52 protein-coding genes and 1 pseudogene (2 of these 53 running past the window's edge) are annotated in these 57,671 nt (G+C 57.4%); 38 read left to right on the top strand and 15 right to left on the bottom strand.

Translation table 11 applies throughout. From position 1 onward, the window contains the following. The 5 genes from GVO84_RS13470 to rnd all read left to right on the top strand — a co-directional run. Positions 1-458 carry the final stretch of an ATP-dependent DNA helicase gene (locus tag GVO84_RS13470; protein WP_100166045.1) on the top strand. It extends 1,453 nt beyond the left edge of the window, so 458 of the gene's 1,911 nt are visible here — the last part of the coding sequence; its start codon lies beyond the left edge, outside the window; it ends in the stop codon at positions 456-458. 66 nt (positions 459-524) lie between these two features. Further along, the gene (gene tsaB, locus GVO84_RS13465; RefSeq protein WP_121424136.1) at positions 525-1,220 is read left to right on the top strand and encodes a tRNA (adenosine(37)-N6)-threonylcarbamoyltransferase complex dimerization subunit type 1 TsaB; all 696 of its coding nucleotides are present in this window, start codon (positions 525-527) and stop codon (positions 1,218-1,220) included. Positions 1,221-1,257: 37 nt separating this feature from the next. After that, positions 1,258-1,839 carry a Slp family lipoprotein gene (locus GVO84_RS13460; RefSeq protein WP_159514412.1) on the top strand — a complete coding sequence of 194 codons (582 nt, stop codon included), beginning with the start codon at positions 1,258-1,260 and terminating at the stop codon, positions 1,837-1,839. Positions 1,840-2,042: 203 nt separating this feature from the next. Further along, on the top strand, positions 2,043-3,728 hold the full coding sequence (gene fadD / locus GVO84_RS13455) for a long-chain-fatty-acid--CoA ligase FadD (protein ID WP_159514411.1): 1,686 nt from the start codon (positions 2,043-2,045) through the stop codon (positions 3,726-3,728). A gap of 71 nt (positions 3,729-3,799) precedes the next feature. Continuing rightward, positions 3,800-4,927 carry a ribonuclease D gene (gene rnd / locus GVO84_RS13450; RefSeq protein ID WP_159515647.1) on the top strand — a complete coding sequence of 376 codons (1,128 nt, stop codon included), beginning with the start codon at positions 3,800-3,802 and terminating at the stop codon, positions 4,925-4,927. A gap of 76 nt (positions 4,928-5,003) precedes the next feature. Here rnd and minE read toward each other — a convergent pair whose 3' ends face one another. Genes minE through minC form a run of 3 tightly spaced genes read right to left on the bottom strand, consistent with a single transcriptional unit; the run spans position 5,004 to position 6,820 of the window. Then, positions 5,004-5,273, bottom strand: a complete 270-nt coding sequence (minE, locus tag GVO84_RS13445; protein ID WP_008500504.1) for a cell division topological specificity factor MinE — start codon at positions 5,271-5,273, stop codon at positions 5,004-5,006. A gap of 3 nt (positions 5,274-5,276) precedes the next feature. Beyond that, positions 5,277-6,089 carry a septum site-determining protein MinD gene (gene minD, locus GVO84_RS13440; RefSeq protein WP_121424130.1) on the bottom strand — a complete coding sequence of 271 codons (813 nt, stop codon included), beginning with the start codon at positions 6,087-6,089 and terminating at the stop codon, positions 5,277-5,279. A 23-nt stretch (positions 6,090-6,112) separates the two neighbouring features. Further along, positions 6,113-6,820: a septum site-determining protein MinC gene (gene minC / locus GVO84_RS13435; RefSeq protein ID WP_159514410.1), complete on the bottom strand. Its 708-nt coding sequence runs from the start codon at positions 6,818-6,820 to the stop codon at positions 6,113-6,115. A 123-nt stretch (positions 6,821-6,943) separates the two neighbouring features. Here minC and GVO84_RS13430 point away from each other — a divergent pair, with 123 nt between their 5' ends. From GVO84_RS13430 to GVO84_RS13420, 3 genes are all read left to right on the top strand, one after another. Next, positions 6,944-7,219 (top strand): YcgL domain-containing protein, encoded by a 276-nt coding sequence (locus tag GVO84_RS13430; protein ID WP_121424128.1) that lies wholly within the window; start codon positions 6,944-6,946, stop codon positions 7,217-7,219. 47 nt (positions 7,220-7,266) lie between these two features. Continuing rightward, positions 7,267-7,926, top strand: a complete 660-nt coding sequence (locus GVO84_RS13425) for a fumarylacetoacetate hydrolase family protein (RefSeq protein ID WP_032658472.1) — start codon at positions 7,267-7,269, stop codon at positions 7,924-7,926. 93 nt (positions 7,927-8,019) lie between these two features. Then, entirely contained in the window at positions 8,020-8,460 is a 441-nt protein-coding gene (locus GVO84_RS13420; protein ID WP_024909872.1) for a YcgN family cysteine cluster protein, read from the top strand. A gap of 125 nt (positions 8,461-8,585) precedes the next feature. Here GVO84_RS13420 and dsbB read toward each other — a convergent pair whose 3' ends face one another. Both dsbB and nhaB read right to left on the bottom strand, forming a co-directional pair. Then, positions 8,586-9,116: a disulfide bond formation protein DsbB gene (dsbB, locus tag GVO84_RS13415; protein ID WP_024909807.1), complete on the bottom strand. Its 531-nt coding sequence runs from the start codon at positions 9,114-9,116 to the stop codon at positions 8,586-8,588. A 143-nt stretch (positions 9,117-9,259) separates the two neighbouring features. Beyond that, on the bottom strand, positions 9,260-10,798 hold the full coding sequence (nhaB, locus tag GVO84_RS13410; RefSeq protein ID WP_159514409.1) for a Na(+)/H(+) antiporter NhaB: 1,539 nt from the start codon (positions 10,796-10,798) through the stop codon (positions 9,260-9,262). A gap of 201 nt (positions 10,799-10,999) precedes the next feature. Here nhaB and fadR point away from each other — a divergent pair, with 201 nt between their 5' ends. Beyond that, the gene (gene fadR, locus GVO84_RS13405) at positions 11,000-11,719 is read left to right on the top strand and encodes a fatty acid metabolism transcriptional regulator FadR (RefSeq protein WP_023312180.1); all 720 of its coding nucleotides are present in this window, start codon (positions 11,000-11,002) and stop codon (positions 11,717-11,719) included. A gap of 115 nt (positions 11,720-11,834) precedes the next feature. Here fadR and GVO84_RS13400 read toward each other — a convergent pair whose 3' ends face one another. Beyond that, the gene (locus GVO84_RS13400; protein ID WP_023293929.1) at positions 11,835-13,367 is read right to left on the bottom strand and encodes a SpoVR family protein; all 1,533 of its coding nucleotides are present in this window, start codon (positions 13,365-13,367) and stop codon (positions 11,835-11,837) included. Positions 13,368-13,688: 321 nt separating this feature from the next. Here GVO84_RS13400 and GVO84_RS13395 point away from each other — a divergent pair, with 321 nt between their 5' ends. The 3 genes and pseudogenes from GVO84_RS13395 to GVO84_RS13385 form a co-directional block, all read left to right on the top strand. After that, entirely contained in the window at positions 13,689-14,987 is a 1,299-nt protein-coding gene (locus tag GVO84_RS13395; RefSeq protein WP_033145816.1) for a D-amino acid dehydrogenase, read from the top strand. Between the two features lie 9 nt (positions 14,988-14,996). Next, positions 14,997-16,067, top strand: a complete 1,071-nt coding sequence (gene dadX, locus GVO84_RS13390) for a catabolic alanine racemase DadX (RefSeq protein ID WP_121932082.1) — start codon at positions 14,997-14,999, stop codon at positions 16,065-16,067. A gap of 16 nt (positions 16,068-16,083) precedes the next feature. Next, positions 16,084-16,224 (top strand): annotated as a pseudogene (locus tag GVO84_RS13385) (hypothetical protein); the annotation flags it as partial. Here GVO84_RS13385 and GVO84_RS13380 read toward each other — a convergent pair. Continuing rightward, complete coding sequence (locus GVO84_RS13380; RefSeq protein ID WP_023336053.1) at positions 16,165-17,898, bottom strand: potassium/proton antiporter; 1,734 nt, start codon at positions 17,896-17,898, stop codon at positions 16,165-16,167. The pseudogene GVO84_RS13385 and the gene GVO84_RS13380 sit on opposite strands and share 60 nt — an antisense overlap. A 97-nt stretch (positions 17,899-17,995) precedes the next feature. Beyond that, a complete protein-coding gene (ldcA, locus tag GVO84_RS13375; protein ID WP_159514408.1) occupies positions 17,996-18,910 on the bottom strand; it encodes a muramoyltetrapeptide carboxypeptidase in 915 nt (304 codons plus the stop codon). A gap of 107 nt (positions 18,911-19,017) precedes the next feature. Between ldcA and emtA the strand changes: the two genes are divergently transcribed. Then, the gene (gene emtA, locus GVO84_RS13370; RefSeq protein ID WP_159514407.1) at positions 19,018-19,629 is read left to right on the top strand and encodes a membrane-bound lytic murein transglycosylase EmtA; all 612 of its coding nucleotides are present in this window, start codon (positions 19,018-19,020) and stop codon (positions 19,627-19,629) included. A 38-nt stretch (positions 19,630-19,667) separates the two neighbouring features. On the opposite strand, the gene ycgR is transcribed toward emtA, so the two are convergent. Then, positions 19,668-20,399 carry a flagellar brake protein YcgR gene (ycgR, locus tag GVO84_RS13365; protein ID WP_159514406.1) on the bottom strand — a complete coding sequence of 244 codons (732 nt, stop codon included), beginning with the start codon at positions 20,397-20,399 and terminating at the stop codon, positions 19,668-19,670. Between the two features lie 208 nt (positions 20,400-20,607). Between ycgR and GVO84_RS13360 the strand changes: the two genes are divergently transcribed. Both GVO84_RS13360 and GVO84_RS13355 read left to right on the top strand, forming a co-directional pair. Beyond that, on the top strand, positions 20,608-20,862 hold the full coding sequence (locus GVO84_RS13360; RefSeq protein ID WP_008502662.1) for a GlsB/YeaQ/YmgE family stress response membrane protein: 255 nt from the start codon (positions 20,608-20,610) through the stop codon (positions 20,860-20,862). A 112-nt stretch (positions 20,863-20,974) separates the two neighbouring features. After that, entirely contained in the window at positions 20,975-23,077 is a 2,103-nt protein-coding gene (locus GVO84_RS13355; protein ID WP_159514405.1) for a TonB-dependent siderophore receptor, read from the top strand. 64 nt (positions 23,078-23,141) lie between these two features. Here the strand turns inward: GVO84_RS13355 and GVO84_RS13350 are convergent, their stop codons facing one another. Both GVO84_RS13350 and GVO84_RS13345 read right to left on the bottom strand, forming a co-directional pair. Next, positions 23,142-24,827, bottom strand: a complete 1,686-nt coding sequence (locus GVO84_RS13350; RefSeq protein WP_159514404.1) for an alpha,alpha-trehalase — start codon at positions 24,825-24,827, stop codon at positions 23,142-23,144. A 102-nt stretch (positions 24,828-24,929) separates the two neighbouring features. Then, positions 24,930-25,886, bottom strand: a complete 957-nt coding sequence (locus tag GVO84_RS13345; protein WP_029740088.1) for an AraC family transcriptional regulator — start codon at positions 25,884-25,886, stop codon at positions 24,930-24,932. 115 nt (positions 25,887-26,001) lie between these two features. Here GVO84_RS13345 and GVO84_RS13340 point away from each other — a divergent pair, with 115 nt between their 5' ends. Continuing rightward, complete coding sequence (locus tag GVO84_RS13340; RefSeq protein ID WP_159514403.1) at positions 26,002-27,189, top strand: MFS transporter; 1,188 nt, start codon at positions 26,002-26,004, stop codon at positions 27,187-27,189. A gap of 41 nt (positions 27,190-27,230) precedes the next feature. Here the strand turns inward: GVO84_RS13340 and gap are convergent, their stop codons facing one another. Further along, complete coding sequence (gene gap, locus GVO84_RS13335; protein WP_159514402.1) at positions 27,231-28,241, bottom strand: type I glyceraldehyde-3-phosphate dehydrogenase; 1,011 nt, start codon at positions 28,239-28,241, stop codon at positions 27,231-27,233. 78 nt (positions 28,242-28,319) lie between these two features. After that, entirely contained in the window at positions 28,320-29,300 is a 981-nt protein-coding gene (locus tag GVO84_RS13330) for a GlxA family transcriptional regulator (RefSeq protein ID WP_121424113.1), read from the bottom strand. 149 nt (positions 29,301-29,449) lie between these two features. Here GVO84_RS13330 and GVO84_RS13325 point away from each other — a divergent pair, with 149 nt between their 5' ends. After that, a complete protein-coding gene (locus GVO84_RS13325) occupies positions 29,450-30,421 on the top strand; it encodes a fatty acid desaturase (protein WP_159514401.1) in 972 nt (323 codons plus the stop codon). Beyond that, the gene (locus GVO84_RS13320) at positions 30,414-31,172 is read left to right on the top strand and encodes a phosphate/phosphite/phosphonate ABC transporter substrate-binding protein (protein WP_159514400.1); all 759 of its coding nucleotides are present in this window, start codon (positions 30,414-30,416) and stop codon (positions 31,170-31,172) included. Before GVO84_RS13325 ends, GVO84_RS13320 begins: the two co-directional genes overlap by 8 nt. Here the strand turns inward: GVO84_RS13320 and GVO84_RS13315 are convergent. Next, positions 31,151-32,047, bottom strand: coding sequence for a LysR family transcriptional regulator (locus GVO84_RS13315; protein ID WP_159515646.1), 897 nt, complete (start codon positions 32,045-32,047; stop codon positions 31,151-31,153). The genes GVO84_RS13320 and GVO84_RS13315 overlap by 22 nt on opposite strands. 22 nt (positions 32,048-32,069) lie before the next feature. Next, a complete protein-coding gene (locus GVO84_RS13310) occupies positions 32,070-34,358 on the bottom strand; it encodes an FdhF/YdeP family oxidoreductase (RefSeq protein ID WP_159514399.1) in 2,289 nt (762 codons plus the stop codon). Positions 34,359-35,359: 1,001 nt separating this feature from the next. Between GVO84_RS13310 and GVO84_RS13305 the strand changes: the two genes are divergently transcribed. The 20 genes from GVO84_RS13305 to tssG form a co-directional block, all read left to right on the top strand. Continuing rightward, the gene (locus GVO84_RS13305) at positions 35,360-35,854 is read left to right on the top strand and encodes a hypothetical protein (RefSeq protein ID WP_063143853.1); all 495 of its coding nucleotides are present in this window, start codon (positions 35,360-35,362) and stop codon (positions 35,852-35,854) included. Between the two features lie 23 nt (positions 35,855-35,877). Further along, positions 35,878-36,381, top strand: coding sequence for a type VI secretion system lipoprotein TssJ (gene tssJ / locus GVO84_RS13300; protein ID WP_047652274.1), 504 nt, complete (start codon positions 35,878-35,880; stop codon positions 36,379-36,381). Positions 36,382-36,409: 28 nt separating this feature from the next. Then, positions 36,410-37,753, top strand: a complete 1,344-nt coding sequence (gene tssK, locus GVO84_RS13295) for a type VI secretion system baseplate subunit TssK (RefSeq protein ID WP_024909829.1) — start codon at positions 36,410-36,412, stop codon at positions 37,751-37,753. A gap of 17 nt (positions 37,754-37,770) precedes the next feature. Continuing rightward, on the top strand, positions 37,771-39,009 hold the full coding sequence (locus GVO84_RS13290; protein ID WP_159514398.1) for a DotU family type VI secretion system protein: 1,239 nt from the start codon (positions 37,771-37,773) through the stop codon (positions 39,007-39,009). Positions 39,010-39,011: 2 nt separating this feature from the next. Further along, the gene (gene tssM / locus GVO84_RS13285) at positions 39,012-42,632 is read left to right on the top strand and encodes a type VI secretion system membrane subunit TssM (RefSeq protein ID WP_159514397.1); all 3,621 of its coding nucleotides are present in this window, start codon (positions 39,012-39,014) and stop codon (positions 42,630-42,632) included. A gap of 16 nt (positions 42,633-42,648) precedes the next feature. Next, positions 42,649-43,365, top strand: a complete 717-nt coding sequence (tagF, locus tag GVO84_RS13280; RefSeq protein ID WP_024909832.1) for a type VI secretion system-associated protein TagF — start codon at positions 42,649-42,651, stop codon at positions 43,363-43,365. Between the two features lie 11 nt (positions 43,366-43,376). Further along, positions 43,377-44,393: a type VI secretion system protein TssA gene (gene tssA, locus GVO84_RS13275; protein WP_121424102.1), complete on the top strand. Its 1,017-nt coding sequence runs from the start codon at positions 43,377-43,379 to the stop codon at positions 44,391-44,393. Between the two features lie 75 nt (positions 44,394-44,468). Then, positions 44,469-44,993 carry a type VI secretion system contractile sheath small subunit gene (gene tssB, locus GVO84_RS13270; RefSeq protein WP_008502644.1) on the top strand — a complete coding sequence of 175 codons (525 nt, stop codon included), beginning with the start codon at positions 44,469-44,471 and terminating at the stop codon, positions 44,991-44,993. Between the two features lie 3 nt (positions 44,994-44,996). Beyond that, on the top strand, positions 44,997-46,496 hold the full coding sequence (gene tssC, locus GVO84_RS13265) for a type VI secretion system contractile sheath large subunit (RefSeq protein WP_023336028.1): 1,500 nt from the start codon (positions 44,997-44,999) through the stop codon (positions 46,494-46,496). Positions 46,497-46,863: 367 nt separating this feature from the next. Further along, positions 46,864-47,253, top strand: coding sequence for a T6SS amidase immunity protein Tai4 family protein (locus GVO84_RS13260; protein ID WP_159515645.1), 390 nt, complete (start codon positions 46,864-46,866; stop codon positions 47,251-47,253). 180 nt (positions 47,254-47,433) lie between these two features. After that, positions 47,434-47,916: an Hcp family type VI secretion system effector gene (locus GVO84_RS13255; RefSeq protein WP_063143858.1), complete on the top strand. Its 483-nt coding sequence runs from the start codon at positions 47,434-47,436 to the stop codon at positions 47,914-47,916. Between the two features lie 581 nt (positions 47,917-48,497). Then, positions 48,498-49,487, top strand: coding sequence for a hypothetical protein (locus tag GVO84_RS13250; RefSeq protein ID WP_159514396.1), 990 nt, complete (start codon positions 48,498-48,500; stop codon positions 49,485-49,487). After that, positions 49,481-49,897, top strand: coding sequence for a hypothetical protein (locus GVO84_RS13245; protein WP_159514395.1), 417 nt, complete (start codon positions 49,481-49,483; stop codon positions 49,895-49,897). Before GVO84_RS13250 ends, GVO84_RS13245 begins: the two co-directional genes overlap by 7 nt. A gap of 86 nt (positions 49,898-49,983) precedes the next feature. Continuing rightward, a complete protein-coding gene (gene tagH, locus GVO84_RS13240) occupies positions 49,984-51,747 on the top strand; it encodes a type VI secretion system-associated FHA domain protein TagH (RefSeq protein WP_159514394.1) in 1,764 nt (587 codons plus the stop codon). After that, on the top strand, positions 51,744-52,541 hold the full coding sequence (locus GVO84_RS13235; protein WP_014884226.1) for a PP2C family protein-serine/threonine phosphatase: 798 nt from the start codon (positions 51,744-51,746) through the stop codon (positions 52,539-52,541). Before tagH ends, GVO84_RS13235 begins: the two co-directional genes overlap by 4 nt. Positions 52,542-52,557: 16 nt before the next feature. Beyond that, positions 52,558-53,556, top strand: a complete 999-nt coding sequence (locus tag GVO84_RS13230) for a hypothetical protein (protein WP_159514393.1) — start codon at positions 52,558-52,560, stop codon at positions 53,554-53,556. A 9-nt stretch (positions 53,557-53,565) separates the two neighbouring features. Then, entirely contained in the window at positions 53,566-54,378 is an 813-nt protein-coding gene (locus GVO84_RS13225) for a type VI secretion system accessory protein TagJ (RefSeq protein ID WP_159514392.1), read from the top strand. After that, positions 54,371-54,934 (top strand): type VI secretion system baseplate subunit TssE, encoded by a 564-nt coding sequence (gene tssE, locus GVO84_RS13220; RefSeq protein WP_063143864.1) that lies wholly within the window; start codon positions 54,371-54,373, stop codon positions 54,932-54,934. The genes GVO84_RS13225 and tssE overlap by 8 nt, the downstream gene beginning before the upstream one ends. Positions 54,935-54,936: 2 nt before the next feature. Next, the gene (gene tssF, locus GVO84_RS13215; protein WP_159514391.1) at positions 54,937-56,808 is read left to right on the top strand and encodes a type VI secretion system baseplate subunit TssF; all 1,872 of its coding nucleotides are present in this window, start codon (positions 54,937-54,939) and stop codon (positions 56,806-56,808) included. After that, on the top strand, positions 56,805-57,671 hold the 5' portion of the coding sequence (gene tssG / locus GVO84_RS13210) for a type VI secretion system baseplate subunit TssG (RefSeq protein ID WP_121424085.1). The gene runs 177 nt beyond the window's last position; only the first 867 of its 1,044 coding nucleotides appear in the window; its start codon is at positions 56,805-56,807; its stop codon lies off the right edge, out of view. Before tssF ends, tssG begins: the two co-directional genes overlap by 4 nt.

The raw sequence follows: 57,671 nt of genomic DNA, 5'->3' as shown, positions 1-57,671 counted from the left end.
GCGCCACCATGACCTTACCGGTGCTGCTGCAGGGCGAAACCAGCAAAGGCCAGCTGTTACAGCAGTTTGTCAGCGCCGGGAATGCTCTGCTGGTGGCGACCAGCAGCTTCTGGGAAGGGGTCGACGTGCGGGGCGATACGCTCTCGCTGGTGATCATTGATAAGCTGCCGTTTACCTCTCCGGACGATCCGCTGCTGAAGGCGCGCATGGAAGACTGCCGCCTGCGCGGGGGCGATCCGTTTGACGAGGTGCAGCTGCCGGACGCGGTGATTACCCTCAAGCAGGGGGTAGGGCGATTAATCCGCGACGTTACCGATCGCGGGGTGCTGGTCATTTGCGATAACCGGCTGGTGATGCGTCCTTACGGGGCAACCTTCCTCGCCAGTCTGCCGCCCGCGCCGCGGACGCGGGACATAAAACGCGCGGTGCGTTTCCTGGCAAACCCAACGGCGGAGTAATTTACCCCGGAGTGTGCTAAGATGCGCGCCATTTTGTGACTGACCCTTGCGAGAGCGCGACGACTGATGCGAATTCTGGCTATTGATACCGCGACAGAGGCTTGCTCTGTCGCTCTGTTGAACGACGGTACTGTTTCTGCCCATTTCGAAGAGTGCCCACGGGAACACACCCAACGCATTCTGCCCCTGGTAAAAGCCATTTTAACCCAGGGCAACACCTCCTTAACCGACCTCGACGCGCTGGCCTTTGGCCGTGGCCCTGGCAGCTTTACGGGCGTTCGCATCGGGATTGGCATTGCGCAGGGGCTGGCGCTGGGCGCCGAACTGCCGATGATTGGCGTCTCTACCCTCGCCACCATGGCGCAGGGCGCATGGCGCATGACCGGGGCAACGCGCGTCCTGGCCGCAATAGATGCCCGCATGGGCGAAGTTTACTGGGCCGAATACACTCGCGACGAGCAGGGCGTGTGGCACGGTGAAGAGACGGAAGCCGTGCTCAAGCCGGAAGCGGTCACTGAACGACTGCAACAGCTCTCCGGCGAGTGGGCGACCGTCGGCACCGGCTGGCCTGCGTGGCCGGAGATGGCGAGCGGCACCGGCGTGACGCTGGTGGACGGCAACATGCTGCTGCCGGCTGCGGAAGATATGCTACCGATTGCCTGCCAGCTGCTCGCAGCAGGAAAAACTGTTGCCGTTGAACACGCGGAGCCGGTTTATTTGCGAAACACCGTTGCGTGGAAGAAACTTCCGGGCCGCGAGTGAATCTCAGTAACAGGAACTGAGAAAAAGGAGTCGCATCATGGCGGTTCAGACTAAAGTAGTACGCCTTATTATGGCAGGCGCGGTTGCCATAGCACTGAGCGGATGCGTTTCCGTTCCTGATGCGATTAAGGGCAGCAGCCCGACGCCACAGGAGGATCTGGTTCGGGTGATGAATGCGCCTGAGCTGTACGTTGGCCAGGAAGCGCGCTTTGGCGGTAAGGTCATCGACGTACAAAACCAGCAGGGGAAAACCCGTCTGGAGATCGCAACCGTTCCGCTGGACAGCGGCGCGCGGCCTGTACTGGGTGAGGCCTCCCGCGGGCGTATCTATGCGGACGTCAGTGGTTTCCTCGATCCGGTCGATTTTCGCGGACAGCTGGTGACCGTCGTCGGGCCGATTACCGGCTCCGTGCAGGGCAAAATCGGCAGCACGCCGTATAAATTTATGACCATGCAGGTCAACGGGTATAAACGCTGGCGGCTGGCACAGCAGGTGAGCATGCCGCCTCAGCCGATGGATCCGTGGATGTGGGGTCCACATCCCTATCGTTACGGCTACCCGGGCTGGGGTTGGTACAACCCGGGACCTGCACAGGTTCAGACGATCGTTACTGAGTAACTTACTGTTATTGTTGGAAAAGAGACAGCGGCTCAGCCGCTGTCTCTGTTTTTTTACGGATAAAACGAAAAAAAAGAGTGACGCGCTTCGCAACCTTAAATCTGAACAATTAATAAACTGGTACGCTGAGTTAATATAATGTTAACAAACTGTTTATTATCGGGGTTGTGATGACGACGAACACTCATTTCAGAGGTGATGCATTGAAGAAGGTTTGGCTTAACCGTTATCCCGCAGATGTTCCTGCTGAGATCAATCCTGACCGTTATCAATCCCTGGTGGAATTATTTGAGCACTCGGTAAGGCGCTACGCGGACCAACCCGCATTCGTGAATATGGGCGAGGTCATGACGTTCCGTAAGCTTGAGGAGCGTAGCCGGGCGTTTGCGGCGTATCTTCAGGAAGGGCTGGGGCTGCAAAAAGGGGACCGCGTCGCGCTGATGATGCCGAACCTGCTGCAATACCCGGTGGCGTTGTTCGGTATCCTGCGAGCCGGGATGATTGTCGTTAACGTTAACCCGCTGTATACCCCGCGCGAGCTGGAGCATCAGCTGAACGACAGCGGCGCAGCCGCGATTGTCATTGTTTCCAACTTCGCCCATACCCTGGAAAAAGTGGTCGACAAAACCCAGGTTAAACACGTCATCCTGACGCGTATGGGGGATCAGCTCTCCACCGCCAAAGGCACGCTGGTTAACTTTGTCGTCAAATACGTCAAACGTCTGGTGCCAAAATACCACCTGCCGGACGCCATCTCCTTCCGCCGCGCGCTGCATGCGGGCTATCGTATGCAATACGTTAAGCCGGAAGTGGTGTCAGACGATCTGGCCTTCCTGCAGTATACCGGTGGCACTACCGGCGTGGCGAAAGGTGCGATGTTGACGCACCGGAACATGCTGGCGAACCTTGAGCAGGTGAACGCCACCTACGGGCCGCTGCTGCATCCGGGCAAAGAGGTGGTGATCACCGCGCTTCCGCTGTATCACATCTTTGCGCTGACCATGAACTGCCTGCTGTTTATTGAACTGGGTGGTCAGAACATCCTTATCACCAACCCGCGCGATATCCCGGGCCTGGTGAAAGAGCTGGCGAAATACCCGTTCACCGCTATGACCGGGGTAAACACCCTGTTTAACGCGCTGCTTAATAACAAAGAGTTCCAGCAGCTGGATTTCTCCACGCTGCATCTCTCTGCGGGCGGCGGCATGCCGGTTCAGCAGGCGGTCGCCGAGCGCTGGGTGAAGCTCACCGGCCAGTATTTGCTGGAGGGCTACGGACTGACGGAATGTGCTCCGCTGGTCAGCGTTAACCCGCATGATATCGACTATCACAGTGGAAGCATTGGTTTGCCGGTTCCTTCCACAGAGGCCAAACTGGTCGATGATAACGATAACGAAGTCGCGCCGGGCGAGCCGGGTGAGCTGTGCGTCAAAGGTCCGCAGGTGATGCTGGGCTACTGGCAGCGCCCCGATGCGACCGACGAAATCATCAAAGACGGCTGGCTGCACACCGGTGATATCGCGGTGATGGATGACGAGGGCTTCCTGCGCATCGTCGATCGCAAGAAAGACATGATCCTGGTCTCCGGCTTCAACGTTTATCCGAATGAGATCGAAGACGTGGTTATGCAGCACAGCGGCGTGCTCGAAGTGGCGGCAGTCGGCGTCCCCTCCGGCAGCAGTGGCGAAGCGGTCAAGATATTTGTGGTCAAGAAAGACGCTTCACTCACGGAGGAGGAGCTGGTAACGTTCTGCCGTCGTCAGCTGACGGGCTACAAGGTGCCGAAGCTGGTTGAATTCCGCGATGAGCTGCCGAAATCCAACGTCGGAAAGATATTACGACGAGAATTACGTGACGAAGCCCGTGGCAAAGTAGACAATAAGGCCTGAGCTTCACGTTAATCGCCCAGACGCCGGTTAAGCCGGCGTTTTTTATGGGCGCAAACAAAAGAGAATCCGATTTGAATTACCAGATGATCACGACCAACGACGAGCTGGCTTCGCTGTGCGAAGTGACGCGCGACTTTCCTGCCATTGCCCTGGATACCGAGTTTGTCCGTACCCGGACCTATTATCCGCAGCTGGGTTTGATTCAGATGTACGACGGTAAACACGTGTCGCTGATCGACCCTCTCGGCATTACCGACTGGACGCCGATGCGTGACCTGCTGCTCGATACCGCCGTGACGAAATACCTGCACGCAGGCAGTGAAGATCTGGAAGTCTTTCTGAACACTTTTGGCATCATGCCCCAGCCGCTGATTGACACGCAGATCCTCGCGGCATTCAGCAATCGTCCGCTCTCATGGGGCTTTGCTGCCATGGTAGAGGAGTATACGGGCCTGACGCTGGATAAAAGTGAATCCCGTACCGACTGGCTGGCGCGTCCGCTAACCGAGCGCCAGCTGGAGTATGCGGCGGCAGACGTGTTTTATCTGCTGCCGATTGCCGGACAGTTGATGAAAGAGGCAGAAGCTTCTGGATGGCTGTCTGCGGCGCTCGACGAGTGTCGTATGACCCAGCAGCGCCGCCAGGAAGTGGTCGACCCGAAAGAGGCCTGGCGCGATATCAGCAACGCCTGGCAGCTGCGTACGCGTCAGCTGGCATGCCTGCAGCTGCTGGCAGACTGGCGCTTGCGTAAAGCACGCGAGCGCGATCTGGCCGTTAACTTTGTGGTTCGCGAAGAACATCTCTGGGCGGTCGCGCGCTATATGCCGGGCAGCCTGGGCGAGCTGGACAGCATTGGGCTTTCGGGCAGCGAGATCCGCTTCCACGGCAAAACCCTGCTGGCGCTGGTCGCAAAAGCGCAGGAGCTGCCGGAAGATGCGCTGCCGGAACCGCTGCTGAACCTGATGGATATGCCGGGCTATCGCAAAGCGTTTAAGGATATCAAAGCGCTGGTGCAGGACGTTGCAGCGGAAAGCAAGCTGGGCGCTGAACTGCTCGCTTCACGTCGTCAGATTAACCAGTTGCTGAACTGGCACTGGAAGCTGAAGCCGCAGAGTGGCGTGCCGGAAATGATGGCGGGATGGCGCGGGAAATTGATGGCCGATCGCCTGAATACGCTGCTGGAAGGTTATCCGCGATAAAAAAAATATGCCGGGCGATTTACCCGGCATATTCCCCCGGCGGCGCTGCGCTTACCGGGGCTACGAAACCACAAACCTACGGACGCGACTCTTCCGCTTCCGGGAGCGTCACGTTCAGCTCCAGAATCGAAATATCCCCGTCTTTTTGTTCCAGTTGCACCGTCACCATCTCCGGATCAATCTGCACGTACTTACAGATCACTTCCAGGATGTCCTTGCGCAGCTGCGGCAGGTAGTGAGGCTCGGCGTCGCTACGACGACGCTCCGCAACGATAATTTGCAGACGTTCTTTTGCGATGTTGGCGGTGTTCTTTTTCCGCGAGAGAAAAAAGTCCAGTAATGCCATAACTTATCCTCCGAACAGGCGTTTGAGGAAACCTTTCTTCTCTTCTTCAATGAAGCGGAAAGGACGTTCTTCTCCCAGCAGACGGTCAACGGTATCGGCGTAAGCTTTACCTGCATCTGCCAATGTATCAAGGATCACTGGCTCGCCCTGGTTAGACGCGCGTAACACGGACTGATCTTCCGGGATAACGCCCACCAGCTTAATGCGCAGGATCTCCAGCACGTCTTCCATGCTCAGCATGTCACCTTTGTTCACGCGGCCCGGATTGTAGCGGGTGAGCAGCAGGTGTTCTTTAATCGGGTCTTCGCCATTTTCCGCACGACGGGATTTAGAGGCGAGGATCCCCAGAATGCGGTCAGAGTCACGAACGGATGAAACTTCAGGGTTGGTGGTGATGATCGCTTCATCAGCGAAGTACAGCGCCATCAGGGCACCGGTTTCGATGCCGGCAGGCGAGTCGCAGACGATGAAGTCGAACTCCATTTTTTTCAGCTCATCGAGCACCTTTTCCACCCCTTCACGGGTCAGGGCGTCTTTGTCACGCGTCTGAGAAGCCGGAAGAATGTAGAGGTTCTCGGTGCGCTTGTCTTTAATCATCGCCTGGTTCAGCGTGGCATCGCCCTGAATGACGTTCACGAAGTCATACACGACGCGACGCTCACATCCCATGATGAGGTCGAGGTTACGCAGACCGATATCGAAGTCGATAACGATGGTTTTCTTTCCCTTCTGGGCCAAACCAGTAGCGATGGCCGCGCTGGAGGTGGTCTTGCCAACGCCTCCTTTACCCGAAGTAACAACAATAATGCGTGCCATAGAAATTCCTTGTTAAAAAGGGATCAATTCAACGGTTGAACGGTCAACGCGTCCTCTGCCAGAAGCAGGCGGGCCGCTTTGCCATAAAATTCGGCTGGGATCTTGTCGCTCAGCCAATATTCACCTGCGATGGACACCAGTTCCGCCGTCAGGTGAGTACAAAATATTTGCGCATCTCGATCGCCACTTGCACCTGCGAGCGCACGTCCACGCATCATACCGTATACGTGAATATTGCCATCTGCAATCAGCTCAGCGCCAGCACTGACGTGGCTTGTAACAATCAGATCACAGTTTGGTGCATAAATGCGCTGACCGGAACGAACCGGCACATCAATCATTCGCGTTTTTGTGACGGTAGTAACGTTTTGCACCACAGGAGGGGGCGTTTGCACGGCAACGGGGGCCGCACGCGAGGCTTTTTCTTTGCCCTCATTCAGAAGAGGCAGCCCCGCACGCTCAATTTCCGCTTTCAGCTCAGTATCTTTGCAGCCGCTGATGCCCACGATACGCAGTCCGGTCGAGGAGACGGCCTGCTGGAGAAGTTTCCAGTTAACCGGAGCCTCAAGACCGCTGACGTTGATAACAACAGGGGCGTGCTTCAGAAAGGCGGGAGCCTGGGCGATTTTGTCTTCTAACGCCTGACGAATAACCTCGGGTTTTGCATCATGCAAATGTACCACTGATAAGGTGAAGCTACTGCCTTTAAGCTCGATGGGCGTGTTTGACATCCTGGCCTTACTCAATTTGCTATTAACCGCAACCACTCGCTGCGATATTCCGAAGAGTATCAGGCATGTTATAGTCAGGAGTATATTGAGGCAAGCAACCACCCATTAATTCAGAGTAAAAACATGTTTTGTGTGATCTACAGAAGTTCAAGCCGTGACCAGACCTATCTTTATGTCGAAAAGAAAGACGATTTTTCACGCGTGCCTGACGAATTAATGAAGAACTTTGGCCGACCACAGCTGGCGATGCTGCTGCCGCTTGATGGTCGTAAGAAACTGATTAATGCCGATCTGGATAAAGTGAAAACGGCCTTAGCCGAGCAAGGCTATTATTTACAGCTTCCACCGCCACCCGAGAATTTATTAAAACAGCATCTTGAGGCGAACGGTAAAAAATAGTCTCAACTGTTTTTGGGCACAACACATCAACCGTTTAGGGGTCGACCATGTATCAACATCATAACTGGCAAGGTGCATTACTGGATTATCCCGTCAGCAAAGTGGTTTGCGTGGGCAGCAACTATGCAAAACATATTCAGGAGATGGGCAGCGCGACGCCAGAAGAGCCGGTCCTGTTCATTAAGCCTGAAACGGCGCTTTGTGATATCCGCCAGCCGCTGGCGCTGCCGCAGGGGCTGGGCTCGGTGCATCACGAAGTTGAACTCGCCGTGCTGATCGGCGCGACGCTGCGCCAGGCCTCAGAAGAACATGTTCAGAAAGCGATTGCCGGTTACGGTGTGGCGCTGGATCTCACGCTGCGTGACGTGCAGGGCAAAATGAAGAAAGCAGGGCAGCCGTGGGAAAAGGCCAAAGGGTTTGATAATTCCTGCCCCATCTCGGCGTTTGTGCCGGTGAGCGAATTTACCGGCGATCCTCAGGACACCCCGCTTAGCCTGAAGATTAACGGCGAGATCCGCCAGCAGGGCACCACCGCGGACATGATCCACAAGATTGTGCCGCTGATCGCCTACATGAGCCGCTTCTTTACCCTGAAACCGGGCGATGTGATCCTGACCGGAACCCCAGAAGGTGTTGGCCCGCTGCTCAGCGGTGACGAGCTAGAGGTCGGTTTTAACGGCCTGTCGCTGAAAACCCGCGTGCTGTAACCCCATCTTGCCGCCTGAAGAGGGCGGCAAAACTTGCAACAACGTGCCAGACTCGTTATAAGGTGCGCTTTCTTTTGACGTGTGGACATCCTGATGAACGACATCCCTTTCTGGCAAAGCAAAACTCTCGACGACATGACCGATGCGGAATGGGAATCATTGTGCGACGGCTGCGGGCAGTGCTGCCTGCACAAGCTGATGGATGAAGATACGGATGAAATCTACTTCACCAACGTTGCCTGCAAGCAGTTAAACATTAAAACCTGCCAGTGCCGCAACTATGAGCGCCGGTTTGAATTTGAGCCTGACTGCATCAAGTTAACCCGGGATAATCTGCCAACGTTTGAATGGCTGCCGCATACCTGCGCGTATCGCCTGCTGGCGGAAGGGAAAGGTCTGCCTGACTGGCATCCGCTGTTAACCGGTTCAAAAGCGGCGATGCACGGTGAACGCATTTCTGTGCGCCACATCGCGGTGAAAGAGTCCGAGGTGCGTGACTGGGAAGACCACATCATGAACCACCCGACCCGTTGAGATTAAAAAACCCGCCGAGGCGGGTTTTTTATTGTGTTTGTGCGGCCTGATGCCCTCACCCCAACCCTCTCCCACGGGAGAGGGCGCAAACACTAAAAACGGCAACCAAGGTTGCCGTTTTGCTTTTACCTTCCGAACAGATCGCGTTTCTTCGGCTTAAACGGCTGAGCGATCAGCACCAGCAGTGCCACGACGAAGTAGGCGGCAAAAATACCCACCAGCCACTGCGGCATCTCCAGCGTCAGGAATTCCCACTGACGAACGGAGCAGTCACCGGATGCGACAAACACCTGCGGCAGCCATTTGTCCAGCGGCAGCCAGCTCGGGAAGCGGGCGGCAAAATCACAGGTCATAAACGGTGACGGATGCAGTTGCATCATGGTGTGCTGCCAGGAGAGTTCAATTCCTTTCCAGGCGCTGTAGATCCAGATGGCAATACCGGCATAGCGAAGCGGCGATTTTGGGGCAATCGCGCCGACCAGGCCCGCACCCATAATGCCGAACAGCGCGCAGCGTTCATAAATACAAAGCACGCAAGGTTTCAGTCCCATTACATGCTGGAACCACAGCGCGACCATTTCCAGCGCAAAGGCGGTCAGGGCCATTAACAACCACGCTCCGCGACCGCGTGAGCACTGGTTTAAAAATCTCAACATAATCATTTCCCTGGAACATGCTTAGAAAGCGCAGTGTAAACGAATTCGTTTTTCGCGCCACCTGTACCTGGCGAAATAAAACGTAATTGGATGTTTATCGTGCGAAAAGGCAAACGGGCAGCGAACTGCCCGAGATGCATAGTTTACTGCGCCGCAAGTATACCCGCTTGTATCAACCATTGCGTACAGGGAATGAGGGTAATTTTGACGCAAAGCAATCCCACGATCGTGAGCACCAGCGTGTAGGGCAGCGCCATCCACACCATCCTGCCATAAGAAAGTCGTATGAGCGGCGCGAGGGCGGAGGTCAGCAGGAACAGGAAGGCGGCCTGGCCATTTGGCGTCGCCACCGACGGCAGGTTGGTGCCGGTATTGATCGCCACGGCGAGCAGCTCAAACTGTCCGGCGCTGATAACGCCTTGCTCCATGGCGGCTTTGGCCTCGTTGATGTAGACCGTCCCGACGAAGACGTTATCTGAGATTGACGAGAGCAGGCCGTTAAACAGGTAAAACAGCGACAGCTGAGCATCCGGTGACGCCTGTAATACAAAGGCAATAATCGGCGCGAACAGATGCTGGTCGATAATCACGGCCACGACGGCAAAGAACACCGCCAGCAGGGCGGTAAACGGCAGGGCTTCGGTAAACGCTTTACCGATTGCATGTTCGTCCGTCACGCCGGTAAAGGTGGTGGCGAGAATAATGACCGACAGGCCAATCAGCCCTACTTCGGCAAGATGGAGCGCCAGCGCCGCGATAAGCCAGACGCCGATGATCCCCTGAGCAATGAGTCGTAGCGTCTCCTGGCGCGTCCGCTGGCTGCGGCTCTGCTGATCGAATTTATGCAGCTCCTGACGAACCGGCTCCGGGAGCTGCGCCCCATAGCCAAAGAGGCGAAACTTCTCCACCAGCAGACAGGTCGCCAGACCGCAGATCAGCACCGGTACGCTCACCGGCGCCATTCTCAGGAAGAACTCACCGAAGTGCCAGCCCGCCGCTTTGGCAATGATCAGGTTTTGCGGCTCGCCCACCATGGTCATCACGCCGCCCAGCGCGGTACCGACGCCAGCATGCATCATCAGGCTGCGCAGGAAGGCGCGAAACTGCTCCAGTACGTCACGATTATGCGCATCGACGTGGCTGTCATCCTGCAAATCTTCACCCGGGCGAGAGGAGGCCACGCGGTGATAAATACCGTAAAAGCCAACCGCTACGCTTATCACCACCGCGACAACCGTCAGCGCATCCAGGAACGCCGACAGGAAGGCGGCCGCAAGGCAAAACGCCAGCGAGAGGAACATTTTCGACGGAATGCTGAGCAGCAGGCGCGTGAAGATAAACAGCAGCAGCTGTTTCATGAAGTAGATGCCCGCCACCATAAACATCAGCAGCAGCAGCACTTCGAGATTTGACGCCAGCTCTGCTTTGACATGCTCGGCGCTGGTCATGCCGATGACGACCGCCTCAAACGCCAGCAAACCGCCCGGCAGCAGGGGATAACATTTCAGCGCCATGGCCAGGGTGAAGATAAACTCCGCCACCAGCAGCCACCCGGCAATGAACGGGTTTACGCTAAAGAGGAGGGGGTTAACGACCAGGAACACCAGAAGTATAAGTTTGTACCAGTCCGGAGACTGGCCTAAAAAGTTGCGCCACAGCGCGCGCCCAAAAGAAATTTCCACGACAGACGTCCATCCCCGTCAAGTAAGACAAAACATCAGTATACGCAAAAATCGCGGCCTGGAGGCGGATAAGGCTGCATTGTAAATTTCACAAAAATGAAACGGCGATCCCTCTTTTCTCTCTTTGCCGCGCTACCTGCCACTGGCTGCCTCTGGTATGATGAGTCCAATTTGCTAAAGCTGTGTAATGGAAATCTCACTATGGTCATTAAGGCGCAGAGCCCGGCGGGTTTCGCGGAAGAGTACATCATTGAAAGCATCTGGAATAATCGTTTCCCTGCGGGGTCCATTCTTCCGGCTGAACGCGAACTCTCTGAACTGATTGGCGTCACTCGCACCACGCTGCGTGAAGTGCTCCAGCGGCTGGCGCGCGATGGCTGGTTGACGATCCAGCACGGCAAGCCGACGAAAGTAAACAACTTCTGGGAAACGTCCGGGCTGAACATTCTTGAAACGCTGGCGCGTCTCGACCATGAAAGCGTGCCGCAACTCATTGATAATCTGCTTTCCGTTCGCACCAACATCGCGACGATCTTTATTCGTACCGCTTTCCGTCAGCATCCTGAAGATGCCCTTGCGGTGCTGGCCACAGCGAACGAGGTGGAAGATCATGCCGATGCTTTTGCCACCCTCGATTACAACGTGTTTCGCGGTCTGGCGTTTGCCTCCGGCAACCCGGTGTACGGCCTGATCCTTAACGGTATGAAAGGGCTTTACACCCGCATTGGCCGCCACTACTTTGCCAATCCTGAAGCGCGTAGCCTGGCGCTGGGCTTCTACCATAAGCTGAGCAAGCTCTGTACCGAAGGCCTGCACGATCAGGTTTATGAGACGGTGCGCCGCTACGGTCACGATTCCGGTGAAATCTGGCACCGTATGCAGAAAACGCTGCCGGGTGATTTAGCGATTCAGACCCGCTAAAAGAAAAAACCTCTCGTACGAGAGGTTTTTTTTCGTCGGGTGGCGGCTACGCCTTACCCGACCTACGGGTTTTGTAGGCCCGGTAAGCGTAGCGCCACCGGGCAAAAAAACTGCACTACAGCGTATTCAACCGCGCCGGGCAGCGTTCCAGCAGCTCGACGCTCCCGTCTTCATTTTGCTGCTCCAGCTGCACGTCAAAGCCCCACAGGCGATGCACATGCTTCAGCACCTCTTTACGCCCTTTATCCAGCGGCGCGCGATTGTGCGGGATATAGCGCAGCGTCAGGGAGCGGTCACCGCGCAAATCGACGTTCCAGACCTGAATATTCGGTTCAAGGTTGCTTAGGTTGTACTGGGAAGAGAGGCGAGAGCGGATCTCACGGTATCCCTCTTCGTTATGGATCGCGGAAATCTCCAGATAGTTGTTGCGGTCGTCGTCCAGCACGGTGAAGAAGCGGAAGTCACGCATGATCTTCGGCGACATAAACTGACTGATGAAGCTCTCATCCTTAAAGTCGCGCATCGCAAAGTGCAGCGTTTCCAGCCAGTCAGAGCCGGCGATATCCGGGAACCAGTACTTGTCTTCTTCCGTCGGCGACTGGCAGATACGCTTGATGTCCTGGAACATGGCAAAGCCAAGCGCATACGGGTTTATTCCGCTGTACCACGGGCTGTTGTAGGGCGGCTGGAACACCACGTTGGTATGGCTGTGGAGGAATTCCATCATGAACCGCTCGGTCACTTTCCCCTCGTCGTACAGATGGTTAAGAATGGTGTAGTGCCAGAAGGTCGCCCAGCCTTCGTTCATCACCTGCGTCTGCTTTTGCGGGTAGAAATACTGGCTCACCTTGCGGACGATGCGCAGGATCTCACGCTGCCACGGCTCCAGCAGCGGGGCGTTCTTCTCCATAAAATAGAGCAGGTTTTCCTGCGGCTCGGACGGATAGCGACGCGCTTCGGCGATCGTTTTTTCCTCCTCACGCTTCGGCAGGGTACGCCACAGCATGTTCACCTGGCTTTGCAGGTACTCTTCGCGGCTTTTCTGCCGGGCTTTTTCCTCCTGCAGGGAGATTTTCTGCGGACGCTTGTAGCGGTCCACGCCGTAGTTCATCAGCGCGTGGCAGGAGTCGAGCAGTTTTTCCACTTCGTCCACGCCGTAGCGCTCTTCGCAGTCGGTAATGTATTTGCGGGCGAAGATCAGGTAATCGACGATGGAGCTGGCATCCGTCCAGCTGCGGAACAGGTAGTTATTCTTGAAAAATGAGTTGTGTCCGTAGCAGGCGTGCGCCATCACCAGCGCCTGCATGGTAATGGTGTTCTCTTCCATTAAATAGGCGATACACGGATTGGAGTTAATGACAATTTCATACGCCAGCCCCTGCTGGCCGTGCTTATACAGCCGCTCGGTTTCAATAAATTTTTTACCAAACGACCAGTGCGGATAGTTAATCGGCATCCCGACGCTGGAGTAGGCGTCCATCATCTGTTCGGACGTAATGACTTCAATCTGATGGGGGTAGGTATCCAGACGATACAGCTTTGCGACCCGGTCGATTTCGGCGAGGTAAACATCCAGCAGCTCGAAGGTCCAGTCGGGTCCATCGCTCAGACGAGTGTTGTCCTTGTTCAGGGAATCAATAGTAGCCATTAGCGCGCCCTCGTTGTGGGTGCTCTCTCTGTCTGGAGAGCCTCCTTTCAAGCATAGATCAACGTGTTAAAAAGCGTGCTGGGGCAGAAATTTTTTCTTTGCGATTTCGCGTTTTTGATACGGCAAAAAAACGGCATGTCTCAGCATATTATGCTGGTTAAAAATAACGCGCAGCAGGAGATCCCAAATTAGCACTATCCCCTGATGCTGGGGGATGTGTGAGGTAAGTCACCATAAAAAAGTCGTATGTTGAATAATATTTTCAACTAGGTTATCAATCTGTAATTAGAAGATTGTTCTTTTGCACATAATGGAGTGGCTATGCGTGTTGTCATACTGGGAAGTGGTGTCGTTGGGGTAACCAGCGCCTGGTATTTAAGTCAGGCGGGACATGACGTAACCGTTATCGATCGTGAATCCGGTCCCGCGCTTGAAACCAGCGCGGCGAACGCCGGGCAAATCTCTCCGGGGTATGCGGCACCGTGGGCTGCGCCGGGCGTTCCGCTGAAAGCGATTAAATGGATGTTCCAGCGCCATGCGCCGCTGGCTATCAGCCTTGACGGCACGCAGTTCCAGCTGAAGTGGATGTGGCAGATGCTGCGCAACTGCGACACCCGCCACTACATGGAGAACAAAGGGCGCATGGTGCGCCTGGCGGAATACAGCCGCGACTGTCTGAAAGCGCTGCGCGCGTCGACGGGGATTGAGTATGAAGGCCGTCAGGGCGGGACGTTACAGCTGTTCCGCACCGAGCAACAGTACGAAAATGCCACCCGCGATATCGCCGTGCTGGAAGATGCCGGCGTACCGTACCAACTGCTGGAAGCCAGCCAGCTTGGTCAGGTTGAACCGGCGCTGGCGGAAGTGGCGCATAAGCTGACGGGCGGCCTGCGCCTGCCAAATGACGAAACCGGCGACTGCCAGCTCTTTACGCAACGTCTGGCGCAAATGTGCGAGCAGGCGGGAGTGAAGTTCCGCTTCAACACCTCTGTCGACAAGCTGCTGTCGGAAGGGGAAAAGATTTACGGCGTGAAGTGCGGCGACGAGGTGATCAAAGCCGATGCCTACGTGATGGCGTTTGGTTCGTACTCCACCGCCATGCTGAAAGGCATTCTCGACATTCCTGTCTACCCGCTGAAGGGCTACTCGCTGACCATTCCGGTGAAAGAAGAGAGCGGCGCGCCGGTGTCGACCATTCTGGATGAAACCTACAAAATCGCCATCACCCGCTTCGATAACCGCATTCGCGTAGGCGGCATGGCGGAGATTGTCGGCTTCAACACCGAACTGCTGCAGCCGCGTCGTGAAACGCTGGAGATGGTGGTGGGCGATCTCTTCCCGCGCGGGGGATTTGTTGAGCAGGCGACGTTCTGGACCGGCCTGCGTCCGATGACCCCGGACGGCACGCCGATCGTGGGCCGCACGCCGTATAAAAACCTGTGGACCAATACCGGACACGGCACGCTTGGCTGGACGATGGCCTGCGGATCGGGCCAGCTGCTGAGCGACCTGATTTCCGGGCGCACGCCGGCAATTCCGTTTGACGATTTAAGCGCCGCACGCTATCAATCGGGGTTTACGCCTTCGCGTCCACAGCATCTGCACGGCGCGCATAGCTAAGGAGCTGTCATGTCCCGTCCTGTTCTGGCCCAGCTGAACCTGCAGGCCCTGAAGGATAATCTGCAAATTGTTCGTCGGGCGGCACCCGGTTCGCGCGTCTGGTCGGTGGTGAAAGCGAACGCCTACGGCCACGGTATCGATCGTATCTGGAGCGCGCTGAGCGCGACCGACGGCTTTGCGCTCCTGAATCTGGAAGAGGCCATTCTGCTGCGCGAGCGCGGCTGGAAAGGGCCCATACTGCTGCTGGAGGGCTTCTTCCACGCGGACGATCTGCCGCTGCTGGACAAGTACCGTCTGACCACCAGCGTTCACAGCAACTGGCAGATTAAGGCGATCCAGGATGCTAAACTTCATGCTCCGCTGGATATCTATCTCAAGGTGAACAGCGGCATGAACCGCCTGGGCTTCCAGCCTGAGCGGGTGCATACGGTCTGGCAGCAGCTGCGCGCCATGAAGAACGTGGGCGAAATGACGCTAATGGCGCATTTTGCCGACGCGGAAAAACCCGACGGAATTGCCGATGCTATGGTCCGCATTGAGCAGGCGGCAGAAGGGCTGGACTGCCCGCGCTCGCTGTCGAACTCGGCGGCCACGCTGTGGCATCCCGAGGCGCACTACAACTGGGTGCGTCCGGGGATTGTTCTGTACGGCGCGTCTCCCTCAGGCCAGTGGCAGGACATCGCCAACAGCGGCCTGAAGCCGGTCATGACCCTGCGCAGTGAAATCATCGGCGTGCAGACGCTGAAAGCCGGTGACACGGTGGGCTACGGCAGCCGCTACCGGGCACAGGGCGAGCAGCGAATTGGCATCGTGGCGGGCGGCTATGCCGACGGCTACCCGCGCATCGCGCCGACCGGCACGCCGGTCTGGGTCGATGGGGTTCGCACGGGAACGGTGGGCACCGTATCAATGGATATGCTGGCCGTTGACCTGACGCCATGCCCGCAGGCGGGCATCGGTTCACCGGTCGAGCTGTGGGGTAACGAAATTAAGATTGATGACGTTGCTGCCGCGGCGGGCACGGTGGGGTACGAATTGATGTGCGCGCTGGCACCGAGAGTGCCGGTTGTGACGGTGTAACGAATGGTTGTGTCGGGTGGCGCTAACGCTTACCCGACCTACGTTCGAGGGTTTTGTAGGCCGGGTAAGGCGAAGCCGCCACCCGGCAAAAAAACAACTACTCGGTTTCCTCTTCCATCGGCCTGACGCCGACTTTTCTGACCGCGTTATCTTCTTTTTCCGCAACCGTCCAGATCATCCCGGCGAACTCCACCTGGTCGCCGACGACGGGGGCAGCCCCCAGCAGCTGCTGAATGATTTCCCCCAACGTTTGCTGCTTGTCGCGGTACTCCAGCCCTTCATCCAGGCCGTAAATCAGCGCCACATCGGCAAACTTGGCGCTGGCTTCCAGAATAAAATCGCCGAAGAAACGCTGGTCCAGCGCCACCGGAGGCGACTGGCTGAACAGCTTGCCCAGCGCGGGCAGGTCGCGCTCGCGGCCAATGACGCAGAGAATATCCCCTTCGCGCAGGCGGGTGCTGCCGGTAGGGTGCAGCAGGACATTATCGCGGAACAGGGCGGCAATGCGCGTTTCGGCCGGCATGTGTAAATCGCGCAGCGAGGCCCCCACGCACCATTTGTCGGCGCTCAGCTGATAGACGAACTGTTCCCACGGGTTCTCCGGGTGAATGTCGAGCCCCACGCGGGAGACCGGCCAGCCCACGGGAGGCACCACGACTTTGGCTTTTTTCGCCGCCCACCCGAGCGAGGTTCCCTGGAACAGCAGTGAAATCAGCACCACGAAGAACGCCACGTTAAAGAACAGCCGCGCGTTATCCAGACCGGCCATCATTGGGAACACCGCAAGGATAATCGGCACCGCGCCGCGCAGGCCCACCCAGCTGATAAACACCCGCTCGCGCAGGTTGAAGCCGCGAAACGGCAGCAGGCCTGCAAATACCGACAGCGGACGGGCGAAGAAGATCATCCACGCGGACAGCAGCAGCGCCGGAACGGCGATCGGCAGCAGATCGGATGGCGTGACCAGAAGACCGAGCACCAGGAACATGCCGATCTGCGCCAGCCAGGCCAGACCGTCAAAGTTCTGCAAAATGGCATGCCGGTTGCGAATAGGGCGGTTGCCCATCAGGAAACCGCAGAGATAGACGGCGAGAATGCCGCTGCCGTCCAGCGCGGTGGTGACGGCAAAAATGAGAATACCGCCGCTCAGCGCCAGCAGGGGGTAAAGCCCCGCGGGCAGCGAGATGCGGTTGATCATCTGCTGTAACAGGTATCCCCCCGCCAGGCCGATAACAATCCCCAGCCCGAACTGCTGCAGGATATGCCAGACGAACATCCAGCTCAGGCCCGTCTCGTGCTGCTGGATCATCTCAATCAGGGTGATGGTGAGAAACACCGCCATCGGATCGTTGCTGCCGGACTCAATCTCCAGCGTGGAGCCGACACGTTCGTTAAGCCCTTTTCCGCCGAGCAGGGAAAACACCGCAGCCGCATCGGTTGAGCCCACGATGGCGCCAATCAGCAAACCTTCCATGATGTTGAGATGGAAAAGCCACGCGGCCATCATTCCGGTGAGGCCAGAGGTAATCAACACGCCGACCGTGGCGAGCGACAGCGCAGGCCCTAAGGCCACGCGGAAGGAGCTCGCCTGGGTGCGCATCCCGCCGTCCAGCAGGATCACCGCCAGCGCGAGGTTACTCACCATGTAGGCGAAGGGGTAATTATCGAATGGGATACCGCCAATGCCATCAATGCCGGCGAGCATGCCGATGGCGAGGAAAATGACAAGAATAGGTATGCCGAGACGCGATGAAAATGAACTTAATAAAATACTGCTGGTTACAAGGACGGAACCCAAAATGAAAAGGCTGATTATCGCTGCGGCATCCAATGTTCTCTTACTCCCACCTCAATGTTAACGCTGTTACTAAAACCCTAACATATTAACAACGGCAACAGCGTTTTATTAAGGGGGTATAACGGCTTTTTTATGCCTTTATGACAGGATGGCCGCTGATGGTCAGCCGACTGCCGGAATCGTTGTGGATCAGGGAGGCATGCGCCCCCAGCGCCAGGGTCACGGTTTGCTGCTCATGGCCGAAATCCAGACCGGTGATGACCGGAATATCCAGCCGCGAGCGAACGAAGTCGACCATGGTCTCCAGGGAGTAACCCGCGTCATAGTCATTCGGTGCAGAACCGCTGAAGCTGCCCAGCACAATCGCGGACTGGCGTTCAAGAATACCGGCATGATAAAGCTGCAACAGCATGCGTTCGACGCGGAATGGATGTTCGTTGATATCTTCCAGCACCAGAATGCCGTCCTCGATGTGCGGCATCCACGGCGTGCCGATAAGCGAGACCAGCATCGCCAGGTTACCGCCCCAGAGCTGGCCTTCACACTCCCAGTGCGGTCCATTGCCTTGCCACTCCACGCTGTAGGTAGGGTTACGCAGCGCGCGCCAGAAATGTTCCACGGTAAACGCATCCAGCTCCGGGGCGCCGAAGTTACCGGCCAGCATCGGACCGCTGAAGGTGATAACGTTATGCAGGGCCAGCAGCCCGAGCTGGATGACGGTGAAATCGCTGTGGCCGCAAATCAGCAGCGGATCGTGCTGCTGGCGCAGCGCCAGCCCCTGCCAGTCAATGCTCTCCAGCAGCCGGCTCGCACCGTATCCGCCGCGCACCGCAAGCACAATCCGGTTTTCCCCCGTCAGGTTCACCAGGCTATTGATATCATTCAGCCTCTGCGCTTCAGTACCGGCAAAACGCTGCTGGCGGCGGGGGATAATCGTCTGATTTTCTACCTGATGACCCGACTCCAGCAAACGCTGAACGCCCCGCTGCGCCGCGTCCTGGTTAATGCAGTAGCCCGACGGCGCGATGAGATGAAACTGAGACATGGCAATTCCTTGCTGAATGAGAAACTAATTGTCTATATCATGCCGCTTATACGCCGCCTGCTTCAAGAGGCGGCGCACCGCGATGACCGGCTATAAGGATAGATGACGTGAAATTGAGATGGTTTGCTTTTTTGATTGTGTTGCTTGCTGGCTGTAGTTCAAAACATGATTATCAAAACCCACCCTGGAACCCGGAAGTGCCGGTGAAACGGGCCATGCAGTGGATGCCGATCAGTGAACAAGCCGGGAAGGCCTGGGGCGTCAGCCCGCGTCTCATCACGGCGATCATTGCGGTGGAGTCCGGCGGAAATCCTGCGCTTGTCAGCAAATCCAACGCAGTGGGCCTGATGCAGCTTAAAGCGTCAACGGCGGGGAAAGAGGTTTACCGCTATATGGGCTGGAGCGGCCAGCCGTCGACCAGCGAGCTGAAAAACCCGGAACGCAACATATCAATGGGCACGGCCTACCTGAGCATAATGGAGCATGGCGTGCTGAAGGGCATTAAGGATCCGGAGGTGATGCAGTACGCGCTGGTGGTGTCTTACGTTAACGGTGCTGGCGCGTTGCTCAAAACCTTCTCCTCTGACCGCAAAGAGGCGATAGAAGAGATTAACGGCATGGACAAAGACGAATTCTTTGAACATGTGGCGAAAAATCACCCGGCACCACAGGCGCCTCGTTATATCTGGAAAGTACAGAAAGCGATGGATGCCATGTAATGCCGCAGACGGGCGGCGGTCACGCTGCCCGATTTTCCTTACAGGACTTTATTTGCGCGTTCCCGCGCCTCCCGCTCCAGCGAATAAATAATGCGCTGAAGCTCGCGCTCTGCGCCGGGCCCGACGTTCAGGAAACGGAAGCTCAGGCGCGGCGTGGTGATGGTTTCATTTTTGCTGTCCACAACGGTACGGTCGCTGATGGCAATCAACTGTGCATCGAAATAAAAGCGACCCCAGCCCCCCATATCCAGTTCAATTTGCGTGAACCGCATGCCCTCTACCAGGCCGTCGGGTTTCGGCGTATCCATCAGCGCGCCCATGCCGCCCAGCGACAGGTCGAAGAGGCGGAAGCGGATCTCCTTTTTGTCCGGCATTTTGGCCTTACAAAAATAGGCGGGGTGAAGCGGGGCGCTGATGCGGAAATATTCACGACGCTGGACGAACCAGAGGTTGGTGGGAAGCGGGGTAGCAAAAGCAGGGAGTCCCTGGTATTCGCTCATTTCCAGCCGCGTCAGGACAAACTCCACTTTGGCGCCCTGCGTTTCGGCCATCACCGCGACATTTTCCGCTTTCAGCGCCGCGCGGTTTTCATACTCCTGACTGCCTAGATCAATCACCAGCCGCTCCTGCGAGGCGTCAAGGATCTTGCTGATGAACTGATTATTCGACCAGCTGATGCGCAGCGGCACTTCACCTTTTTGCAGGTCGCGTAATACCCCTAATACAGCCAGCGGATTTTGCTTGAGGAACTGCTCACTGTAATGACTCACGCCGGATGGCTCCTTGATTGATGACAGACTGTCTTAGCGTTATCGGCAATCTGCAATGAAACTTAATACAAACCGGTGAGTTTTTTTTGCCTGTTTAAGCAAAGATAAGTCGGTGAGATGAAAATGATTTTCCGGCGATGACCTATACTTACGTTAGCTGTGCAGAAGGTTTTCTGCGCACGCGTTAAACCTGCAAGAGGGCATCGCTATGGGTATCATCGCCTGGATTATCTTTGGTCTTATTGCTGGCGCTATCGCTAAACTGATCATGCCGGGAAACGATGGCGGCGGCTTTATTTTGACCTGTGTACTCGGGGTCGTTGGTGCGGTTGTGGGCGGCTGGCTGGCGACGATGTTTGGTTTTGGAGGCAACATAAGTGGTTTCGACCTGCACAGTTTTCTGGTCGCTGTCGTGGGTGCCATTGTGGTGCTGGGCATATTCAGGTTACTGCGACGAGCATAAATTGACGTAAACGGCTCTCTGCGGAGGGCCGTTTTTTTAGCTGAGTATTGATTTGTTAATCTAAATGATAATAATTGTCGTTCCGTATTGCATCTAACAACAAGACGACATTATGAATACCTCACGCTTTACGCTTTGCGCCCTGGCAGGCGCCGTTACGCTGGCATTGCAGGTCCCGGCGTTCGCCGAAGAATCCACCATCGTCGTCACGGGCTCAGAGCAGGGCAGCGCGCTGCCGGCCTGGACGAACAGCGCTACGAAATCGGCCGTTGCCGAAAGTAAAACGCCGCAGGTCATCACGACCCTCTCTGCACCGGAAATTGAAAAGCGTCACGCGAATTCGGTGAATGAAATCCTGCGCTATGCCCCAGGCGTCTCAACCGAGGTGCGGGGCAATACCTCCTACATGAGCGAATATAAAATTCGTGGCTTTACCGTCGACCAGGAGTTCTACAACGGGCTGCAGCTGCCCTATAACGTCACCGGCAATACCAAAGCGCGCATCGATCCGCTGCTGATTGACAGTGTGGATATCCTGAAAGGCCCCTCATCGGTCCTTTACGGCGGCGGCTCGCCGGGCGGGCTGGTGAATATTCAAAGTAAAAAACCGCAGCGGGAAGCCCGAACCGAGATCGGCGTTAACACCGGAAACCGTAATCTGAAAGAGGGCTATCTCGATTCAACCGGGCAGATTGCCGACAGCGACTGGAACTATCGTCTGCTGGGCAAAGCCACGGAAAACGACGATCAGCCGCACACTACCCGGTATGAAAACTACCTGGTTGCGCCGTCCGTCACCTGGCAACCGGACAGCAAAACCCGCCTCACCCTGGACGCGCTGGCGCAAAACACCCCGAGCCTGACGCCGTCTAACCCGCTGCCGCTCGCCTACCTGCGCTCAAAATACGCGGGCAAGCGCGATTACGCCGGAGACGAATGGAACGGGTTTAAGCAGCGTCAGTGGATGCTGGGCTACAGCTTTGAACATGAATTTGACAGCGGCTGGGGCATTAACCAGAAGGCACGCTATTTCGACGTCGATACCCACCAGCGCAGCGTCTACGCGACAGGGACGGGAAGCGAGGTGTATCAGCTCAACCGCTTTGCTTACACCACCGATGAAGACCTTAAGAGCTTCAACATCGACAACCAGGTGACCAAAACCGTTGCGCTGGGCGACTGGAAACACCATCTGCTGGCCGGGTTTGACTATCAGAAGCTGAACTCCCATTTCCACTATCGCTACGCGTCGGCCACGCCGGGTATCGATATGCGGCATCCTGACTATTCGCAGATTCAGGAAAGCGCACTGGGGCTCTATACCGCCCAGAAAAACCGCCTCAGCTATCAGCAGAACGGCTATTACTTACAGGATCAGGTAGAGTTTGGCGGTCTCAACCTGCTGGGCAGCCTGCGCTACGACGATTACCGCTCCGTCACCACCAACTACCTGCAAAACGGTGATAAAGCCTGGGTGTCGCAGGATCGCGTCACCAAACGCCTGGGCGCGCTTTACGCCTTCGATAACGGGATTTCACCATTTATCAGCTATTCAGAAGGTTTTGCGCCGGTGTCACCGCAGGGAACGCTCGTGGCGAAAGACGTCAAGCCAACTACCAGCAGGCAGGTGGAGGGTGGGGTGAAATATCTGCTGGCCGACTACGCCACCACCTTTACCGCCTCGGTGTTTAACATCCGTCAGAAAAATGTCGTCACCTCCGACCCGGGCTTCCTGAACTATCGTCAGACCGGGGAAGTGGAATCTAAAGGGGCAGAGCTGTCCGCCATCAGCCGCCCGACGGACAACCTGACGCTGATTGCCAACTATGCGTACACCCACGCGATCAACCGGGAAGATGACAAGTACAAAGGTAAACGTCCAACGCAGGTCCCGGAGAATGCCTTCAACCTCTGGGGGGATTACACCTTTGACAACACGCCGCTGAAAGGACTGATGCTGGGAGCGGGCGCACGCTACACCGGGCCGATGGAAATCTCTCCGGCAAACGATGCGGGAAAACTGGGCGGCACTACGCAGTACGATCTGGCGGCTTCCTACCGGATGGGCGAAATCCTGCCTTCGCTGGCAGGGCTGACGCTTAAGGCCAGTGCGCAGAACATCACCAATAAAGAGACGTTGACCTGCTACGACACGACCAACTGCTGGATCGGGCGTGACAGGACGTATCAGCTAGGGGCGAGTTACAGTTTCTAAGTAACTCCCTGTGAGTTCAAAATGTAGGCCGGGTAAGGCGTAGCCGCTACCCGGCAATACACCTTTACTGCGCCGCAGCTTTCACCGGCGCAGCCTCATCATTCGCCGCAGGCTGATTCTCCGGCACGCTGTCGCACGGTTTTTCTTTCGGGCAGACCCGATCCAGCATTTTCAGCGTCACGCCGTTACTCCAGCCGAAGCCGTCCTGCAGCGGATATTCCCCGCCGCCGCCGCCCGTACCGGTTGTCGACACGTCATACTTCTCGACCAGTTTCTTTTCCCTGTCGTAAGTATGCTGAACGTTCTTCAGGAAGCGCCAGGTCACGTCCATCGAGACCTTCTCCTGGCCGTAGTTCTGCAGCCCTTCCGTGGCCACCCACTGCAGCGGGGCCCAGCCGTTTGGCGCATCCCACTGCTGGCCACTGTTGACGGTTGTGGTCGCAATACCGCCCGGTTTCAACAGGCGCGACGAGGTTGCCGCGGCGACTTTATCGGCCCGCTCCTGCGCCGCCGCCTTCACGTAAAGCGGGAACAGAGCTGCCGCCGTGAGCTGATTACGTACCTTCTTGCTCTTCAGATCGTAATCCGCGTACCAGCCCTCTTTATCATTCCACAGGTGGCTTTCGATGGCTTTCTGACGGGCTGTTGCCAGCGCCTCGTATTTGCTTGCGCTGGCGGCGTCGCCACTCTCCTGGCCTGCCCGCGCCAGCAGTTTTTCCATTTTGAACATCAGGGCATTCAGGTCCACGGGGACAATGCTGGTGGTCCGAATGGTGCCGAGCTTTTGCGGGTCGTCCATCCAGCGGGAGCTAAAGTCCCAGCCCGAGGCCGCAGCGGAGCGCAGATCGCGGTAGATCTCTGTCGCAGGTCGGTTAGGGTTACTTTTCGCGGTATTCACATCGTCAAGCCAGGACTCCGGGCGCGGGGTATCGCGGTCGTCCCAGTAGCGGTTGAGGATAGCGCCGTCATCCAGCTTCACCACGCGTTTGTTAGCCTGCCCCGGCTGAAGGGCGTCGACGCCGTCCATCCAGTAGGCATACTCTTTCTCCATCTGCGGACGATACTTCTTCAGCGCATCGCTGTCGTGCGTTGCCAGCAGTTCCACCATCAGCGAGAAGAACGGCGGCTGGGATCGGCTCAGGTAATAGCTGCGATTGCCGTTGGGAATGTGGCCGAAGGTGTCAATCTCATACGCAAAGTTATCCACCATGTCGCTGATTTTGTCCCAATGATCGCTCTCTGCCAGGCCCAGCATGGTGAAATAGCTGTCCCAGTAGTAGACCTCGCGGAAACGTCCGCCGGGCACAACGTAAGGTTTGGGTAACGGCAGCAGGGAATCCCATTTGTTGCTGGCTTTATCCGTGGTGCGCGTCAGTACGGGCCAGAGATCGTCAATGTGCTCACGTAAACTTTGTCCAGCAGGCGGAACATATTTTTCCCCTTCCGCAGGGAGCGTAAAGTTCATCTCGACAAAGTGGCGTAAGTCAAAGCTGGACTGCGTGTGCTGCATCCGATAGTCCGCCAGAATCATCAGCGGGTCGCTTTTGGGGACGGCATCAGCGAAGGTTTTCTGGTCGGGAAACAGTTTGGCGCTTTGCACATCATTAAACAGCGGGCCCAGCAAAATATCGGGTGAGGCTGTCTGGGCTGCGGGGCTATCGTCGGCATAACCGAATGTCGTTACGCCGAGCAGCGCGCCTCCTAACGCAAGGGGCAAGAACGCGGGGCGTAGTGTACGAGGTCTTATCATTAGTTCGTCTCCTGTCTTCACTAAACAGCGTGACCGCTGTTGTCAATCACCTGAAAACCTTAGACGAATATTGCCCGCTTCGCGTTAAATATTGCTGGCCAGTCAAACCTCTTCCGGCGTCTGGCTGGCTTCCCGCAGCGTGCCCGGCGCATGCCCGATAATGCGCTTAAATGCCCGGCTAAATGCCGCCAGAGAGCCGTACCCCAGCCGCAGCGCGACGGTTTCAATCGGCTGATTTTCGTGGCGAATGTACTGAATGGCCAGCCGCATCCTCAGCTCGCTGAGATATTTTGCCGGGGTGGTTCCCGTCGCGGCCAGAAACCGTTCGGCGAACACGGAACGGGACGTGCCCGCTTCTTTTGCCAGATCCGCCACGCTCCAGTTCAGGCCGGGCTGCTGATGCATGGCGTAAATGGCCCGGCTCAGGCGCGGGTCGCGCAGAACCTGCACCCAGCCGGTGGCTTTACCACAGCCGCCTTCAACCCAGCCGCGCACGATTAACGCCGCCACCACGTCGGCCAGGCGCGCGAGGATCCCGGCGTACCCGGCCTGACGCGCCACGGATTCCCGCTCCATAGCCGCCAGCAGCGGGTGGATCTCCGGCCAGGTGGACATCAGCCGGCTGACCATCATCACTTCCGGCATCGCCTTGATCAGCGGCTGCATCCCGCCCAGCTCAAAATCCATGCACCCGCTAAAGATGATGGTGTTCTCGCTTTCCGGGCAGGGCTCGCAGGTGATGGCACAGACCGAGCTGCAGATAGGCTCGCTGGGAAAGTCGCTGACCGGGGTAATGGTGGCCCGCTCGTCGGAGAGCAGGGCATGGGAATTGCCGCCAGGAATAAACAGGGCATCGCCGCTGCTCAGCTGAAAGGCCGCACCGCTCTCCATTCGCAGCAGGGCGCTGCCGTGGCTCACGAAATGAAACTGCGCTTTGCCGGGGGCGTGGTGGAACGCGACACCAAACGGCGAGCTGGCTTCAATCCGCCGGTATTTCACCCCTGACAGGCGCATGCCGCGTAAAAGTTCGCTGATCAGATCGGGTGACTGTACGGTCATGGCGCAACTCCGGACGAATAATCAATAAGTGGAGATTATATGTCATAGATCGTCCAGGGTGAACCTTCTATGCTTTTGCGACAGTTGTCACATTTTTATAACGGGAGAAAAACAGATGAATTCATGTGTCGCGGCGAGCGAGGCGGTAGCGCCTGCAAAACCCGCCTGGCGGGCCGTCTATTCACTGGGGCTGGGGGTGTTTGGGTTGATTACGGCAGAATTTCTGCCCGCCAGTCTGTTAACGCCGATGGCCGCGAGCCTGGGCGTAAGTGAGGGAATGGCCGGACAGGCCGTCACCGCCACCGCGCTGGTGGCGCTGGTGACCGGGCTGCTGATTACGCCAGCCACCAAAAGTATCGACCGCCGCTGGGTGCTGATGTTTTTCTCGGTCCTGCAAATTATCTCCAGCCTGCTGGTGGCCTTTGCGCCGACTCTGCACGTATTGCTGATGGGACGCCTGCTGCTGGGGGTAGCCATCGGGGGATTCTGGGCGATGTCGACGGCCACGACGATGCGTCTGGTTCCGGCGGATAAAGTGCCTAAGGCGCTGGCGGTGATCTTCTCCAGCGTATCGATTGCCACGGTGGTCGCGGCGCCGCTCGGCAGCTATCTGGGCAGCCTGATCGGCTGGCGCAACGTCTTTGTTCTCTGCATTCTGCCGAGCATGCTGGCGCTGCTGTGGCAGCTCTGGGTCCTGCCGTCCATGAAGCCGGAGAGCAGCGGCAGCCTGAGTACGCTGTTCCGCGTGCTGCGTCGTCCGGGGATGATCGGCGGCATGCTGGCGACCATCCTGATCTTCAGCGGTCATTTCGCCTTCTTTACCTACCTGCGTCCGTTCCTGGAAACGGTAGGTCAGGCGAGCGTTGAGACCATTTCGCTGATCCTGCTCGGCTTTGGGCTCGCCAACTTTGTCGGCACCTCCGTTGCCGGGCATCTGCTGGCGCGTAATCTGCGCCTGACGCTGGCGATGGTGCCGTTCGCGATGGGCGTTCTCGCGCTCACGATGGTGGCGTTTGGTCATCTGGCGATGCTGGACGGGTTCCTGGTCGCGCTGTGGGGCTTTGCATTTGGTCTGGTTCCGGTGGGCTGGTCAACCTGGCTTGCTACCACCGTTCCGGATGAAGCCGAAAGTGCAGGAGGGCTGCTGGTGGCCTCAATTCAGCTGGCAATCAGTGCCGGTGCGGCCGGGGGAGGGGCGGTGTTTGACCTCAACGGCGCCAGCGGCGTATTCGCCGGAAGCGGTTTCCTGCTGGTGATGGCGATGGTGATTGTGTTTATGGGTGTGAAGGTTAAAGCGGAGTGAATTATTTGCCGGGTGAACGCATGCGCCACCCGGCTTCAGGCTTACAGCCCTTTCTTATCCATCAGCACCGCCAAATCCACCAGGCGGTTAGAGAAGCCCCACTCGTTGTCGTACCACGCCAGGATCTTCACCATATTCCCGCCAATCACCAGCGTGGAAAGCCCGTCGATAATTGAGGAGCGCGGGTCGCCCTGGTAATCGCTGGAGACCAGCGGCTCATCGCTATAGCCCAGAATGCCTTTCAGGGGCCCGCTGGCGGCCGCGTTGCGGAACGCGTTATTCACCTCGTCGGCGGTCACGTTCCGGCTCAGCGTTACCGTCAAATCCACAATCGACACCACCGGTACCGGCACGCGCAGGGAGTACCCGGTCAGTTTGCCGTCAAGAGAGGGGATCACTTTCCCCAGCGCTTTCGCCGCGCCGCTGGAGTAAGGCACAATCGACAGCGCCGCCGCGCGTGCGCCGCGCAGATCTTTCTCCGGCTGGTCGTGCAGCGCCTGGCTGTTGGTGTAGGCATGGGTGGTATTCATCAGGCCATGCTCAATCCCGAACTGCTGATGCAGCACCTGAGCGGCCGGTGCCAGGCCGTTCGTGGTGCAGCTCCCGTTACTCACCACAGCGTGTCGGGCGGGATCGTACTGCTCATGATTCACCCCCATCACAATCGTCAGGTCGTCGTTCTTCCCGGGAGCGGAAATGATGACGCGCTTAGCGCCGCCGTGGGTAATATGCACCGCCGCTTTTTCCCGCTCGGTAAAGAAGCCGGTGGCCTCAATCACCACGTCAGCGCCAACATCGCGCCACGGGATATTCGCCGGATCGCGTTCGCTAAATACGGCGATCCGCTGCCCGTCTACCTGCAGCGCACCGTCCGCCGCTTCAACGGGCGCGGGCAGCTTGCCCAGAAGGGAATCGTGCTTCAGCAGGTGGGCGAGAGTTTTACTGTCCGTCAGATCGTTAATGGCCACAATCTGCAGATCCGTGTTACCCAGCGCCGCGCGCAGGAAATTACGTCCGATACGGCCGAAACCGTTAATACCGACCTTAACCATGGTGCACTCCTTATCTCTGTTGTCTGGAGTCACTGTAGGCGTCGGGCCGGTTGGCGTAAACGACAAAAAAGGATCAGATTACGCCATCTTGCGGCAGTGGAATCGCTGGCGGTACTCGCCGGGCGTGAGGTGAAGCTGTTTCTCAAAGATGCGGCGCAAATTAATGCTGGTGCCAAACCCGCTTTGCTCGGCAACGCGTTCAAGAGAATCCTGGGTCTGCTCAAGCAGCTGACGGGCCGCGGCCAGACGCGCCTCGGTCACGTAGCGGGCCGGAGAGACGCCCGCGTCGCGGGTAAACACGCGGGTGAAATTACGCGGGCTCATCGCCGCTTTCTCGGCCAGGTTTTCCACGCACAGGTCGGCGGTGAGGTTCTGCAGGATCCAGGCCTGCAGTTCGCTTATCGGGCCCGATGCGCCGGGCGGCTGCAGGCTGTAACGACTGAACTGCAGCTGGCCACCGGGACGGCGCAGATACATCACCATATCCTGCGCCACGTCGCGGGCGAGGGTAAATCCGTAGTCGTCTTCCACCAGCGCCAGGGTCAGATCGAACCCGGAGCTCACGCCGCCGGAGGTCCAGATGGGGCCATCCTGAATATACAGCGGACCGCCTTCGACGTGGATAGCCGGATACTGCGTTTGCATCGTCTCCAGCAGCCGCCAGTGGGTGGTCGCGCGCCGACCGTCCAGCAAGCCGGTCTGGGCCAGCAGCATCGCGCCGCCGCAGATAGAGGCTACCCGCCGGGCATGCGGCGCAGCGAGGTGCAGCCAGTCCACCACCGCCGTGCTCTCCAGCTCGTTCATGCCGCGTCCGGTAATAATAATGGTATCCAGCGGTTCACGCGGATCCAGCTCTGGAAGGCGATAGTCCGCCAGCAAATTCAGGCCGGACTGGCCGTGGATCACCTGGTGAGGCTGGGTGGTGGCGATGATAATCCGGTAGCGGGGGCGGGAAAGCCCTTCCGGGTGCAGCCGGTTGGCCTGCATCAGAATGTCGGCGATACCGGCGGCTTCAAACAGCATGCCGCCGTCAGGAACGATAATCAGGATCTTCTTCATGTCCTGAAAAGTACCTTTATCACAGAATAAGTCAAGCGACGCGTGCGCCCCACGTTTCTGGCAAAGCAAAGCGATTTAAGTTCTTTGTTATTTCAGGCGTTATCCCCGATCGTCAGAGAATTATCTCTGGCGAAACGGCGTCTGAAGGAATGAGTCAACGAAGCTCCCTCTATTTACATCCGCAACAACGCGAACAAATCCGCCATCTTGCATCGGGTTTTTTATGGCGAAGCGAACTGCCCACGTGGCTGTTGATTATCACTATTTATGCCGGCTGGTTTGCCACGCTGACCTTCTGGCAAACGCTCGGCCTGCTGCCCGCCACGCTGCTGCTGATCGGGTTTACCGCCTGGTACATGTCCCTGCAGCATGAGCTGATCCACGGACACCCCACGCGTTTTGCCTGGCTCAATCAGCTGTTTGGCATGCTCCCGCTGGCGGTCTGGTATCCGTATGGCCTGTACCGGGACTCCCATCTTGCCCATCATCGGCACCATAGCCTGACCCATCCGGTGGATGACCCGGAGTCGTACTATTTTACCGACGAGAGCTGGGCGCGCTTTTCGCCGTGGCAGAAACGCGCGATCCGCGCCCGGAATACCTTCGCCGGGCGGCTGATGCTGGCGCCGCTGCTGGATATCCTTCAGACGCTGGGCAGCGCCGCGGCGGCGTTTCGTCACCTTCAGCTGCGGGCTATGGCGATGTGGCTGGTTCACGTTTTGCTGCTGGTGGCGCTCTTCGCCTGGATGACGCATACCGGTTTTTCACCCGTCTGGTTCGTGCTGGCGGTCAGCTATCCGGCGCTGGCGCTGACCAAGATCCGATCGTTTTTCGAACATCGCGCGGCGGACGATCCCCTTGCGCGCTCCGTTATTAACGAGGCCGGGTTATTCTGGCGGGTGCTGTTTTTGAATCTCAACTACCATTCAGTCCATCACGATCTGCCGGGCGTTCCCTGGTACGGGCTGAAGGCGATCTACCAGCAAAACCGGGAGGCGTACCAGCAGAGAAACCACGGTTTTCTCGTCAGGGGCTATGGTGAATGGCTGCGACAGTTCTGGGTCAGACCCGTCGACGTCACCGTTCACCCCGGAAAACGACAGGGAGAAGGGGATGAGTAACCTGCTGGCGTTTCCTATGTATGCCGTGGGTCGCGCCGACACCCGCGCCCTCTTGCTGGCGGTCAAGGGGCTGCTGGCCGCGCGCGGTGTGTCCGTCGATCGAGACCCCGGCTGGCCGGAGTTCGATCTGCTGACCCACTGGCAACAGCCTGCGCTTATCCTCAGCCAGACCTGCGGTTATCCGCTTGTCACGCAGCTCCCGGACGTGCAGGTGGTCGGCTGTTTTCACTACACGGCACTGGGCTGCGAAGGGATCCAGTACTGCAGCTTTCTGGCGGTGCGCGAGGAGGATCGGCACCTGACGCTGGCGGATTTTCGCGAACGTCGTGCGGTCTGTAACTCCGCGGATTCCCAGTCTGGCTACAATGCGCTGCGAAAAAAAGTGGCTCCACTGCTGAGCGGCGGTCCATTTTTTGCGCAAACGTCCTTTAGCGGCAGCCATCGCCAGTCGCTGATTGATGTGAAACGAGGGGCAGGGGATATCGCGGCCATCGACTGCGTGACCTGGGCACTGCTGCAGCGCCATGAGCCGGAACGGCTTGCGGGGCTGGCGGTCATTGACCGTACGCCGCTGACGCCGGGACTGCCCCTGATAACGTCGCATAACACCTCACCTGAAACGCTTAACGCCATTCGCGATGCGCTCCACGAGTTGGTGAGTTCACCGGAACATCGGGAGATTTGCGACGCGGTGCTGATCGGCGGTTTTAGCGTGGTGACGCGCGAGGCCTACGCCTCATTGTCCGCGTGATAAATCTCCTGCGCGTCGGTAAAGCAGCGCAGCGCCAGCGAGGAGATGGGCTTCTGCCTGCGCATAATCAGGCCGACAGGAGCCTCAATGTTCGCATCTGCGATGGGGACAATCCTGAAATTGCCGTTCAGTGCTTCCAGCCCGTTGTTCAGCGGCATGACGGCGCAGCACACGCCGCTCTGAACCGCCTGAATGATCTGGAACGTGGAGTCACTCTCGAAAACGGACGTCGGTTCGATGCCGGCAGATTTAAAGCTGGCCTCCATATGCGCCCGGTAATGCATCCCTTTGGTCAGGAACCCCAGCGGAAAATCCGTCAGATCGTGCCAGGTCAGCGTTGCCTGGCCGAGCTGGAAATGGCGGACGTCGTGCAGCAGGCCCATCTTCGTTTTTGGCAGCTCGATAACGTCAAACAGACTGGTGTCGATGCTGTTGAGGTAGCAAATTCCCAGCTCAAGCTGGTTGCGGCTGACGCCGTCGGCAATCTGCGCTGAGGACATGGAATAGAGGCTATAGGTCAGCTCCGGGTATTTTTGCGTCAGCAGGCGAATAAAAATCATCGGATCCACGCTCGCCAGCGGCACCATCCCCAGACGTAATTCCCCCACCACCAGGCCTTTGCACAGCGCGGCTTCCGCCTGTAATCCGTCGTGCGCGGCCAGCAGGGTGCGGGCCCACGCGAGGATGCGTTCACCCTCCGGGGTAAACCCTTCAAAGCGCTGTCCGCGCGCAATCAGCACCAACCCCAGCTCCTCTTCCAGGCTGCGGATGCGCATGGAGAGGGTCGGCTGGGTGACGTTGCACTGCGAGGCCGCTTTACCAAAGTGCCGGGTCTCGTCGAGTGCGATTAAATATTTTAACTGTTTAATATCCATCATATTCTCTGCGCGAGCAGCCTTACAGCATGCGGATCTCTTTTGAGCGCAGGGTGATGCGAACCGGAACGGATTTATACGACGGCGTACCGCTGTCCTTATCCAGATAATCAAGCGGCACCAGCACGTTGGCCTCCGGGTAATAGGCGCCGACGGTGCCCGGCGCGATGTTGTACGCCACCACGGTAATGTCTTTTAGACGCTGTACGCTGCCGGGGAGGGCGGTTTCGATATCCACGCGGTCGCCGTGTTCCAGACCTGACTGCGCCATATCGTCTTCGTTCATAAACAGCACGTCGCGGCGGCCAAACACGCCGCGGTAGCGGTCGTCCAGGGCGTAAATGGTGGTGTTGTACTGGTCGTGGCTGCGCAGCGTGATGAGCCGCAGAACGTGCTCACCTTCACCGCTGGCGTTCTCGTGAACGCCGTCAAACACCGAGAACATCGCTTTCCCCGTCGCCGTTGGCCAGATACGCTGCGTCGGCGGCAGCGGCATACGGAAGCCGCCGGGAACGCGGATCCGCGCGTTGTAGTTCTCAAAGCCCGGAATGGTTTGCTCGATCAGATCGCGGATCCGGTCGTAATCCTCAACCAGCGTCAGCCAGTCCACGCAGGTTTCCGGCAGAGTGGCTTTCGCCATGCCCGCGACGATAGCGGGTTCCGACCGAAGTAGCGGCGAGGCGGGTTTCAGCTTGCCGGACGAGGCATGCACCATCGACATGGAGTCTTCGACGGTGATGGACTGACGACCGGTGGCCTGGATATCCAGTTCGGTACGGCCGAGACACGGAAAGATAAAGGTCTCTTTACCCACCAGCAGATGGGTGCGGTTGAGTTTGGTGCCGACGTGCACGCTCAAATCCAGGTTACCCATCGCCGGAAAGCCCCGCTCGTGATCGGGCATCGCGACGGCAAAATTACCGCCGAGGCAGATGAGCGCCTTCGCACGACCGTCGATCATCGCCTGCGTGGCCTGCACCGCATCGTGTCCGTGGTGAGACGGCGGCTCAAAGCCGAAAACGTCCTTCAGACGGTTCAGGAAGGCCGGGGTAGGCTTCTCGCTGATCCCGACGGTACGGTTCCCCTGCACGTTTGAATGGCCGCGCAGGGGGCAGATACCCGCGCCTGGCTTGCCGATATTCCCGCGCAGCAGCAGCAGATCGGCGATCAGGCGGACGTTTGCCGTGCCTTTATTGTGCTGGGTAATGCCCATCCCGTAGGTAATAATGGTGGCATTTGATTTCGCATAGGCGTCGGCCACCTTTTGGAGCGCTGCCTGGCTCAGGCCTGACTCGCGCTCGATCTCGTCCCAGCGGGTTTGCGCGATATCGGCGGTGAAGTCCTCAATGCCCTGGGTGTGTTCGGCAATAAACGCATGGTCGAGCACGTCACCGCGTTCGGCCTCCATTTCCAGCAGATGTTTGGCAATGCCTTTCAGCGCGGCGGCATCGCCCCCGGCCTTCACCTGGAAATAGGTCGAGGCGATATCCGTTGAGCCGTAGGTCGCCATTTCAATCACGCTTTGCGGGTCGGCGAAGCGTTCGAGGGCGCGTTCGCGCAGCGGGTTAAAGACGATAATCGGCACGTTGCGACGGGCCAGCTCATGGAGAGTCCCCATCATTCGCGGATGGTTGGTGCCGGGGTTGTGGCCGATGGAGATCACCAGCTCGGTCTTATCGAAGTCGTCCAGCGAGACGGTGCCTTTCCCGATGCCAATCGAACGCGGCAAACCGACGCTGGTGGCCTCGTGGCACATATTCGAGCAGTCGGGGAAGTTATTGGTGCCGTATTCGCGAGCGAACAGCTGGAACAGATACGCCGCTTCGTTGGAGGCTCGCCCGGAGGTATAGAACTCGACCTGATCCGGTTCGAGCCCGCGCAATACTTCGCCGATGCGTTGAAACGCCTCTTCCCAGTCGACGGGCCGGAAGGTATCGCTTGCCCGGTCATAGCGCAGGGGATGCGTCAGTCGACCGTAGCCTTCCAGCTCAAAGTCCGATTTTGCCAGCAGCGAGGAGACGCTGTTTTCGGCCAGAAACGCGGGGGTAACGCGTTTGCTGGTCGCTTCCCAGGTCACCGCTTTGGCACCGTTCTCGCAGAACTGGAACGTCGATTTGTGTTCTTTATCGGGCCACGCGCAGCCCGGGCAGTCAAAACCGTCAGGCTGGTTGGTACGCAGCAGCGTGGCGGGGGCATCAAGGGTATCCATTTGGGTACGTACCGCGATGGCCGTCGCTTTTAATGCCCCCCAGCCACCGGCAGGACCGTCATAGTGTCGGATACCTGGCACTGAGCGTTTTTTCTTATTCATACCCACTCCTGATTTGTTCGGTCACGCACGTCTGAACCCATAAAAGCCCTGCACGGGACAATAAGCGAAAGCAATGACGACCGAATGGCGATGCGGATGCGGTGCGGAAAGATGCTTTACCTTAAATTCTTTTATTACAGTGGTTTATAGGATCTGACTCGTAAATATTTAAAGAAATTATAACGAATTTTTATCATTTTAATAATAAATATTATCTATCGCCCGGTAGGCGAGATAGATGGCGGAGAGTGAGGAAGGATGTAGCACCGATAAAACTTCGAATGAAGCCTGTGAACGGTAGAAATAGACAATGCTCGCGGCTGGCGGGGAATTGCGTGCATTTTTTGGTTGCGACAATGACGGGAAGGTTAACTCAGGCTTAATGATTAATGGATATAATTTATGCCTGACAGGGTAATTATCACATCGCGAAATATAAAGTTATTTTGAGCCGTGAAATTAACGTGGCGCGGCATAAGCGATACAGAACCATTCTGAGCGTAAATTACGATCAATATTAAAGATACCCTGTTAGTGCAACAAATAATTCATCGTCAATATATTCTGCTGACATCACCAATACGCCAGTTCTACTAATTATGGTAGTGGCGATAATAGCGGTATTGCGTTAATGAAAGTGGTTCTCCTTTGTCTTTTTTCTTTGTAAAACATCTGGTTGCGTAGTCTTGCGATGAAGTAATAACGTCATTTAGGCTATGTAGGATTTTTTATTAGGATTAATCCTATAATCTACCAGCTGCTTCATTTACCAACAGTTACGTAACGGTAAATATTGAATTGATGCAAAGCTCATGTAAACTTGTTTACCGTTTGTCAAAATATGTCAGGAAGACGCTGGGCCTTATTCTGAAGGGCTCGTGCGGTAGCTATGCCCTTAAAATAGTAACGCCCCGAAAATATCCTGGCTATTTTAACAATAGCACTTAAGTCAAACTTCACTCCCTTATCTTCATCATCGAAATATCGCTACGGAAAAGCATATGAAAATGCGCGTACTGTTTTCACTTCTGTTTGTAATGGCGGTGGCGGGCTGTAAAGCGCCGCAGAAACCTGTGATCAACGACGATACGATCGAGACCAGCCAGGTCAACGGCGTAACCTTAACCCACCGTCACGCCGTAACGCCGCCAGCGGAATTCACGCCGGTTAACGAGCCGTATCGTGCCATGTATCCGGCCTCCCTGATGAGCCGTCCTGACTTCGGCGGTAAAGTTATCCGCAATCTTGAGACCGGAAAAACGTACGTGGTGCTGGGGCAGGTTGAACACTACTGGATGGCGCTTGCCGATGAAGGTAACGATCAGCTGATTGGTTACGTCCCGATGCGCGCCGTGATCAAGGCCGACCAGTACGATGCCGCCGTGCGTAAACAGGCCATTCGTCCGAAGGCGCGTAAAAAAGCGACCTGTGTCGATGTCGATGGCAACAGCAAAGCCTGCAAAGACAGCGCTAACGGTACCTGGATCCTGAACTAAACGGCTTTCATGAGCGCATTTTTATGAATAATAAAAATTTTCATAAGCTGTGGTTATTCTTTTACGCGGTGATTTTCGCCCTGGTCAGTGGTTGTACGTCGTCTTCACACAGCGACCCCTCCCGCTACAATCTGCAGTTTCAGGCTCATCCACAAATCAATGAATCTGCGCCGCTTAAGGTCCGGGTGCTGCTGCTGAAATCCGATGCGGATTTCATGTCCAGCGACTTCTACTCCCTGCAGAACAACGCGTCAGCCACGCTTGGCGCGAATCTGCTGAACAGCGACGTGTTCTTCCTGATGCCGGGACAGCTGTCCAAAACCCTCAGCGGGCAAAGCTCTCCGGAGGCCCGTTACATCGGCGTGATGGCGGAGTATCAGGTGCTGGATGGCAAAAAATGGCGCGTTTCACTCCCTCTGCCTGTGCCTGGCGAAAATCATATCTACCAGTTCTGGAAATGGTCCGCTGATGAACTTCAGGCCAACGTTTTTCTCGACGTGAACGGCATTCGGGTCATCAGCCAGTAACGCGCTTCAAAACAGGAAACACATCATCATGACGAAAGCAGAAAAGGTCGTCTGGACCGAAGGCATGTTCCTGCGTCCACACCATTTTCAGCGGACTGAAAGTTATCTGCTCAACCATGTTCGTGAATGGGGTGCGCTACAGCGGTCATATCTCTGGGGCTTTCTTGACGTTGAACTGGATGAAGCGATGCTTCGTCAGGGATGCATTGCCCTGAGCTACTGCAGCGGCCTGCTGCCGGACGGCACCTTTTTCCAGGTGCGTAACGGGCGCAACGGCCCTGCGCCGCTGAAAATTCCTGACAATCTCACCAACGAAAAGGTGGTGCTCGCGCTGCCGGTTCGTCGTGGCGAGAGAGAAGAGGTGATTTTTAGCGAAGAGCCGGCCTCGCTGGCGCGCTTCATCGCTTTCGAGCAAGAGGTGGAAGACGACAACGCCATGTCGGTGGGGGATGCCACCGTCCAGTTTGGTCGTCTGCGTCTGACCCTGATGCTGGAAAAAGACCTCACGGCAGAATGGACCGCCATCGGCGTGGCGTTTGTGACAGAGAAACGTAACGACAATCACGTGCGGCTCGACAACAGCTACATCCCGCCGATGCTCAACGCCAACAACAGCCCGCAGATCTACAGCATGATCAACGATCTGCACGGTCTGCTGGTGCAGCGCAGCCAGCAGATTGGCGGTCGTTTACGCCAGCCCGGCCGCTTTAATACCTCCGAACTGATTGAGTTCACGCTGCTGTCGCTGGTTAACCGTCATCTGGGCGAGGTTTCACATTTAAAAACCCTCCCGCTGCTGCATCCGGAAACGCTCTGGCGCAGCTGGCTGCCGTTTGCGACCGAGCTCGCCACCTGGACGTCCCAGCGTACCGCCGAAAGCGTGCTGCCGATTTACGATCATGACGATCTGGCAAACTGCTTCAGCAAGCTGATGCTGATGCTGCGTCAGGGGCTGTCGCTGGTGATGGAAGACCACGCGATCCAGCTGCCGCTTAACGAACGCTCCCACGGCCTGAACATCGCCACGGTGCCTGAAACCAGCATGGTGCGTGAGTTCGGCTTCGTGCTGGCGGTTAAAGCCAACGTGCCAGGCGAACACCTGCAAACCCATTTCCCGGCGCAGATGAAGGTCGCGCCGGTCTCGAAAATCCGCGATCTGGTTCAGCTTCAGCTGCCGGGCATTATGCTGCGCGCCATGCCGGTCGCGCCGCCGCAGATCCCGTGGCATGCAGGCTACAGCTACTTTGAACTGGAGAAGGGAAGCGAGCTGTGGCACGAGATGGATAAGTCCGGCGCATTCGCCCTGCATCTTGCAGGGGAATTCCCGGGGCTGGATATGGAGTTTTGGGCCATCCGTAGCCCGACAGAATAATAAAGCGAGCGCTTAATATGCAGGAACGACAGGACACCGGCAGTGATGCCGCGTTTACCGGAGCCAGTAGCAACAATCAGCTGGTGGCGGCCGCCAATCCGCTGCTCAATGCGATTCCGCAGATCCGTCATTCGGTCTCCCATGACGATCAGGTGGCGTTACGCCAGCGTCTGATCGATGAGATTCGCCGTTTCGAAGTCCGCTGCCAGCAGGCGGGGCTGCCCTACGAAGTGATCGTTGGGGCACGTTACTGCCTGTGTACGGCGCTCGATGAGGCCGCCGCGCTCACCCCCTGGGGCAGCAGCGGCGTCTGGTCAAGCAACGGTCTGCTGGTGACGTTCCACAACGAAACCTGGGGCGGCGAGAAGTTCTTCCAGCTGCTGGCGCGCCTGTCTCAGAACCCGCGCGAGCATATTCTGCTGCTGGAGATGATCAACTACTGCCTGCTGCTTGGCTTCGAAGGACGCTATCGGGTGCTGGATAATGGCCGCACCCAGCTTGAAACCATCAAGCAGCGCCTGTGGCAGATGATCCGCGGCGTGCGCGGCAGCTATCCGCCGCCGCTTTCTCCCCATCCGGAAGATCGTCCGGTGCTGCGCAAGCTCTGGCGGCCGATGGTTCCCCTGTGGGCCTGCGTGGCGCTGGCCGGGTTTATCGCCTGCCTGTTTTATATCGTGCTTAACTGGTGGCTTGGCGATAACACCAACCCGGTGCTGGCGAAGATTTATCAGTCCCAGCTGCCGGAAACCACTATTCAGCAACCGGCCCGTCAGCTACCGGCGGTGCTGAACCTGCGCGGCTTCCTGAAGCCTGAAATCGAGGCTGGCCTGGTCGCGGTGAAAGACGAAGCGGACCGCAGCGTCGTTATCCTGAAGGGCGACGGGCTGTTTGCCTCTGCCTCTACCGTCGTGCGTGACCGCTATGAGCCGGTCATCAACCGCATCGCGCAGGCGATGAATAACGTCAGCGGCAAAATTCTGGTGGTGGGCTACAGCGACAACGTGCCGATCCGTAGCGCGCGCTTTGCCTCTAACTATGAACTCTCTCTGGAACGCGCCCGCTCGGTACAGAAAATGCTGCAGGGAAACCTCTCTCAGCCTGGCCGCGTGAAAGCGGAAGGGCGGGGCGAGATCAACCCGGTGGCGCCGAACACGACGCCTGAAAATCGCGCCCGTAACCGCCGTGTGGAAATTACTCTGCTGGTGTCGCCTGAAAACACTCAGGCTGAGCTGAACGGATTGCCGCAAGGAAACTAAGGATGCTGACTACACTTCTTTCCATTTTGACTAACCGCATTCTGTGGAGCTTCCTCGGCGTAACGGCGCTTGCGGCGGTGATCTGGATGATTGGTCCCCTGTTGTCCATCGTGGACACCCGCCCGCTTGAGTCTGAACAGAACCGTATTATCAGCATTGCCGTGGTCTATCTGCTCTGGGCGCAGGGCCACATTCTGCCGCGCCTGTACAATGCCTGGCTGAACCGCAAGCTGATGGACAAGCTCAAAGAGAATACCGCCAGCCCGGAAGCCGCGGATCCGCAGAAGCGACTGAACAGCGAGGAGCAGATCCTCGCCAGCCGCTTTGATGAAGCCGCGCAGATGCTGAAAAAAGCGCACTTCAGCAAGGCGGGCCAGGGCGCCCAGTGGACACAGCGCTTCAGCACGCAATATCTCTATCAGCTGCCGTGGTACGTCATTATCGGCGCGCCGGGCTCCGGTAAAACCACGGCGCTGGTCAACTCCGGGCTGCAGTTCCCGCTGGCCGACCGTTTCGGTAAGACCGCGCTGCGGGGCATTGGCGGCACGCGTAACTGCGACTGGTGGTTCACCAATGAGGCGGTGCTGCTGGACACGGCGGGCCGCTATACCACCCAGGAAAGCGAGCAGGTGCAGGACGCCGGCGAATGGCTGGAGTTCATGGGGTTACTGCGTAAGTATCGCCGCCGCCAGCCGATCAACGGCGTCATCATCACCATCAGCATTTCTGACCTGCTCACCCAGTCCGCCGAGGCGTCCCGCCAGCAGGCGGTGAACCTGCGTCAGCGTCTGTCCGAGCTGCATGAACAGCTGGGTATCCGCTTCCCGGTGTACGTGATGGTGACCAAGGCCGACCTGCTTAAAGGCTTCCGCGCCTGGTTTGCCGACTACGACAAAGCGCAGCGCGACCAGATCTGGGGCTTTACCCTGCCGTGGGAGCAAACCAAACACGCCGATTACGACCTGATGGGCAACTTCCAGCAGGAGTTTTCTCTGCTCCAGCAGCGCCTCGATGCCGGGCTGCCGGAAACCATGCTGAAAGAGCATGACGCGAAAACCCGCGCAGAAGCGTATCTCTTCCCGCAGGAGTTCGCCGCGCTGCGTCCGCTGCTGGCGGACTACCTGAGCACGGTCTTTGCCCGCTCCAACTTCGAAACCGAGTTCTCTCCGCGCGGGATCTACTTCGCCAGCGGGACTCAGGAAGGCATGCCGTTCGACCGCGTGATGGGCGAACTGAACCGCGCGCTGTCGCTGCCGGAAGGGGGGGAGGCGGATAACTGGGATTCGGTCAGCAAAGAAGCGCCTATCCCGGGTGCTAAAGGTCAGAGTTTCTTCATTAAGAACCTGCTGCAAAACGTCATCTTCCAGGAAGCCGGGATCGCGGGCGAAAACCGCTGGTGGGAGCTGCGCAACCGGGCGGTGATCTGGTCCGGCTACGCGGCGCTGCTGGCCCTGCTGGCGATCCTCGGCGGTCTGTGGCTGACCAGCTATGCCAAAAACAAAACCTATCTGGCGGAGGTGGATGCGAAGGTGCCGCTGCTGGACCAGCAGAGCAAGGCGTTACAGAACCAGCCGCAGCGTGACCTGTTCGATCTGCTGCCGCTGCTGAATGGTCTGGTCGACCTGCCGAAAAGCGACGCGTTTGATGTCAACGATCCGCCAGTTTCCCGCCGTATGGGGCTCTATCGCGGGGATGACGTCAGCGATGCCGCGCAGTCTCTGTACCAGAAAGCGCTGGATCAGATGCTGTTGCCTGCCGTCGCCATGCATATCACTACCTGGCTTCGCAACGACAACGGCAGCGATGTGGAATACAGCTATGAAGCGCTGAAAGCCTATCAGATGCTGTATCAGCCGAAGCACTATGACGGCAAATTCCTGCATTCGTGGGTGATGCTCAATCTGCAGCGGAATCTGCCGCAGAACGTCACGAAGGCGCAGCTGCAGCAGCTTGAATGGCACCTGACGCAGCTGCTGGAACCGAAAATTCAGGCCTCGCCGTACGCGCAGGATGAATCTCTGGTTGCCCGCGAAAGAGCGATGATCAACCAGCAGCCGCTCTCCACGCGCGTTTACGGTCGTCTCAAACGCCTGCTGGAACATGATGACAACCTGAAGCCGGTCTCCCTTTCCGACCTTGGCGGACCGCAGAGCGAGCTGGTGTTTTCACGCAAAAGCGGCAAGCCGGTGAGCGAAGGCGTACCGGGTCTGTATACGCCGGACGGCTACTGGAAAAGCTTTAACGGCCAGATTGACAGCGTAACCACCGCCCTGCACGAGGACGACGCCTGGGTGCTGGGGGCCGCCACGGCGCAGGAGGATAAACAGCAGATCGATAACGCCGTGCGCCAGCTCTACATGCGCGACTTTATCGCTAACTGGGATCGCTTTCTCGCCGACATTCAGCTCAATAACAGCGCCGATCTTTCCCAGCGCATCAACACCGCGCGCCTGCTCTCCGGCGCAAACTCGCCGCTGCGCCGTCTGGTGCAGAACCTGAGCCAGGTCCTGACGCTGTCACGCAATGCGCCAGCGCCCGAAGATGCGGGTAAAGCGCAGGCGCAGAGCAACCGCGCCACCCGCACGCTGGAAGCCCTGTTCAGCAACAATGATGCTGCGCCGACCCAGGCCGCCGTGGTCACCCAGGCGCCGGAACAGCTGGTGACCGACCACTATGCGCCGATGATTGAGCTGGCGCAGCCGCTGGAGAAGGGCGGGAAAACCATCGTGTTTGATGATTTTCTCAAGCAGGTGGATGAGCTCTATCGCTACCTGACCGCCGTTCAGGACGCGGCCAACAGCGGTATGCCGGCACCGGGCGGCGAGGCGATCAGCCGTCTGCAGGCCAGCGCCGGTCGCCTGCCGGGCGGTCTGCAAACCATGTTCAGCAATATGGCGGTGGGCGCCAGCAGCGATACCCAGCGCCGTGACCTGGAAAACGTGCGTAAGCGGATTAACGTTGAGGTGGGTGGATTCTGCCGTCAGGCGATTGCCGGTCGCTACCCGCTGGTGCGCAGCGCCAGCACCGAGGTTACCCCTGACGATCTCGCGCGCATGTTTGCGCCGGGAACCGGGCTGATGGACGCTTTCTTCCGCGACAATCTGACCAATAAAGTGGACACCACGCAGGCAAACTGGCGCTTTATGCCGGGCATCGACGGTAAAACGCTGCCGGGAAGCGAAGGGCTGCTGAGACCGTTCCAGCAGGCCCAGTCGATTCGCGACGCCTTCTTTGCTAATGGCGCCACGACGCCGTCCTTCAAGGTGACGGTTCGCACTGTGCGAATGGATAACTCCATTCTGAACCTGACGCTGGACGTTGACGGCCAGCTGCTGCGCTACAGCCACGGGCCGCAGGCCGTGCAGATCATGAACTGGCCGGGGCCGGGCGGCACCAACCAGGTACGCATGCAGCTGGGGCTGGCTAACGGCAGCACGGCGACGCTTGTCACCAACGGCGCCTGGGCGCTCAACCGCTTCTTCGATAAAGCGAGCACCAGCCCGGGCGCGGGTAGCCTGAGCCGTCAGGCCACCTTCAGCGTCGATGGACATCAGGTCACGCTGGAGTTTGCGCCTAACAGCATTCGTAACCCGTTCCAGCTTCCCCGTTTCTCATGCCCATAACCGCAAGGACAGCCGTATGACGAATACCCCTGCGATGAACCGCTACAGCTGGTATGGCAAGTTACCCAGCGCCGGAGATTTTTTGCAGCGTCGCTTTCCTGACACTTTACAGCGCCAGTGGTCACACTGGTTCCAGGTCGGTCTGCTGGCCTGGCAGCAGGAAGAACAGCGCAGCGGCGAGCGCCAGTTCCAGAAAGCGCCAGTCTGGAATTATGTGGTACCGCCTATGCTGGGCAGCCAGATGATCCAGATGGGCTGTCTGCTGCCCGGCCGCGACAGCGTTGGCCGACAGTACCCGGTTTGCCTTCAGCTGAGCTTCGCTCCGTCAGAGTGGTCGACCAGCCTGCTCAGCCAGGCCGAAAGCTGGTACCAGCAGATTGGGCGCCTGGGGCTACACGCGGTGCGCAACAGTTTTTCCGCCTCGCAGCTGGATGAGATGCTGATGACCATTCCGGCGCCGCAGCCCGTCGAGCCGCAAAAGCGTTCCGACATCCTTGATGTAATTGGCTATGACGAGGATGGCCAGAGCACGCTGGGCTGGCCTCAGGCGGCGGAGTGTTTTGATCCGCTCCGTCAGACCAGCTACTGGTGGACCAACCGCTGCGACGGTTACCCGCTCTACACCCACGTGCACAGCGGTAACTTTACCGGGCAGCTTTTCACCCTGCTGTTCGACCCGGCAGGGGGCGCCCGTCCGGGGCGTCACGGTCTCTATCCGCCCATGTTTGAATAAGCAGGGATCTTATGAATATCGAAGAATTTCTCGCGCCAATAAGCCCCGAAAAGCCCTGCGGCGAAAACCTGGAGTACGACGCCGACTTCCAGATCATGAATCAGGCAAGTCTTGGGAAAGCGGAACAGCAGTTTGGCGACACCATTATCCCGGCAGAGCCCGCTGACTGGAACACGGTAGAAAAATTCGCCACCAGCCTGCTGACCCGCACCAAAGATCTTCGCGTACTGCTGGCGTTAACCCATGCCTGGACGCGCCGCCGCGGGCTTGCGGGCTACGCGGACGGATTATTGCTGGTGCAGGAGGCGATCGCCCGTTACTGGGAGACGCTCTATCCGCTGCTGGAAGAGTATGGCGAAACCGATCCGTTCTATCGCATTAACGCCCTGGCAGGGCTGAGCGATAAATCCGACCTCACCGTCGCCGTGCGAAACGCCTCGCTTCTGCGTTCAAACGGCGATGAAATTTCGCTCCGGGATGCTCAGGCCCTGCTGGACGGCAGCAAGACGGAATGTCCGGACTATCCCGGCGGTCGTCCACGGCTGATTGACGAACTGGCCCGCGGCGACCAGCCGGGAACCGCCGCGGTTATCGTCATTAACGAACGTCTACTGGCGATTCGCGAGCTGCTCACCGGGCATCTCGGTGAAAGCGGCGTGCCTGAGATGGAGCAGCTGCTGAAAACCGTCGGACTGGTCGCCAGCGCGTGTCAGGTGACCGACATCAGCAAGCTGCTGCCGAGCCGTGAGGCGCAGGCAGAACCACAGGCCGAGCAGCAGTCGGCGTCAGCGCAGCCCGCTCAGCCGGTCACCGACTGGCGCAGCGTGCAGGTCACCAGCCGCGCCGACGCGCAGCTGATGCTGGAAAAAGCGAAGCAGTATTTTGCGCAGTACGAACCGAGCCACCCCGCACCGCTGATGATTGAACGGGTGCAGCGGCTGTCAGAACTTAACTTTATGGACATTATTCGCGACCTGGCGCCAGACGGCGTTAACCAACTTGAAAACATCTTTGGGCGCCGCGAATAACGCGTCCAGGCATTATGACGACAGGCATGGAGCCTGCCGTTTCACCTTCACCGCGCATCTTTGATGGAGAACATCATGGCAATGAGTAACAGTGGGCAGAAATTCATCGCACGTAACCGTGCCCCCCGCGTGCAGATCGAGTACGACGTAGAGATCTACGGTGCAGAACGTAAGATTCAGCTGCCGTTTGTGATGGGCGTCATGGCCGATCTGGTCGGCAAACCGGTGGAAAATCTGCCGGCCGTCGACGAGCGTAAATTCCTCGAAATCGACATCGACAACTTTGACGAACGCATGAAGGCGCTGAAACCGCGCGTGGCGTTCCAGGTGGATAACACCCTGACCGGCGAAGGCAAGCTCAACGTGGATCTGACCTTCGACAGCATGGACGACTTCCTGCCGGATGCGGTGGCCCGCAAGGTTGAGCCGCTGAACAAGCTGCTGGAAGCACGTACCCAGCTCTCCAACCTGCTGACCTATATGGACGGCAAAAACGGTGCGGAAGAGCTGATCGCTAAAATTCTGCAGGATCCGACGCTGCTCAAATCCCTGAGCCAGTTGCCGAAAAATGACGAAAGCGCGAAAGGTAGCGAGGAATAATCGATGAGCAACCAGACTCAACAACATGAGCAGCAGGCGGGTCAGGCGTTCAGCCAGGATGAGTTCAGCGCGCTGCTGAACAAAGAGTTCCGCCCGAAAACCGATCAGGCCCGTTCAGCCGTAGAAAGCGCGGTCAAAACCCTGGCGCAGCAGGCGCTGGAAAATACCGTCACCTTCTCTAACGACACCTACCGCACCATTCAGAACCTGATTGCCGGTATCGACGAGCAGCTGTCGCAGCAGGTGAACCAGATCATTCACCACGACGAGTTTCAGAAGCTGGAGAGCGCCTGGCGCGGCCTGAGCTACCTGGTGAACAACACTGAAACCGACGAGATGCTGAAGATCCGCTTTATGAGCATCTCCAAGCAGGAGCTGGGCCGCACCCTGAAGCGCTTCAAGGGCGTGGGCTGGGACCAGAGCCCGATCTTCAAGAAAATCTACGAGCAGGAGTACGGTCAGTTCGGCGGCGAGCCGTTTGGCTGCATCGTGGGCGACTACTACTTCGACCACAGCCCGCAGGACGTTGAGCTGCTGGGCGAAATGGCGCGCATCGGCTCTGCGGCGCACTGTCCGTTTATCACCGGTACCGCACCGGGCGTGATGCAGATGGAGTCCTGGCAGGAGCTGGCTAACCCGCGCGACCTGACCAAGATCTTCCAGAACACCGAATACGCCGCCTGGCGTTCACTGCGTGAATCCGAAGATGCCCGCTATCTGGGCCTGGTGATGCCGCGCTTCCTGTCGCGCCTGCCGTACGGCATTCGCACCAACCCGGTCGACAGCTTTGATTTCGAAGAGCAGACCGACGGCGCGAACCACAACAGCTACTCCTGGGCGAACGCCGCGTACGCGATGGCCGCCAACATCAACCGCTCCTTCAAAGAGTACGGCTGGTGCACCTCGATTCGCGGCGTGGAGTCCGGCGGGGCGGTTGAAAACCTGCCGTGCCACACCTTCCCGAGTGATGACGGCGGCGTGGACATGAAGTGCCCGACCGAGATCGCCATCAGCGATCGTCGTGAAGCCGAGCTGGCGAAAAACGGCTTTATGCCGCTGGTTCACCGCAAAAACTCCGACTTTGCCGCCTTCATCGGCGCGCAGTCGCTGCAGAAACCGGCCGAGTACCACGACCCGGATGCCACCGCCAACGCGCGTCTGGCCTCTCGTCTGCCGTACCTGTTCGCCTGCTGCCGCTTTGCCCACTACCTGAAGTGCATCGTGCGCGACAAAATCGGCTCCTTCCGCGAGCGCGAAGAGATGGAGCGCTGGCTGAACGACTGGGTAATGAACTACGTGGACGGTGACCCGGCGAACTCTTCTCAGGAGACCAAGTCCCGCAAACCGCTGGCGGCTGCGGAAGTGCAGGTGCAGGAAATTGAAGACAACCCGGGCTACTACGCCGCGAAGTTCTTCCTGCGTCCGCACTACCAGCTGGAAGGTCTGACCGTTTCCCTGCGTCTGGTTTCTAAACTGCCGTCGCTGAAGACGAAAGACGCGTAATTAAGGTAGCCGGCCCATTGGGCCGGCAACTTTTCGCTGAATTTGAGATAGCTAATGAATTTGACTGTGAAAGCGTTAATACGAAAATTCATCAGCTATTTAGCCATTTATACGTTACTAATAATTTCATTCATGCTGCTTGTGACGGTATCCGGCTACTATCTATTTATCTTAGACTGGCCGGAAGATGTCCCGCGAATCGCAATGCATGGGTTCTTATGTGCTGGACTTAATTCATTAGCGATAGGCATATACGTTGTCGCAGAGAAATGGAAAGAGAAAATCTAGTATTTTACGTGGGCTGAGGCGCTGCGGGTCCTGGGGCAAAGGATATAAGGTGAAACATTTCTGTTTTTTCCTCGCGTTTATGACTTTTAATGTGTGTGCCGGAAATAACTATCCTGATTTTTATCATCGGCAAACATACCGGCAGGTTTTAAAAGATTTAGTTCTGGCGCGCTGTCTTGCGCAGGTGGCAGATAAAGGAAGCCAGTTTTCTGCTGATGCGGCCCGCAGTGCGAGTGCATTTATTGAGTGGATACCTTTTGATGCCGAAAATGGTACTGATAAAGTGGATGCCCTCATTGGAAAATATAAAAATCAAATTAACGGTTTTCATTCAGAGCGAAAACCCGATGTCAAAGGCGTAACCTTAAACTGTTTACGTCTTTATCATAGCGACGAATTGAACAAACTGGTTCCGCAAGTCATCATTGGCGATCCTGATCGCACCTGGATTCAGGATAACCCGCAGTAGTAAAAGACTTCACATTCTTTCCATTTATTTCGGGAGAATGTAAGACTGTCAAATGACACGGGTCATTTGATGTGAGGCAGAGGTAAAATATGGACGGTTTTATTCAGCCCCATGCTTTCCTGTTTGCCATATAAGTGCTTTTTCGAAAGCAATATTGTTCATCCACGAAGAGTAGATATTATGGCTATTGATATGTTTCTGAAGGTCGAGGGTGTTACGGGCGAATCTAAAGATTCTAACCACACCGGCTGGACTGATATTACCTCCTTCTCCTGGGGCGCTTCCCAGCCGGGTAATATGAGCGTTGGCGGTGGCGGCGGTGCTGGTAAAGTAAACTTTAACGACCTGCACGTTAACGCGCTGATCGACAAATCCACCACCGCTGTCCTGAAACACTGCGCCAGCGGCAAACACCTGACTAAAGTCGAACTGTCCGTCTGTAAAGCTGGCGGCCAGCAGGTGGAATACTCCCGCATCACGCTGGAAGATGTGCTGGTTACCTCTGTTCAGTACACCGGTGCAGACAACGGCGATACCGTTGGTGTGACCTATGCATTCCAGGCTGCGAAAGTGAAACAGCAGTACTGGGAGCAGACCACGTCGGGTGGTAAAGGTGCTGAAAGCAGCGCTGGCTGGAACATCAAAGAGAACAAAGAAGCGTAATTGCGTATATGGCCGGGGAATTTTCCCCGGTCTTTATGATTGGTTCACTATTCGGCGTGTATTTGCGATGGAAAGAGCGTTAACGGTTATACCCATTGTATTATCATGTAGCGCCTGCATATCCCACCCTGCTCAGTTTCAGAGTTTAACTGTTAAGGTGGAAAAAAATGCACCCTGTTTTGGAGTTTCGAATAACACTAGGATCAGTGAGCCTGTGTTAGTTTACGAGCCTTCAATATCCCGACGTGTAGGTAACGAATGGGAAACAATTTTCTCTCCAGGGGCATTTCCTCCCAGCCACATTTTAAAATCTGGAGAGTGTCTGCTCTGGGATAAAGTGGACTGGCAGTCAGGAGAATATGATGTGGTATTAAAGTCGAGAACTCATAATACGGATCTTCGATATGCGGCTCGATTTATTATCAGTGTAAATGCTAAAGGCGAGTTATCGCTAGCTAAAACAGAATAGGTGAGTTTTCAAACGTTGCCGATTTTTAAGAAAGTGTCAACGTTTGGATACTAGTTCAACTCCATTTTATTTGAATGTGAGTGCTTATTTGTGAAAAGCAAAGGGAATGAATATGGCTAGTCAATCATTAGTTAATCCGGGATACTGTATTGTTCAGCAGCCCGGAACCCTGGATTTCCAGGCAAGACTTTTATTCAACAATCCAAATAGCGATACTGCTCGTTATTTCATGCAAGTTAATAGCGATGCACAGTGGTCAAAACCTGGACAGATGTTGATTCTTGATGCACCGGGAAGTAATAATTCTGTGCAACTTAAGCAATTACAAATTGCAAAAAAGAAAGTTAATGGTGCTCTGGCCGATCTTAACTCTGGAGAGGCGAATTTCTTTAATCAACATTTTAGCACAATAGCCGCAGTTACTAATTTTATGGATAAGTCCCTTGGTGTCGTTGCTGATGCAGGCGAAAAATATTTCAGCGACATAGAAAAAAAACTTAAATCCATTGAGCTGGCTTACCAGAATCAGTACAGGACACAAGGAACATTAATAAGCCAGCAATTTTTTGTTGAGCGTCAGCGCCTCTTTTCTGAGTTAGATGGCTTATTAAATAAATTGTCTAGGTTGACGTTGAAGATGAAACCCTATGACGAATTGAAGCATGCATTAGGGTTGTCAAGCAGATCCATTGTACATGAATGGAGTACAGCCGGAGTCGCTTCTATTCGTGGTTATTCAACTTATATCGATAATGCCTCTAAGGCCGCTCGTTTTCTTAAAGCGGGAGGGTGGCTTGCAATAGGTTTTGCAGGTGCAAATACCACTAATGAAGTCTACAATGCCTGCACCGCGGGACGAGAGCAGAGTTGCTCTAAAGTTGCTGTGAAAAAATACAGCAGTTTTGGTGCAAGCCTGGCAGGGGGGATTTACGGTGGTAAATACGGAGCCATGGCAGGTGCTGGTGTATGCGTTGCACTTGGTGTTGCGACGGGGGGCGTAGGACTGCTCGCCTGCTCCATTGTCGGGGCTGCAGCAGGTGGATACGTTGGTGGCGAGGTAGCGGGCGGAGCGACTGAGTATATGATGGATAAAATATGGTGAATATAGAGAATTTACTCTTATTTCTTATCGTGGTTTTATTGCTGATTGTTGTAATTATGGATCTGCTCAGTTCTCGTTACTTCAAAAAGCACGAGGCTGATTATAATCAGTTACTTTCAGACTATCGGCGCAAAGGATATGATCTGGATCTTGTAACCGACTACGCTTCTTTTTTTGGTTCACTGGCTAATTATCAAAAAATAATCTGGTTCGTTCGCCTTTATAAAGGCGTTAAAATGAAATTTACTCGTGAAAGGCTTGTTCAGGAAGAAGCTTATAACTACGTGCAGTCGTTACCTGAAGAAAGAATTGGTTGGATACTAAAGTTACATCGTCGTTATAAATTACAGGCGTTAATATTCACTCTATGGCTCATTGTTGGATTATATTTTATCACCTTCATTAAATAATTTTAATATTCACTTTCTCAAACGCCGCCGTTTTCGCCCCGAGAGCGGCAGCGTTTGAGCGCTAATCATACCAGCAGGAATACGCCATGCGATTCACGATTATTTCTACGAAACCCGGTCATCAGCCGCCGCAAAGCAGCTGTGATTTTTACGCCCCGGGCGGCACCATTGGGCGCGGTACGGATAACAATCTGGTATTGCCGGATAATGACCGCACCATCTCTCGTCTGCAGGCCATTGTTCACGTGGACGCTCAGGGCGAATGCCGCGTGACCAACCGTGGCAGCGTCACCCGCGTGGTATTAAATGATATTCCGCTGGAGCGAGGGCGTCAGGTTGAACTGCAGGATGGCGACATTCTCGGTATTGATGACTACCGTATTGAAGTCACCGAACTGATCCACGATACCCAGCCCGTGAGCCGAATGGCGGCCAGCATGCATCAGCAGGCGCGTCCGACAGCTGCACCTGCGCCCGCTCCACAACCGAAACCGGCGAGTGCCGCACCGCGCGGGAAGGCCGAACCGACCGCCGTGCCAACGGAGATCTGGGATAGCCTGATGCAGGAGTTCTCCATCTCCGACAGCATCTCCAGTAACCGTACAAAACCGCAGCCTGCTGCATCGCACGATCCGTTCTCCCAGCCTGCGGCCCCGGAGCGTAACGCCGAAGATCCGCTGGCGATGTTCAACGACAGCGATCCAAAGCTCGAGCGTAAGAATATTGACCCGGACACGCTGTTCAGCGACGAAGCGTTGTTCAAAAAAGAGAGTATTTTTGACGACGTCACCCCGTCAACGCTAGTGCCGCCGGGCGAGAATAGCCCCGTTAAGCCAGAAGAGGAGGCGACGGATGAGCTCGATCCGCTGGCCCTGTTTGGCGGTAAGGCCAGCGCGCCAGCCGCGCGTAATGACGACCCGCTTGGGCTGATGGGCGGCGCGCCATTAACCCATCCGGATGACATTGTTGACGAAAAGCCTGCGCCAGTGCCGGAACCTGAGCAGGAAGAGGACGTGCTGGCCGATTCTCCGCTGTTCGCCCCTGAGCCGCAGGAAGAAACGCGTGCTGAAGAAGAGCCCGCGCGACCGGATTACGCAGGGTTCACCATGCCAACGCCACAGGCCGTTGCGCGCAGCAGTGCTCAGACCCCGAAGGGCCGTCTGCGCATCGACCCGGTCAATAACGCCGCCGCCCCAACCGCCACGGCGAACAGCGGTGAGAAGGGCGAAGTGCTGCAGGGCGAGCTGCTGGAGGCGCTGCTGGAAGGGATGGGGCTGAGCGAAATGCAGCCCGTCCCGCAGTTTGACCGTGAAAACATGCGTCAGCTGGGGCAGATCCTCGGTATGTTCTCTCAGGGAACCGTGGCGCTGCTTTCTTCGCGCTCCATTCTCAAGCGCGGCGTGAAAGCCGATATGACCATGGTGCTGGACGATGCCAACAACCCGTTCAAGCTGTTGCCGACTGGCAAAACCGTGCTGATCCAGATGTTCGGCACCCCGATGCCGGGCTTTATGCCGCCGACAAAATCCGTGCGCGACGCGCTGATCGATCTGCAGGCGCACCAGCTGGGCATGATCTCCGGTATTCGCGCCATTATTGCCGCGATGCTGCAGTCCTTTAACCCGGAACAGCTGGAAGAGCAGGCGAAGCAGAACGGCATGACCTCTCGTCTGGCGCTGCCGGGCAGCCGTAAAGCCGCCCTGTGGGACTATTTTGTGCGCAGCTATGGCGAGACGGCTGGCGAGATTGAGGATGACTTCCACACCCTGTTCGGCGAGGCCTTCCTTCATGCGTACGACATGGAGGTAAATCAGTACAAAGACTCACAGAGCGGATCGGAAGACAAATGAATATCGCAACGGCTTCTCTCTCCCGCCAGGGGACGCGCGCCAGCAACCAGGATCAGACGGGAGAAACCATAGGGGAACGTTCAGCCTGCTTTGTCGTCTGCGACGGCATCGCGGGCCTGCCGGGCGGTGAGGTGGCTGCAGAGCTGGCCCGCAACAGCATTATCTCCCGCTTCGATGGCGACAAACATCTTAACGCGCAGCATATCCGCGACTACGTGCAGACGGCGAACCGCACTATCCTCAGCGAACAGCAGGCCGTTCAGGACTATCGCCGGATGGGTACGACGCTGGTCAGCCTGTTCATTGACCGTGATTACGGGCTGGCCTACTGGGCGCACGCCGGGGACAGCCGCCTGTATCTGTTTCGCCGGGGATGGCTGTGGCATGTGACCACCGACCACAGCCTGGTGCAGCAGATGAAAGATGCCGGGCACCAGACCGACAACCTGAACAGCAACCTGCTCTATCTGGCGCTGGGGATTGAAAACGGCGGGCCGGAAGCGAGCTACAGCGACGTGGTGCAGGTTGAAGACGGCGATGCCTTTTTACTGTGCACCGACGGGTTCTGGCACGGCGTCAGCGAAGAGCAAATGAAGCAGTCGCTGCATATGGTCAATACGCCGCAGGAGTGGCTGACCTTAATGAACCAAATCATTCAAAAGAATGGCGAACAGGAGGGGAATGCTCAGGATAACTATACTGCCCTGGCGGTATGGATGGGCAACCCTCAGGACACCACTTTGCTGCACACCCTCTCTGACGCAGCACAATTTCTTCCCTGCGGAACTGATTAGACACACAAGGAACGATATGAAACTTTGGCTATCGGGTTTGGCACTTCTGGCGGTCACCTCCACCGCGCAGGCTGAGAATTTCCGCATCGTGCAGTCTCCTGCGCAGAAGCTGGATATCTGGATCGACAACATCAAAGACAACACGCCGCAGAGCTGGTGTAAGCCTGAGGTGGCGCTGCGTATCGTGGCGAACGGCAAGAAAGACGTCTCCGTGCTGGAGAACTTTGTGCCGCGTCTTGGCGCACTGCTGGAACACCAGTGCAGCAAAGTGAATAAACTCAGCTGGACGCTCAACGACCCGGCGGGTACCACGCTGGCGCAGGGCACGGCTGGCAAAGCGCAGGACTGGGCGCTGGTGGTGAAACAGGAGCAGGCCGTGCCTGCTGCGACCGTCACCGCAACCCCGGCCAGCGGCGCGTTACTGCCGCCAGACCAGAACGTGGCGTCCCGCACTGTCGCTGCTGACCGCACCCCGTGGCAGGAATTTACCCTGCAGGACGGCTGCCACCTTCGGACCTTCTGGGAAGGTGGCGCGTCCGCTCCGGCGCTCTTTATTCCGGATTCTGACACCACCCGCTGCGGTAACGGCAGCTGGTTGAGCGGACACACCGTTGTTTCGCAGTCCCGCAACGGCGGACAGAAAGAGATGGCGGTGACCTACATCCATGGCTTCCCGGTGACGGGGCTGAATCAAAGCGCCGATCCTGAAAACGCGCTGATCACCTCCGTCAACAAAGAGCGCATGGTATTCAGCACGCCAAACAGCGACCAGAGCTGGATGATCCTGCCTTACGATAACACCCTGAACAGCTGGAAAAGCAACGGCACCGTAGCGGTAGAGATTTCACGTGAAATCGCCAGCGATGACGCGAAACTGCAGGCGCGTATCGCGGCGGTGAAAAAGACCTGGAGCGCCTGGGTTACACCCGGCACGCCGCTCAATATCGTTCTGATTGACACCCTGCGTCCCCAGCTGCGCGATCCGGCCGTCGGCGCATGGCGCGCGGCGAATTAAGGAATGGCTATGAATACGCTCTATCAACGCCTGGCGGGCGAGTCGCTCAACGATGCGCTGGCGCGCCTTGAGGCTGAAATCAAAGCCCGTCCGGCGGATGCCGACCTTCGCGCCGCGTTCGTGCAGTTTTTAACCCTCAGCGGCAACTGGACGCGTGCGCTGACCCAGCTGAAAAGCTGGCTGGCGCTGAAGCCTCAGGCGAAGCCTACCGTCACGCTGCTGGAGCAATCCATTCAGGGCGAGCTGCAGCGCGCGCAGGTGATGGCGGGACAGGCGCGTCCGGCCATGCCTGAAGCCCAGTGGCCGTGGCTGACTACCCTTGCCGCGGCGCTGAGCGAGGAGGGCGAACGCGCCCGGGCGCTGCGTCTGGAGGCCCTCGATCGGGCTGAGGCCACCGCCGGCCAGATTATCCTCGAAAACGAGGAGACGCAGGCTTTCGAGTGGCTGATGGATGGCGACGCCCGCCTCGGCCCGGTCTGCGAAACCATCGTGAACGGCCGTTATTTCTGGCTGCCGTTTAGCGCTATCGCGGAGATCCGTTTCCAGGCGCCTGCCAGCGTGACCGATCTGGTCTGGCGTCACGCGCTGGTGCGCCTGACAGACGGTACGGAGCAGGTGTGTCAGATCCCGGCGCGTTATCCTTTTGCTGCCGATGCCACTGATGCGATCAAACTGGGCCGCACCACCGAATGGCAGCCGCTCGACGAAGACGGCACCCTTTACGAAGGTACGGGCCAGAAAGCCTGGCTGAGCGAGCAAAGCGAAAGCCCGCTGCTGTCCTTAAGCCTCGTGACGTTTGCGACGGACGGAGCCGATGAGTAATCCTGCTGGCGAAGGCGATCTGCTGCGCAGCGGCTGGCAGGCCCGCAGCAGGCAGGAGAAGGTGGGGGCGCGCGACAAAATGCAGCCCTCGCTGCTGGATCGTCTCACCGATAACGACCCGGAAAAAAAACGCGAGTCGGCCAACAGCAATCTGATCACCCACGCCGCGCTGCGCCGCAACGTGCTGCGCGATCTGCAGTGGCTGTTTAATACCATTAACCACGATGCCTCAGGCGATTTGAGCGCCTTGCCGCACGTGAACCGCTCGGTGGTCAACTTCGGCGTCGCGCCGCTGGCCGGAAAGAGAATGTCGGATATCGAATGGCACGATATCCAGCGCAAGCTCACCGAGGCGATCATCAATTTTGAGCCGCGCATTTTGCCGCAGGGGCTGCAGGTCCGCTGCGTGTCGGATACCTCCTCGCTGGATCTGCACAACGTGCTCTCCATCGAGATCAAAGGGCGTCTGTGGTGCGTGCCGTACCCGCTGGAGTTTCTGTTTCGTACCGATGTCGATCTGGAAAACGGCCATTTTGAACTGAAAGATGCGGGGTAATCATGGAAAGTAAACTGCTCGAATACTACAACCGCGAGCTGGCCTACCTGCGCGAAATGGGGGCCGAGTTTGCCGAGCGCTATCCTAAGGTCGCCGGGCGGCTGGGCATGCGCGGCATCGAAGTGGCGGACCCGTATACCGAACGTCTGATGGAGGGCTTCGCCTTCCTGACCTCCCGCGTGCAGATGAAAATGGACGCGGAGTTCCCGCGCTTCTCCCAGCGTCTGCTGGAGATGATTGCGCCTAACTATCTCGCGCCTACGCCGTCGATGGCGATCGCGGAGATTGAGCCCGACAGCAGCCGGGGCGACCTGAGCAAGGGATTCATCGTACCGCGCGGCACCATGATGGACAGCCTGGCGCTGAAAAAAACCGGCGTGACCTGCAGCTATACCACGGCGCACGAGGTCAACCTGCTGCCGCTGAAAATCGACAGGGTCGAGCTGGGCGGCGTGCCCGCCGATCTGCCCCTGGCGCAGCTGGGGCTGAGCCAGCAGGGGATCAAAAGCGCTCTACGGATCCGCATCGCCTGCGACGGCCCGCAAAACCTCGGGCACCTGGATTTCGACCGTCTGGAATTTTTCCTCGGCGGTCCGGATATTGAGGCGCTGAAGCTGCTGGAGCTGGTGATGGAGCACCACGCCGGGATCGTTTGTCAGACGGTCAGCCCCCAGCCGCAACGACAGCTGCTGGCGTCGGACGCGCTGCGTCAGGAGGGTTTTGAGCCGGAGCAGGCGCTGCTCCCGGACGATCTGCGCAACTTTGACGGCTACCGTCTGCTGCAGGAGTATTTCGCGTTTCCGGCCCGCTTCCGCTTCATTAGCCTCAGCGGTTTGAGCAAGCTTGTCGAACGCTGTGAAGGCGAAAAAGCCTTCGACATCTTTATTCTGCTGGATAAGTCGGATGAACAGCTGGAGCGCGTGGTCGATGCCAGCCATCTGGCGCTGCACTGTACGCCGGTCATCAACCTGTTCCCCAAGGTCGCGGCGCGTCAGAAGCTGAATGAAGGCCAGCATGAATACCATCTGGTGGTGGATAACATCCGTCCGCTGGATTATGAAATTTACGCGGTCAAAAAAATCTATGGCAGCGCGGACGGCCAGCGTGATGACCAGACGTTTCGTCCTTTCTGGAGCACCTGGAGCGGCGATGCGGGCAACTACGGGGCCTATTTTTCCCTGCGCCGCGAACAGCGCGTGCTGTCCGAGCACGCCCTGCGCTACGGTACCCGCACCGGTTACATCGGTTCAGAGGTGTTTGTTTCGCTGGTGGATGAACAGCACGCCCCGTGGCAGGAAAACCTGCGCTATATCTCTGCCGAGGTGCTGTGCACCAGCCGCGATCTGCCGCTGATGCTGCAGCAGGAGCTTGGGCAGTTCATTATGGCCGACTCCATGCCGGTAAAAGCTCTCACCCTGCGTAAAGGCCCGACGCCGCCGCGTCCCGCGCTTGCAGAAGGGTTCAGCACCTGGCGGCTCATCAGCCAGCTGCAGATGAACTATCTCAGCCTGATGGACAGCGAAAACGAAGAGGGTGCGGCCGCGCTGCGCCAGCTTTTAGGGCTGTACGCTAACCTGGCAGAAACGCCCGTTGCGCGCCAGGTGGAGGGGGTACGCCACTGCGTGCTGGAGCCGGTTCACCGCCGCGTGCCTGAACCCGGCCCGGTCGTTTTCGCCCGCGGGATCGGCATTACCCTGACGGTAGATGAGCGAGCCTTTTCCGGCGCCAGTCCGTGGCTCTTTGGCAGCGTGATGGAGCGTCTCTTTGCCCGTCTGGTGTCTATCAACAGCTTTACGGAGTTCACCCTGAAGAGTCAGCAGCGCGGCGAGATTGGCTACTGGGCGCCGCGCATGGGTAAAAGGGCGCTGATATGAGTGACGCTGCCACCGCACCGCTGCGCGTGCATCGCCTGACCCGGCTGCCGGATGCGTTCTGGCACGGGGTCCGCGAGACGCCCTGGCGCTACGATCTGTTTCAGCTGCTAAGGCGCATTGATGCCCAGGGCGGCGAGCGCTACCCGCTGGGACGCGCGCCGCTGCCGAAATTTGAGCCGCTGCGCATAGGCCAGCAGCCGTCGATGAGTTTTGCGCCGTCGACGCTGGCTCAGGTACGTCAGCGGGAGGAAAGCGGGCTGCACGAGGTGTCTATCCTCAGCTTCGGCCTGTTTGGCCCGAACGGCCCGCTGCCGGTCCACATGACCGAATACGCCCGCGAGCGTATTTATCATCATCAGGACACCAGCCTCAGCGCGTTTGCCGATCTGTTCCATCACCGCCTTGCGCTGCTGTTTTACCGCGCCTGGGCGGATGCGCAGCCGGCCGTCTCTCTGGATCGTGCTGATAACAGGCGCTTTGAGGGCTACCTGGCGTCGCTGATTGGCATGGGGCAGCCTGGGCAGATGAACAAAGGCAGCCTGAGCTCGCATGCCCGCTTTACCCACGCCGGACACCTGACCCGTCACGGGCGGGATCCGGAGGGGCTGGAGAAGATCCTGCGCAACTATTTTAAAGCGCCGGTTAAGCTGGTGAGCAACGTGCCGCAGTGGATGCCGCTCTCCACGCGCGAGCAGGCGCAGCTTGGCGCAGGACGCCGTATGCCGCGCATGGGGGAATCCGCTTTTCTCGGCATTGCGGTGCGCGACGTGCAGCATAAGTTTCGCATCGACATTGGCCCGCTGAGCGCGGAGGAGTACAACCGCTTTCTGCCGGGTGAAGCGTGGGTCACCGAGCTGCGCGAC

Origin of the sequence: Enterobacter sp. SM3, assembly GCF_009811935.2 — a bacterium.
Classification (GTDB): domain Bacteria; phylum Pseudomonadota; class Gammaproteobacteria; order Enterobacterales; family Enterobacteriaceae; genus Enterobacter; species Enterobacter asburiae_D.
The sequence above is the reverse complement of the archived record's forward strand: the minus strand, read 5'-3'. Positions and strand labels throughout refer to the sequence as shown.

Coding starts and splice junctions, on each gene's coding strand:
- tsaB (WP_121424136.1), top strand. CDS start 525: ATGCGAATTCTGGCTATTGATACCGCGACAGAGGCTTGCTCTGTCGCT.
- GVO84_RS13460 (WP_159514412.1), top strand. CDS start 1,258: ATGGCGGTTCAGACTAAAGTAGTACGCCTTATTATGGCAGGCGCGGTT.
- minE (WP_008500504.1), bottom strand. CDS start 5,273: ATGGCATTACTGGACTTTTTTCTCTCGCGGAAAAAGAACACCGCCAAC.
- minD (WP_121424130.1), bottom strand. CDS start 6,089: ATGGCACGCATTATTGTTGTTACTTCGGGTAAAGGAGGCGTTGGCAAG.
- minC (WP_159514410.1), bottom strand. CDS start 6,820: ATGTCAAACACGCCCATCGAGCTTAAAGGCAGTAGCTTCACCTTATCA.
- GVO84_RS13430 (WP_121424128.1), top strand. CDS start 6,944: ATGTTTTGTGTGATCTACAGAAGTTCAAGCCGTGACCAGACCTATCTT.
- GVO84_RS13425 (WP_032658472.1), top strand. CDS start 7,267: ATGTATCAACATCATAACTGGCAAGGTGCATTACTGGATTATCCCGTC.
- GVO84_RS13420 (WP_024909872.1), top strand. CDS start 8,020: ATGAACGACATCCCTTTCTGGCAAAGCAAAACTCTCGACGACATGACC.
- dsbB (WP_024909807.1), bottom strand. CDS start 9,116: ATGTTGAGATTTTTAAACCAGTGCTCACGCGGTCGCGGAGCGTGGTTG.
- fadR (WP_023312180.1), top strand. CDS start 11,000: ATGGTCATTAAGGCGCAGAGCCCGGCGGGTTTCGCGGAAGAGTACATC.
- GVO84_RS13400 (WP_023293929.1), bottom strand. CDS start 13,367: ATGGCTACTATTGATTCCCTGAACAAGGACAACACTCGTCTGAGCGAT.
- GVO84_RS13395 (WP_033145816.1), top strand. CDS start 13,689: ATGCGTGTTGTCATACTGGGAAGTGGTGTCGTTGGGGTAACCAGCGCC.
- dadX (WP_121932082.1), top strand. CDS start 14,997: ATGTCCCGTCCTGTTCTGGCCCAGCTGAACCTGCAGGCCCTGAAGGAT.
- ldcA (WP_159514408.1), bottom strand. CDS start 18,910: ATGTCTCAGTTTCATCTCATCGCGCCGTCGGGCTACTGCATTAACCAG.
- GVO84_RS13360 (WP_008502662.1), top strand. CDS start 20,608: ATGGGTATCATCGCCTGGATTATCTTTGGTCTTATTGCTGGCGCTATC.
- GVO84_RS13355 (WP_159514405.1), top strand. CDS start 20,975: ATGAATACCTCACGCTTTACGCTTTGCGCCCTGGCAGGCGCCGTTACG.
- GVO84_RS13350 (WP_159514404.1), bottom strand. CDS start 24,827: ATGATAAGACCTCGTACACTACGCCCCGCGTTCTTGCCCCTTGCGTTA.
- GVO84_RS13345 (WP_029740088.1), bottom strand. CDS start 25,886: ATGACCGTACAGTCACCCGATCTGATCAGCGAACTTTTACGCGGCATG.
- GVO84_RS13340 (WP_159514403.1), top strand. CDS start 26,002: ATGAATTCATGTGTCGCGGCGAGCGAGGCGGTAGCGCCTGCAAAACCC.
- gap (WP_159514402.1), bottom strand. CDS start 28,241: ATGGTTAAGGTCGGTATTAACGGTTTCGGCCGTATCGGACGTAATTTC.
- GVO84_RS13330 (WP_121424113.1), bottom strand. CDS start 29,300: ATGAAGAAGATCCTGATTATCGTTCCTGACGGCGGCATGCTGTTTGAA.
- GVO84_RS13325 (WP_159514401.1), top strand. CDS start 29,450: ATGAGTCAACGAAGCTCCCTCTATTTACATCCGCAACAACGCGAACAA.
- GVO84_RS13320 (WP_159514400.1), top strand. CDS start 30,414: ATGAGTAACCTGCTGGCGTTTCCTATGTATGCCGTGGGTCGCGCCGAC.
- GVO84_RS13315 (WP_159515646.1), bottom strand. CDS start 32,047: ATGGATATTAAACAGTTAAAATATTTAATCGCACTCGACGAGACCCGG.
- GVO84_RS13310 (WP_159514399.1), bottom strand. CDS start 34,358: ATGAATAAGAAAAAACGCTCAGTGCCAGGTATCCGACACTATGACGGT.
- GVO84_RS13305 (WP_063143853.1), top strand. CDS start 35,360: ATGAAAATGCGCGTACTGTTTTCACTTCTGTTTGTAATGGCGGTGGCG.
- tssJ (WP_047652274.1), top strand. CDS start 35,878: ATGAATAATAAAAATTTTCATAAGCTGTGGTTATTCTTTTACGCGGTG.
- tssK (WP_024909829.1), top strand. CDS start 36,410: ATGACGAAAGCAGAAAAGGTCGTCTGGACCGAAGGCATGTTCCTGCGT.
- GVO84_RS13290 (WP_159514398.1), top strand. CDS start 37,771: ATGCAGGAACGACAGGACACCGGCAGTGATGCCGCGTTTACCGGAGCC.
- tssM (WP_159514397.1), top strand. CDS start 39,012: ATGCTGACTACACTTCTTTCCATTTTGACTAACCGCATTCTGTGGAGC.
- tagF (WP_024909832.1), top strand. CDS start 42,649: ATGACGAATACCCCTGCGATGAACCGCTACAGCTGGTATGGCAAGTTA.
- tssA (WP_121424102.1), top strand. CDS start 43,377: ATGAATATCGAAGAATTTCTCGCGCCAATAAGCCCCGAAAAGCCCTGC.
- tssB (WP_008502644.1), top strand. CDS start 44,469: ATGGCAATGAGTAACAGTGGGCAGAAATTCATCGCACGTAACCGTGCC.
- tssC (WP_023336028.1), top strand. CDS start 44,997: ATGAGCAACCAGACTCAACAACATGAGCAGCAGGCGGGTCAGGCGTTC.
- GVO84_RS13260 (WP_159515645.1), top strand. CDS start 46,864: ATGACTTTTAATGTGTGTGCCGGAAATAACTATCCTGATTTTTATCAT.
- GVO84_RS13255 (WP_063143858.1), top strand. CDS start 47,434: ATGGCTATTGATATGTTTCTGAAGGTCGAGGGTGTTACGGGCGAATCT.
- GVO84_RS13250 (WP_159514396.1), top strand. CDS start 48,498: ATGGCTAGTCAATCATTAGTTAATCCGGGATACTGTATTGTTCAGCAG.
- GVO84_RS13245 (WP_159514395.1), top strand. CDS start 49,481: ATGGTGAATATAGAGAATTTACTCTTATTTCTTATCGTGGTTTTATTG.
- tagH (WP_159514394.1), top strand. CDS start 49,984: ATGCGATTCACGATTATTTCTACGAAACCCGGTCATCAGCCGCCGCAA.
- GVO84_RS13235 (WP_014884226.1), top strand. CDS start 51,744: ATGAATATCGCAACGGCTTCTCTCTCCCGCCAGGGGACGCGCGCCAGC.
- GVO84_RS13230 (WP_159514393.1), top strand. CDS start 52,558: ATGAAACTTTGGCTATCGGGTTTGGCACTTCTGGCGGTCACCTCCACC.
- GVO84_RS13225 (WP_159514392.1), top strand. CDS start 53,566: ATGAATACGCTCTATCAACGCCTGGCGGGCGAGTCGCTCAACGATGCG.
- tssE (WP_063143864.1), top strand. CDS start 54,371: ATGAGTAATCCTGCTGGCGAAGGCGATCTGCTGCGCAGCGGCTGGCAG.
- tssF (WP_159514391.1), top strand. CDS start 54,937: ATGGAAAGTAAACTGCTCGAATACTACAACCGCGAGCTGGCCTACCTG.